Origin of the sequence: Rhizobium sp. CB3171, from assembly GCF_029714265.1 — a bacterium.
Taxonomy (GTDB): Bacteria; Pseudomonadota; Alphaproteobacteria; order Rhizobiales; family Rhizobiaceae; genus Rhizobium.
Genome location: NZ_CP121652.1, coordinates 3,501,700 through 3,558,789, shown reverse-complemented (window position 1 = coordinate 3,558,789; position 57,090 = coordinate 3,501,700). Strand labels below are relative to the sequence as shown.

The window sequence follows — 57,090 nt, the reverse complement described above, 5'->3', positions numbered from 1 at the left end:
CTGGTGCGAACCTGGCCGACGACAGCACCGATCGCGTTGGCCACATCCGAATCAGCGGGAATGGCGCTGTCACTTGCCAGCATCTCGGCGATGGCAGGGTAATAGACGGGGGCGGAAGCGCCGAGGCCAACCAGAGGGCGATCGAGCGAAACGGCAAAACGGGCGATGCCCCGTGCGCGACGAAGCGCGCGGTCGATCGAGATCGATTTGGCCGGATCGAGATGGGTAACGCCGTCCTCCGCCAGGCAGGCGGCCAGGATCACGTCGGCGGACTGCCGGGTCAGGCGATCGACGATCTTTTGCGCCAGCTCCTCTATCGAGTCGGCAATCGGGCGGCCGGAGCCGTCCTTCAACCGCATTGCCAGCGCGAGACCCAACCGGGCGGCTTCCGCACTCCACTGGCTTTGCCGCCCAAGCACATGCATTGCGTCTGACGGCGTCAGGCCGCAGAGATGCACCAGGCCACGGGCAACCAGGCGGTCCAGGGTCGCTTTCTGCGACGTCGAGGTCAGAAGCTGGTCGAGCGGCAGGGGTACCCTGCCGATCTTGTCGAACAACGCCTGTTCCGACGGCTGCAAGCCGCTCGCAAGATGATCCGGTACGCCGGTGCGCACGGCAAAGCGGCCGGCGTGGCGGCCGAGATGCGGCGCACGAAGCTGCTGCTCCAGCACACCGATGACGGCCTGGCTGTGCACATGGGCTGCGAGGCTGAGTGGCAGCAGGCGGCGCGGCCCGAGTTCGAAGGCGGCGACAAGACCGCGATCGTTGATCTTTATCTCGGAATCGCCACCGAGACCATAGGTGCGCATGGCGACCGCTTCGACCATGGTGCGATAGCCGCCGACCACCGCACCGTCGGCATCGAGCCGCGGCCGGCCGGCCTCCATCACAGCGACATCCGTGGTGGTGCCGCCGATATCGGACACCACGGCATCGTCGAGGCCGGTCAGATAGCGTGCGCCGACAAGGCTCGCCGCAGGTCCAGAAAGGATGGTCTCGATTGGACGGAGCTTAGCTTCTGCGGCCGAGATCAGCGCGCCATCACCGCGCACGACCATCATCGGCGCCGCGATGCCGCGCGTGGCCAGAAACCCTTCGCAGGCGCCGACCAGCCGGTCGATCATCGACACCAACCGCGCGTTCAAAAGCGTCGTCAGCGCCCGGCGCGGGCCGCCAAGCTTGGAGGAGAGTTCATGGCTGCAGGTGACCGGCAGATGGGAAATCTCGCGGATGCAGTCACGCACACGGATTTCATGAGCCGGATTCCGCACAGCGAAATAGCCAGCGATCGCGAAGGACGAAACGCTCTTCGAAAGCTCCGGCAGCATCGCTTCGAGCGCCGCCAGATCAAGCGGGTTCTCGTTGCCATGGACGCTGTGTCCGCCGGGTACAAACACCACTGGATCGGTCCCCAGCGCCTCGGCCAGGCCGTCACGCTTCAGATCATCGGGGCCGAAGCCGATCATTACCAGTCCGGCGCGGCCGCCCTGCCCTTCGACCAGCGCGTTGGTGGCAAGCGTCGTCGACAGCGATACGAGACCGATAGCGGAAACGGGGATGGCCGCCTTGGCGATGACCGCATCGACAGCGCCGGCAATGCCGACGGCCAAATCATGCCGCGTGGTCAGCGATTTCGCCTTGGCAACAACGCCGTCGGTTTCATGGAAGAGAACGGCATCGGTATAGGTTCCACCGGTGTCGATGCCGAGCAGGAAATGAGATGTCACGGGGATATCTAACCTTTTGAACGGAAGGTAACTTGTTATTGCACCCTTCCCGCCTGGTCCGCTAGTTGCGAAACGGCAAAAACAATCCTACCGCCTCGTCACCCGCATTGGCAGCCCGCCTTGCGGCTGGGTCGTCAGCTTCTGCACCGGCCAGGGATTCGTCTGATCGGTCACATCGAAACGGAAGCGGTGCATCATGACAGCAAGGGCGATGACGGCTTCCTGAAGGGCGAAGGTGGCGCCGATGCAGACGCGCGGGCCGGCGCCGAAGGGCAGGTACTGGAAGCGATTGATCTTGCCGCGATTTTCCGGAAGGAAGCGTTCGGGCATGAAGGCTCGCGGCTTGTCCCAGTAAAGCGCGTGGCGATGCAGCGTCCAAGGCATGATCAGTACGGTGATCCCGGCCGGGATCTCCACGCGCTCCCCGCTTGGGCTTATCCATTCATCGTCAGCAATCGAGGCGCGGTTGATGGAAGGCGCTGGCGGATAAAGGCGCATCGCCTCCTCGAAGGCGGCACGGACATTCGGCATCAGGTCGAGCCAGGCGACGGGCTCGGCGCCGGTGGCGAGCACCTGATCAATTTCCGCTTCCATGACCTCGCGGATATGCGGGGTATTGGCGACGCAGTAGATCGTCCAGGCCAGCGCCCTCGCCGTGGTTTCATGACCGGCACCGATGAAGGTGAGGATGTTGTCCTCGATCTCCTCCATGGTCAGGCCGTCGGGGCCGGCCTTTTCCAACAGCAGCGTCAGGAAATCGTCGGGAGCGCTGGCGCGATCCCTGCGCATCTTGTCGAGCCGAAGATCCATCGTCTTGCGGACGATGCCGCGAAACTTGTCGAGCACCTTCTGGCCGCCGATGCGGGTAACGCGCGGCACCCAAGATGGCGCACGGAGAAGATCCATCGGATCGACGCGGCCCATGCGATGCAGAAGCTGGTTGACGTCATCGGCGAAATGGCCGCTTTCGGTGACGATCTCACCGGAGAACAGCGTTTCGGCGAGGATGGCGAAGGTAAGCTCGGTCATATCGATGGCGATGTCGAAAACCTTGCCGTCGCTGCCGGCCTCCTCGTATTTGCGAACATAGGCTTCGCTCTGGCTCAGCATCTGGCCGGCAAAGCCCTGGGCATGGCGCGGCGTGAAAACCGGCGCGACGGCCTTGCGCGAGCGCTTCCAGACCTGGCCTTCCGCCGTCAGCAGGCCGTCCCGCAGGATTGGCCGGAGCACGAGCTGGCGGATATCCGACATGCGGTAATTGGAGGCATTGTCGACCAGCACATGCTTGATCAGGCCGGGATCATTGACGATCAGCGTGTGCTCGCGAAAGAAGCGCGTCATGATCCATGGCAGCGTATAGGAAGGCTCACCCCATAATTCCAGCGGATTGCGCAGGATGGTGCGGATGATCGTCAGACGCGATGGCGGGACGGTACGCGGGGTCGGGGCTGGTGGGGAAAAGGCTTCCGGGATCATGTCCATGAGATCCAATCTCCTCGAAAACCTTATTTTCGCGACGGCTCCCGAAGTTTAAAGCAGCGACTTCAGATCGTCCAGCTTATCATTGATAAGCCAGCCATAGTAATTTTCCTCCGGCCAGACCGGTTGTCCGGCCCCACGGTTCTTGGCGGCGAGCGCTGCGGCCCGCTGGCGGGAATTGCCGACATTGTAGAGCGTCGCCGTGATGCCCGGATTGCCCGAAATGTCCATGCCGGCGATCGAACGGTAGTCATCGATCGACTTGCGGATCGAGGCCGCAACGAAGGCGAGCGACAGATCCGGATCCATGATGGCCTTGTAGACGCTGCCGGCGTCCTTTTCATCCAGCTTCGGAATGCCCGACGTGCTGCTGACGAGATCGGAGAGCTCCAGCGCCGTCAGCGGATTGACCTGGCCGAGGCCGAAGGTCTGGCCGGCATAGAAGGGCTGGAAGAACACGGCGCTGAAACGGTTGTCGGGGAAGGATTTGCCGCCGACCTTCTTGCCGCGGAAATCGCTTTCCCAGACATCTTCGCGGCAGGTCCAGAGGCTGTAGGAATCCCTCTTGCCCTTGCAGGCATCGAATTGCGGCCGGGCGACAAAATCATCGACGTCTTCGCCGTCATAGGCGAAGCGGAAGCTCTGGCCGGCATAGGAGGCGGCTTTGACGTAGTAGGACTGCAGGCCGTCATAGGCGTCGACATTATAGGTATGTTCGCCGACCAGCGCGCCGATGATGTGGATGGGATCGATGCCGTAGGCGCGCGCCGTCGACTTGATCTTCGACATGAGCTTGGTATCGGTCGCCAGCAGTTCGTGAACCTTCTGGTATTTGCGCTCGAAGGTCGAATTCGTGCCCTTGGTACGGCGCACGGAGGCACCAGGGATTGCCGGCTGCTCGGCGTTGCGGTTGCCCGGCGGCACCATGGCCGCTGCATCCGCATAGGCCGGAGTCCAGGAGAGGCTGACAACCGCCAGAAGAAGGGTGATCAGAATGCGTCGCACGATGGCTGCCCTGTCGAAGTTTCATCCGATGTTTCAATGCGGCTGCCTGACGGACAATCTTGGCCGAATAAAGCCATTCCCACGCAAAGAAGCGGGCCTTAACTAAGAAGTTAACGGCCCGCTGTCGAGTGCTTAATATGTCAAGATGCCGTCACCGGCTTAATTCCATTAGAGAATGAAGCGCGACAGGTCGGTATTGGTGGCGAGATCGCCAACATGTTCGCGCACATAGTCGGCGTCGATGGTCACCGACACGCCGGCACGATCCGAAGCGTTGTAGGAAATATCGTCCAGTACACGCTCCATCACTGTCTGCAGGCGGCGGGCGCCGATGTTCTCGACAGTGGAGTTGAGGTGCACAGCGACATCGGCCAAAGCGTCGATCGCGTTATCCGTGAAATCGAGCTTCAAGTTTTCCGTCTCCATCAGCGCCTTGTATTGGCGGATGAGGCTGGCTTCCGGCTCCGTCAGGATACGGCGGAAATCCTCTTTGCTCAAAGGCTTCAGTTCGACGCGGATCGGCAGACGGCCCTGCAATTCCGGCAGGAGATCCGAAGGCTTCGACACATGGAACGCACCCGAGGCGATGAAGAGGATGTGATCGGTCTTCACCGGGCCATATTTGGTCGCAACCGTGGTGCCTTCGACCAGCGGCAGCAGGTCGCGCTGCACGCCTTCGCGGGAAACGCCGGCGCCCATGCCGCCATCGCGGGCGGCGATCTTGTCGATCTCGTCCAGGAAGACGATGCCGTCATTCTCTGCGGATTGCACCGCTTCGCGCTGGATCGCCTCGTTGTCGATCAGCTTGTCGGATTCGTCGCGGATCAGTTCCTTGTAGGAATCCTTCACCGTGGTGCGCACCTTCTTGGTGCGGCCGCCCATGGCCTTTCCGAACATTTCGGACAGGTTGAGGACGCCGATATTGGCGCCGGGCATGCCGGGAATTTCGAAGCCGGGCATGCCGGAGCCCGTGTCGGCGACTTCGATATCGATTTCCTTGTCGTCCAGTTGGCCTTCGCGCAGCTTCTTGCGGAAGCTGTCGCGCGTTGCCGGCGAGGCCGTAGAGCCGACGAGGGCATCGAGCACCCGCTCTTCCGCGCTCATATGCGCCTTCGCCTGCACTTCGGCGCGCTTCTTTTCACGCACTAGGCCGATGCCGACCTCAACGAGATCGCGGACGATCTGTTCGACATCGCGGCCGACATAGCCGACTTCGGTAAATTTCGTCGCTTCCACCTTGATGAAGGGCGCGCCGGCAAGCTTGGCGAGGCGACGGGAGATTTCCGTCTTGCCGACGCCGGTCGGGCCGATCATCAGAATGTTCTTCGGCATGACTTCGTCGCGCAGATCGGGCTCGAGCTGCTGGCGGCGCCAGCGGTTGCGCAGCGCAATCGCCACGGCGCGTTTGGCCTCATGCTGGCCGACAATATAGCGGTCGAGTTCTGAAACGATCTCGCGGGGGGAAAAAGTGGTCATTTCGTGTGCTTCCCGTCAGGGCTAGAAACAATCAAGAGAGGAATTAGGCTTCGGAGTCGAGCGTTTCGACCACGACATTGTGATTGGTGTAGACACAGATGTCGGCGGCGATATCGAGCGCGCGGCGGGCAACGTCCTCGGCCGATTTGTCGGTATCCATCAGCGCGCGCGCCGCGGCGAGCGCAAAATTGCCGCCGGAGCCGATCGCCATGGCGCCGTGTTCCGGCTCAAGCACATCGCCGTTGCCGGTGACGGCGAGCGTCACTTGTTTGTCGGCGACGAGCATCATGGCTTCGAGGTTGCGCAGATATTTGTCCGTACGCCAATCCTTGGCAAGCTCGACGGCGGCGCGCATCAACTGACCGGGATATTGTTCGAGCTTCTTTTCCAGCCGCTCTAGCAGCGTAAAGGCATCGGCGGTCGCACCGGCGAAACCGGCAATCACGTCACCCTTGCCAATGCGGCGAACCTTGCGGGCATTGCCCTTCATTACGGTCTGGCCGAGGCTCACCTGGCCATCGCCAGCCATCACCACCTTGCCGCCCTTACGAATAGTTACAATTGTCGTCATATAAACACCTGTTTGCCCCCATTTTGGCGGGCTTTCTGCCGGGCCGCGTTTCGGCCCCGTCAAGCCCTATGTAAGAGGGCTTTTTACGATTGCAAATGCCCGTTATTTCGGAATGATGCATGTAAGCCGGCTAGATAAGTCTATACTGACTTAACTTCTGGATATTTGCCGATGTGCCTGATAAGGAACGGCCGTCAATCCCGATGGAGCAACCATGGCAGAGACCGCAGCGAGCCGCACGGCAAGCGTTTCCCGCAAGACCAATGAGACTTCGGTCTCCGTGTCCGTCAACATCGACGGCAGTGGCAAGTCGACGATTTCGACGGGCGTCGGCTTCTTCGACCATATGCTGGAGCAGCTTTCGCGACATTCGCTGATCGATATGGAGATCGACACCAAGGGTGATCTGCATGTCGACGATCACCACGCGGTCGAAGATACCGGCATCGCCATCGGCCAGGCCATTGCCAAGGCGCTGGGCGACCGGCGCGGCATTACCCGCTACGCCTCGATCGATCTCGCCATGGACGAAACGATGACGAAGGCGGCCGTCGATCTGTCCGGCCGGCCCTTCCTCGTCTGGAATGTTGCCTTCAGCGCCCCGAAGATCGGCACTTTCGATACCGAGCTGGTGCGCGAATTCTTCCAGGCCTTGGCGCAGAATGCCGGCATCACGCTGCATATCCTCAACCACTATGGCGCCAACAATCACCATATTGCCGAGACATGCTTCAAGGCCGTTGCCCGCGCACTGCGCACGGCAACCGAGATTGATCCGCGGCAGGCAGGCCGTGTGCCCTCGACAAAGGGCACCCTCGCCTGAGCCCCCGTCATGGGGAAAGTGAAGAGATGGCAAGCTATTTGATTTTGACGCCACCCGGAGGACCGGACAAAAACCAGGTGAGCACGCGCTTCATCCGCGACGGTTTTTCCTGGACCGCATTTTTGTTTCCGACACTATGGATGCTTTTTCACCGGCTGTGGCTGCAGGCCATCGCCGCCTTTCTGCTACAGGGCATCGCCCTGGAATTGATCCGCCGGCCGGAGTTTTTTGCCGCCGGCATCGCGATCCTGCTCGGCGTGCATGTCCTGGCTGCGCTTGAAGGCAACCACGCCGCGTATCGGAGCCTCGTTGCAGGCGGCTGGAAGACGGAAGACTTGGTTTCGGCGCCCAATCTGGCGACGGCCGAAGAGATCCATTTCACTACGACTGAGCCGAAGGCCGAGGAGAATATCCGTTCAAACGATTGGGATATCCCCACCTCTCCAAACAATAGCCCAAGCCGGGGCGGACCGTCTTTCGGTCTTCCCGGCTATGACGGAGGACGCTGATCATGCGCGTCGCGATTATCGATTACGGCTCAGGCAATCTGCGCTCGGCCACCAAGGCCTTTGAACGCGCCGCCCGCGAAGCCGGTATCGACGCTGAAATCGATCTGACTGACGATGCCGAGCGTGTCGCCACCGCCGATCGCATCGTGCTTCCGGGCGTCGGCGCCTATGCCGATTGCCGCCGTGGGCTCGACGCCGTTTCCGGCATGGCGGATGCGGTGATTGATGTCGTGGAACACAAGGGCCGCCCTTTCCTCGGCATCTGCGTTGGCATGCAGCTCATGTCGTCGCGCGGGCTGGAAAAGACGATCACGCAGGGGTTCGGCTGGATCAAGGGCGACGTCAAGGAGATGACGCCCGGCGATCCCACGCTGAAAATCCCGCAGATCGGCTGGAACACGCTGGATCTCAGACACCCGCACCCGCTCTTCCACGGCATTCCGACCGGATCGGAGGGGCTGCATGCCTATTTCGTGCATTCCTATCATCTGGCCGCCGACCATGCCGACGATGTCATCGCCACGACCAGTTATGGCGGAGCGATGACCGCCTTCGTTGGCCGTGACAACATGGCCGGCTCGCAGTTCCATCCGGAAAAGAGCCAGAAGCTCGGCCTCGCCCTGATTGCCAATTTTATGCGCTGGAAGCCGTGACGCTTCGCGCATTAAGGACAAAGACATGATTCTCTTTCCCGCCATCGACCTCAAGGACGGCCAGTGCGTGCGCCTGAAGCTCGGCGACATGGAGCAGGCGACCGTCTACAATCCCGATCCCGCCGCCCAGGCGAAAGCCTTTGAAGACCAGGGCTTCGAATGGCTGCATGTCGTCGATCTCAACGGCGCCTTCGCCGGCGAGACCGTCAATGGGGCGGCCGTTGACGCCATTCTCAAGGCGACGAAAAACCCTGTGCAGCTCGGCGGCGGCATCCGTACGCTCGACCATATCGAAAACTGGCTGACACGCGGGCTTGCCCGCGTCATTCTCGGCACTGTCGCCGTGCGCGATCCGGCGCTTGTCGTCGAAGCCTGTCGGAGATTTCCAGGCCATATCGCCGTCGGCATCGACGCCAAGGGCGGCAAGGTGGCGGTCGAAGGCTGGGCGGAAGCCTCCGAACTCGGCGTCATCGAACTGGCGAAAAAATTCGAAGGCGCAGGCGTGGCCGCGATCATTTATACCGATATCGACCGCGACGGCATTCTCACCGGCATCAACTGGGCTTCGACGCTGGAACTGGCCGATGCCGTTTCCATTCCCGTCATCGCGTCCGGCGGCCTTGCCTCGCTTGATGATATCCGCCGCATGATCCAGCCAGATGCCCGCAAACTGGAAGGTGCGATTTCCGGCCGCGCGCTTTATGATGGCCGGATCGATCCGACGGAGGCCTTGGCGCTGATCAAGGCGGCCAAGGCGAAGGAGATCGCGCAATGACCCTGAAAGCCCGCGTCATCCCCTGCCTCGACGTCAAGGACGGCCGTGTCGTCAAGGGCGTCAACTTTCTCAACCTCGTCGATGCCGGCGACCCCGTCGAAGCCGCCAAGGCCTACGACGCCGCCGGTGCGGACGAGCTGTGTTTCCTCGATATCACCGCCTCTTCCGACAACAGGGAGACGATCTTCGATGTCGTGGCCCGCACCGCCGAGCAATGCTTCATGCCGGTAACGGTCGGCGGCGGCGTGCGCACCATCGCGGATATCCGCAAGCTGCTGCTTTGCGGCGCCGATAAGGTCTCGATCAATTCGGCGGCGGTCAACAATCCTGATTTCGTCGCCGAAGCGGCCGACAAGTTCGGCAATCAGTGCATCGTCGTCTCGATCGACGCCAAGCGGCGGCGTACCGAGGCACTCGGCGGCGACAATATGAGCGCCTGGGAGATCTATACCCATGGCGGCCGCAACGCGACCGGCATCGATGCCGTCGATTTTGCCCGCAAGATGGTCGAGCGCGGCGCCGGCGAACTGCTCGTCACCTCCATGGATCGAGACGGCACCAAGGTCGGCTACGATCTGGAGCTGACGCGGGCAATTGCCGATGCGGTACGTGTGCCCGTGATCGCCTCCGGCGGCGTCGGCGATCTCGACGATCTCGTTGCCGGCATCAAGGAAGGCCATGCGACGGCCGTGCTGGCGGCTTCCATTTTCCACTTCGGCACCTATTCGGTCGGCGAAGCGAAGCACTATATGTCAGAGCATGGCATCGCCATGCGGCTCGATTAGGAAGGGATAGGACGGATGAGCGGATTTACCCTTTCCGACCTCGAAAGAATCGTCGACGAGCGCTCCAAGGCTTCGCCGGAGGAATCCTGGACGGCAAAGCTTTTCGCCGCCGGTCAGCCAAAGGCGGCAAAGAAGCTCGGCGAGGAAGCGATCGAAGCCGTCATGGCGGCGGTGACCGGCGATCGCGACAATCTCACCTACGAGGCAGCCGATTTGCTTTATCACCTTATGGTCGTATTGAAGATTGCAGGCATTCCGTTGCAGAATGTCATGGGTGAGCTCGAAAGGCGCACCGCTCAATCCGGCCTTCAGGAGAAGGCCAGCCGGTAGAATGCGATGACGATAGCGACCCAAACCCTGCCTGCGCACGAGACACTCGATATATTTGAGGCGAAAGCCTATTCGCCCTATTATTTCTTTTCTTCGGACGAGTGGTCGAAATTCAGAGCCGATACGCCGCTGACGCTGACCGCCGATGAAGTGACGCGGCTGCGCTCCATGGGCGACCCGATCGATCTCGATGAAGTCCGACGCATCTACCTTTCGCTATCGCGCCTTCTGTCCTCGCATGTGGAATCCTCGCAGATCCTGTTCGAGCAGCGCAATCGGTTCCTCAGTCTTTCCGACGTCGCCAAGACGCCTTTCGTCATCGGTATCGCCGGCTCCGTCGCCGTCGGCAAATCCACTACGGCCCGTATCCTGAAGGAATTGCTGCGCCGCTGGCCGTCGAGCCCGAAAGTGGACCTGATAACGACCGACGGCTTTCTATTTCCGAATGCCGAATTGCAGCGCCGCAACCTGATGCAGCGCAAGGGCTTTCCGGAAAGCTACGATACCGCAGCACTCCTGCGCTTCCTCTCGGCGATCAAGGCCGGGCAGCCGGACGTCAAAGCACCCTGCTATTCGCATCTCGTCTATGACGTGCTGCCGGACGAATACAAAACCGTCGACCGGCCGGATATCCTGATTTTCGAAGGCATCAACGTCCTGCAATCGCGGCATCTGCCGGCGGATGGCAAGATCGTGCCGATGGTGTCCGATTTTTTCGATTTCTCGATCTATATCGATGCCGACGAGCATCTGATCCACAACTGGTACGTCGCCCGCTTCATGAAGCTGCGCGAAACCGCCTTCCGCGACCCCAACTCCTTCTTCCACCGCTACGCCTCGATCACAGAACAAGAGGCAATCGCGACCGCCGAAGGACTGTGGAAGAACATCAACCTGAAGAACCTGCGCCAAAACATCCTGCCCACCCGCCCGCGCGCTGATCTCATCCTGCAGAAAGGCAGGAATCATCTGATCGAACAGGTGGCGTTGAGGAAGCTTTAGAAGTTACGGGTTCACCCGCCTTAAGGTTAGGTTTATCCGGCCGCCGTTTTTCAGCAGAGTCGAGGTCGCCGGATAGATGCGGTCGACGCCGTGGAAGCAAAGCCTGCCTTTTCCGCCGAGAAGGACAATATCGCCGCTGGAAAGCTTGAAAGATAGCGTACGATCATTGCGGTTAAGGCCGCCGACGCGGAAGAGGCAGGCGTTGCCGAGCGAGATCGACAGCACGGGCGCCGCCAAATCCTGTTCGTCGCGGTCTTGATGCAGGCCCATGCGGGCATCGTCATCGTAGAAATTAATCAGGCAGGCTTCCGGCGGCTTTTCATAGCCCGCTATATTGCTCCAGAGATCAAACAATTGTTGCGGAATCCCCGGCCAGGGCCTGCCAGTCACCGGATGGTTCTGCTGGTAACGATAGCCGCGCTGCTTGTCCGTCACCCAACCCAGCGGGCCGCAATTGGTCATGCGCACGGACATTTCCTTGCCGGTGCCGGGCATGACCGGGGTGTAAAGCGGCGCCTCGGCGACAACGGCGCGGATGGTCTCGACCAGCGCTTCCTGAGTGGAGCGGTCGAGATAACCGGGAAGATGGCGAATTCCGTTGGGTAGGAGCATCGATATTTTCCAAGATTGGTGATCGTTAGGGGAGTGCGCCATCGCCGCGTCTTTGTGCATGGCCCCTCACCCCCGCCCTCTCCCCGCAAGCGGGGCGAGGGAGCTTACCGTGCCCAATCCCAGTCTGTCACGAGTGGAGAGCTTCGTTGTCTCACTCTGTCGTCCCTTTTCCCTGCAGTGCGGCGAGAAGGTTGGGATGACGGGCCAGGCACAGAGCTACGGGCAACAACAGACTCGCCTGACAAGCCCCATTTTACCCAATCAAACCAAAACCGCAGCCAGAAACCTATTCGCCCCCGGGCTTGCCTCGCATCTTCTTGACCTCAGAGCGGCCCGATTTTTCCTTCAGGCGCCGTTCGATCGAGCCTTTGGTCGGCTTGGTCTTCTTGCGTGGCGGCGGCGGCGGTGCGGCGGCTTCGAGGATCAGTTCCTTCAGCCGCTCGCGTGCATCCTCGCGATTGCGATCCTGGCTGCGGAAGCGGCTGGCCTCGATCATCAACACGCCGTCTTTGGAAACGCGCCGGCCGGCGAGCCTCGCGGCGTTGGCCTTCACGCGGTCATTCAACGACGGCGAATTTGGAATATTGAAGAATAGCTGGACAGCTGTCGCGACCTTGTTGACGTTCTGACCGCCGGGACCGCCCGCCAGAACGAATTGTTCCGTCAGTTCCCATCCGGCAATGGTGATCCGGTCGTTGATGTAAAGCGCGTCGCTGGCCATGGTTCTCTCCGCGCCCGTCTATCCCATATTGACGCACGGTTGAAAACAGGCCGAGGGCAAAATGAAAAACCCGGCGGACCGGCCGCCGGGTTTCACGTGAGTCATTCCTCTGTGCGGCGGATCACTCCGCCGCGACACGCAAACCCGGCGCCGCGTCACGGACGTTGCCGTCGACGTGGTCCTCGAACTTGGCGAAGTTGGAGACGAACATCTGCACCAGCTTTGCCGCCTGCGCGTCATAAGCCTCGCCATCGGCCCAGGTGGAACGCGGATCGAGGATGGCGCTGTCGACCCCTTCGACCGCAACCGGCACGGCGAAGCCGAAATTCGGGTCGATGCGGAATTCGGCATTGTCGAGATCACCCTTCAAAGCGGCGGCCAACAGGGCGCGCGTCGCCTTGATCGGCATGCGCCGGCCCGTGCCGTAGGCACCGCCGGTCCAGCCGGTGTTAACGAGCCAGCAGCCGGCGCCGTGGCGGGCGATCAGGTCCTTCAGCAGGTTGCCGTATTCGGCCGGATGACGCGGCATGAAGGGCGCGCCGAAGCAGGTCGAGAAGGTGGCTTCCGGCTCGACGACGCCCTTTTCCGTGCCGGCGACCTTGGCGGTGTAGCCGGAGAGGAAGTGGTACATCGCCTGTTCCGGCGTCAGCTTGGCAATCGGCGGCATGACGCCGAAGGCATCGGCCGTCAGCATGATGATCGTCTCGGGATGGCCGGTCATGCCGGATTCCGAAGCATTCGGGATGAAATGCAGAGGATAGGCGCTGCGGGTGTTCTCCGTCAGCGAACCATCGTCGAGATTCGGCACGCCATGTTCATCAAGCACAACATTTTCGAGCACGGTACCGAAACGGCGGGTCGTGGCGTAGATTTCCGGCTCGGCCTCGGCCGACAGGCGAATGGTCTTGGCGTAGCAGCCACCTTCGAAATTGAAGATGCCGTTTTCACCCCAGCCATGCTCGTCGTCGCCGATCAATGTGCGGGTCGGATCGGCTGATAGCGTCGTCTTGCCGGTGCCCGACAGGCCGAAGAAGATCGCGGCGTCCCCATCAGGTCCGACGTTGGCCGAGCAGTGCATCGGCATGACGCCGCGTTCCGGCAGCAGGTAATTCAGGACGGTGAAGACCGATTTCTTCATTTCGCCAGCATAGGAGGTGCCGCCGATCAGGACGATGCCGTTGACGAGATCGCAAGCGATCACCGTTTCCGTGCGGCAGCCATGGCGCTCCGGATCGGCGCGGAAGCTTGGCAGATCGATGATCGTCAGCTTCGGCACGAAGCTTTCCAGCGCCGACCGCTCGGGACGAATGAGCAGGTTGCGGATGAACAGCGAGTGCCAGGCGAATTCGGTGACGACGCGCGTCGGCAGGGCGTAATCCTGGTCGGCGCCGCCGATCAGGTCCTGAACGAACAGGTCCTTGCCGTGTACATGCGCCAGCATGTCCTTGTGCAGCAGCGCGAAATGTTCTGGCGACATCGGCTTGTTGTTATCCCACCAGATTTGGTCTTCGGTGGTCGCGTTGCGGACAACGAACTTGTCCTTCGGCGAGCGGCCGGTGTGCTGCCCAGTCAATGCTCTCAGCACACCATGAGCGGTCAGATCGGCTTCGCGCCGACGAATCGCTTCCTCATAGAGATGAGCTTCCAAGAGATTATAACGAACACTGGCGGCGGCTCCCAGGCCGATCGATTCGAGTTCGGTTGCGGGATTACGGACGCCGAATTGCTCCATCGCTCTATTCCTCTACGTGGCCTCAGCCGTTAAAACTAAATAAAGCGTAGAGGCGTCTTTTTAAAAGCACAAGAGAGTAGAGCGAAAAATCTTTAATGATATCATGTATTTAATCGATTTAAATAAATTTTCATAATTTTAAATCGGTTGAATAGATACCAGCGAGACGTTTCGCCGCACAACCCGTGGTTAACTGTTTGTGTGTTCGGCAATCCGCCTCTTTATCTTTGCCACAATTTGTTCCACCTTTATCCCCATAAGCGCGCCAGGTTACCGCCAACCGAGCTGGCAAGCCACCTGGGAGCCACCTGGGGCTGGATTCCAAATCCGGGAGAGACGCGCACTGATGATGGAGACGAACACCATGTTGACAATCGCGCTCGTTGACGACGACCGCAATATCCTGACTTCCGTGTCGATTGCTTTGGAAGCCGAGGGATATAAGGTGGAGACTTATACCGACGGCGCTTCGGCGCTCGACGGATTGCTTGCCCGGCCGCCGCAATTGGCGATCTTCGATATCAAGATGCCGCGCATGGACGGCATGGAGCTTTTGCGCCGCCTGCGGCAGAAGTCCGACCTGCCGGTGATCTTCCTCACCTCCAAGGATGAAGAGATCGACGAGCTCTTCGGCCTGAAGATGGGCGCCGACGACTTCATCACCAAGCCTTTCTCGCAGCGTCTGCTGGTCGAGCGCGTCAAGGCCGTGCTTCGCCGCGCCTCCGCCCGTGAAGCCGCGAACGCGGCCAGCAGCGGCACAGCCGCGAAGCCCGGCGCCGCGCAACAGGCCCGCTCGCTGGAGCGCGGCCAGCTTGTCATGGACCAGGAACGCCATACCTGCACCTGGAAAGGTGAACCGGTGACGCTGACCGTCACGGAGTTCCTGATCCTGCATTCGCTGGCGCAGCGCCCTGGCGTGGTCAAAAGCCGCGATGCCTTGATGGATGCTGCCTATGACGAGCAAGTCTATGTCGACGACCGCACCATCGACAGCCACATCAAGCGGCTGCGCAAGAAATTCAAGATGGTCGATCTCGATTTTGATATGATCGAAACGCTGTATGGAGTCGGCTACCGCTTCCGCGAAGCGGCCTAGAGCCGGATGATTTTAGGTCGAATCGACCTAAAATCTGAATCCGCTCTGGAATCAAAGAACAGAGCATGATGTTGTCCGAAAACCGCTTACACTTTTCGGCATCATACTTGGATAGTTTACTGGACCGTGCGACGGGCAATGAAATAAGAGCATGCGGACAGGGTCGCCGATCCTGTCTTCGAAAGGGCCGCTGGCTTGGCACAACTGGTGCAAGATAGAGATATCGACGAGACGGAAAGCCCGAGCGACGTCAGAATCGCCCGCCGTCGGTGGACTCACCCTTTCACGCTGATCCGCCGCATCTTCGGCAATGCAGTCTTTTCGAGCCTGACGCGGCGTATCCTGTTCTTCAACCTCGCCGCCCTCGTCGTTCTCGTCGGCGGCATCCTCTATCTCAATCAATTCCGCGAGGGCCTGATTGATGCGCGCGTCGAGAGCCTGTTGACGCAAGGCGAAATCATCGCCGGCGCCGTCTCAGCATCCGCTTCGGTCGATACCAACTCCATCACCATCGACCCGCAGAAGCTGCTGGAACTGCAAGCCGGGCAGAGCATCACGCCCGTCCCGAACGACGAGGACCTGGAGTTCCCGATCGATCCGGAGAAGGTGGCGCCGGTGCTGACGCGGCTGATCTCGCCGACGCGCACCCGTGCCCGCATCTTCGATGCCGACGCCAATCTGCTGCTCGACAGCCGCCATCTCTATTCGCGCGGTCAGGTGCTGCGCTACGATCTGCCACCGGTGGAAGACGCGGCTCAGAACTGGTCGGACTGGTTCAGCGGCCTGCTCAACAAGATGCTGCAGCCGGGCAACCTGCCGGTCTATAAGGAAGCGCCCGGCGGTGACGGTTCGATCTATCCGGAAGTGATGAACGCGCTGACCGGCGTGCGCGGCGCCGTGGTGCGTACCACGGAAAAGGGCGAGCTGATCGTCTCGGTCGCCGTGCCCATCCAGCGTTTCCGCGCCGTGCTCGGCGTCTTGCTGTTATCGACGCAGGCCGGCGATATCGACAAGATTGTGCATGCCGAGCGCCTGGCGATCATGCGCGTCTTCGGCGTCGCGACACTGGTCAACGTCGTTCTGTCGCTGCTTCTGTCCTCCACCATCGCCAATCCGCTGCGCCGGCTTTCGGCAGCGGCGATCCGCGTGCGCCGCGGCGGTGCGAAGGAGCGCGAGGAAATTCCCGATTTCTCCGCGCGCCAGGACGAAATCGGCAACCTGTCGATCGCCCTGCGCGAAATGACGACGGCGCTCTACGACCGGATCGATGCGATCGAAAGTTTTGCCGCCGACGTCAGCCACGAGCTGAAGAACCCGCTGACATCGCTGCGGAGCGCCGTCGAGACGTTGCCGCTCGCCAAGAGTGACGATTCCAAGAAGCGGCTGATGGATGTCATCCAGCATGACGTGCGCCGCCTCGACCGGCTGATAAGCGATATTTCCGACGCCTCCCGCCTCGATGCCGAGCTTGCCCGCTCCGATGCGAGATCGCTCGATCTCGAAGTGCTCTTGCGCGACATGATCGATATTTCCCGTCAGGTCGGGCACAGCAAGAAGGCGGTCGAGATAGACTATATCGTCGACCGCAAGCCCGGCACGAAGACCAAGTTCACCATCGATGGCCACGACCTGCGGATCGGCCAGATCGTCACCAACCTCATTGAAAACGCCCGCTCCTTCGTTGCGAAGGACACCGGAAAGATCACGGTCAGGCTGACGCGAACGCGAACGCGTTGCGTCATCTATGTCGAGGACAACGGGCCAGGCATCCAGGCGGAAAATATCGACCGCATTTTCGAGCGCTTCTATACCGACCGGCCGGAAGCGGAAGGTTTCGGGCAGAATTCCGGTTTGGGCCTGTCGATCAGCCGGCAGATCGCCGAGGCGCATGGCGGGTCGCTACGTGCTGAGAATATCGTCGACGGCGAGGGCCCGGCGCTGCTCGGCGCCCGCTTCATCCTCTCATTGCCGGCCGAAACACCGGCATGAGCAGCAAAGCGACCAATGTCCACGGGACGGCGATCGTGATCGGCAAGACCGGCCTGCTGTTTCTGGGACCATCGGGCAGCGGCAAGTCCACGCTTGCCTTCGCATGCCTTGCCGCTGCCAAGCCGCTTGGCCTTTCCGCCACATTGGTCGCAGACGACCAGGTTTTCATCACGCAGCGTGAGGGCGCCATCATCGCCGAATGCCCGCCTTCGATCGCCGGACTAATGGAGATCCGCTACACTGGCATCGTCCGCCTTCCCCATGTTTCTGAGGCCGAAATGCATTTCGCCATACGCCCGGTCGATCCGGCAACGGCCGAGCGACTCCCTCCGGAAGACGAACAGATCGATGTGACTGAATCCATTCGCTTACCGCTGATCCGGCTGTCCGCGGCATTGGCCAATCCGCTTGCAGTAATTATGGCGAAAATCATCATCAGTTTGGATTAATCGGCCATTTAGGTCCTTGCAGGCGCCTAAATATCATATTTTAAGCTTGCACTTCGGCTTTTCATCGCCAAGATGTCCCCCCACCGGTGGACGACATTGCTGCATTGCGATATGGGCCACCTGTTTGCGTGTGCGATGGGAGCAGTAATATCATGATCGGACTTGTGCTTGTCACTCATGGCAAGCTGGCTGAAGAGTTTCGGCATGCCGTCGAGCATGTCGTTGGTCCGCAGAAGTTCATAGAGACGGTATGCATTGGTCCCGAAGACGACATGGACAAGCGCCGGCAGGACATCCTGCAGGCTGTTTCCGGCGCTGACGATGGGCACGGGGTCATCATCCTTACCGATATGTTCGGCGGCACTCCCTCGAATCTCGCGATCTCCGTCATGAATAGCGGTCATACCGAGGTTATTGCCGGCGTCAATCTGCCGATGCTAATAAAGCTTGCGGGCGTACGGGGCGACAACAACATGGAGAAGGCTCTGGTTGAAGCCTCCGAGGCCGGGCGCAAGTATATAAATGTGGCCAGCCGTGTACTCAGCGGCAAATGACGAGACAAACATCCCGCCCATGACGGAACTTTCCCGGGAACTTCTGATCATCAACAAACGCGGCCTGCATGCCCGCGCTTCCGCCAAATTCGTACAGACCGTCGAAGCCTATGACGCCACCATCACCGTCTCGAGGGACGGAACCACGGTGGGCGGCAATTCGATCATGGGCCTGATGATGCTTGCGGCAAGCCCCGGCTGCAGCGTGCTCGTCACCGCCAGCGGCACCCAGGCCGCCGAGGCACTGGATGCACTGGATCGTCTGGTCGCCGACAAGTTCGGCGAAGAGATGTGATCTCCGTCTCCGCGCTATGCATGCTTCAAGCGCCGGAATGCGGATCGATGCTGTAGGGATGCACGGGATAACCCGGACCAATGGCATCTTTGACACGGGCAGACCAGGCGGAGACCGCCGGGTAGTCGGTCAGCGGAAAGCCGCAATCCGCGGCACGGTGGCTGTAGGCGTAGACCGCAATATCGGCGATCGAAAGATCGTTCCCGACAAGAAACGGAAGACCGGCGAGGCTGCGTTCCAAGGCCGAAAGAGCGCGGACCGCGGCTTCGCGCTTGCCCGAAACCAAGGCCTGATTGCGTTCCAACCGCCCAGTCAGCGTCCAGAAGCGCAGCGAGCCGATGACTGGCTCGATGTGGTATTGCTCGAAGAACAGCCATTGCATGACCTTGGCGCGCTGGTAGCGGTCCGTTGGCAGAAAGGGCGTGCCTTCGGCGAGATAGGTGAGGATCGCGTTCGATTCCGCGATCGCGTTTCCGTCCCCCAGTTCGAGAACGGGGATAGCGCCCACCGGATTGAGCTTCAGGAAGGCGTCGGTGCGGCTCTCGCCCTCGAAAATCGACACAAGATGGCTGGTATATGGGATTTCGAGGAGCCCGAGCAAAACCCTGGCTTTCCAGCCGTTCTGCGACGGCAAATAGTCACGAAGCGTGAGCATGGCGGTTCCTTCGCTGTGAAAAGGCCGAGTTTGCTCGCTACAGTCGTCTGTGCAATCCGATTCTTGCAAGCCGGACGCAGCCAATGATCGCCTAGTTTCTGTAGAGCGGCGATTTCGGCTGGAAAGCGGACTTTGCTGCCGTTGCATCCATTCTGCTTACCGCTTCGCCAGCATTGGCAAGATCAAGCCCCATCCAGTCTCTTGAGGTGGTCCAGACGGTTCGAACCCCAACTTCTTGTAGACGGCTATCGCCCGTCCATTGTCTGGATGCGGATCGGTCGCAATCACAGGTGCGCCCTCATCGAAAAGAGCCTGCATCCTCATTCCGATAAACGCTGAACCATGTCCAACGCCGACCATTTCGGGGTCTCCGATATATTGATCAATTCCCCGCGACCCTTTGGGAAGACCGGCAAAATGGTGATCTTCCCATCCGTGCACCGTGTAGTCCTGCAAGAACGCAAAGGGCCGTTCGTTAATTGAAATGATCCAGCGAGCCACCCGAGGATCAACCAGTTCTGCTTCACCATACGGCTCACCAGAACCCCACCATTCCAGGACATGCGGGCTCGACCGCCACGCCTTCAGTAAAGCGAGATCATCCAGGGTCGCTCTGCGAAACTCGTAAGGGTTGGTCGCGAACATTAGATCACTCTAGCAGATTGTGCGACGGTGAGTATGGGCCGAATCCAGACGTCCTCGCCTCAGCTATGAAAAATCGCTTGCTGCCGACACGCCGACTAGAGAAGCCCCGATAGTCTCATGACAGAGAAGCACCCTAAAAATCGACGGATATAAAGATATAAAGACTTCTTTATATCAACATTGATTTCCGGCCTGAAGCCTGCTACAGGGCATCATCCCACACGCTGTCAGCGTGCAATTCTTGTTGCATTCGGCCGAGGCGTTCGCCTGTGGTCCGTTCGCATCGTTCAGGCTGGAGACCTTCATGAGCACTGAAAAGGACTACATCGTCGCCGATATCGGCCTTGCCGACTTTGGCCGCAAGGAAATCTCGATCGCCGAAACCGAAATGCCGGGCCTTATGGCTTGCCGCGCCGAATTCGGCGAAGCGCAGCCGCTGAAGGGCGCGCGCATCACGGGTTCGCTGCACATGACGATCCAGACCGCAGTGCTGATCGAGACGCTTGTCGCTCTCGGCGCTGAAGTGCGCTGGGCATCCTGCAACATCTTTTCGACCCAGGACCATGCCGCTGCCGCGATCGCCGCTTCCGGCGTTCCGGTCTATGCCGTCAAGGGCGAAAGCCTTGAAGACTACTGGATCTACACCGACAAGATCTTCCAGTGGGCCGATGGCGGCTTCTCCAACATGATCCTCGACGATGGCGGCGACGCCACCATGTACATCCTGCTTGGCGCTCGCGCCGAAGCTGGCGAGGACGTCCTCTCCAATCCGCATTCCGAAGAAGAAGAAATCCTCTTCGCGCAGATCAAAAAGCGCCTCCAGGCATCGCCGGGTTGGTTCACCAAGCAGCGCGAAGCCATTAAGGGCGTCACCGAAGAAACCACCACGGGCGTCAACCGCCTGTATCAGCTCAGCCAGAAGGGCCTGCTGCCCTTCCCGGCGATCAACGTCAACGACAGCGTCACCAAGTCGAAGTTCGACAACAAGTACGGCTGCAAGGAATCGCTGGTTGACGGCATCCGCCGCGCCACCGACGTGATGATGGCCGGCAAGGTCGCCGTCGTCTGCGGCTATGGCGATGTCGGCAAGGGTTCTGCTGCTTCGCTTTCCGGCGCCGGCGCGCGCGTCAAGGTCACGGAAGTCGATCCGATCTGCGCCCTGCAGGCTGCCATGGACGGCTATGAAGTGGTTCAGCTCGAAGACGTCGTCTCGACCGCCGACATCTTCATCACCACCACCGGCAACAAGGACGTTATCCGCATCGACCATATGCGTGCGATGAAGGACATGGCGATCGTCGGCAACATCGGCCACTTCGACAACGAAATCCAGGTTGCCGCCCTGCGTAACCTGAAGTGGACGAACATCAAGCCGCAGGTCGACATGATCGAGTTCGCCAAGGGCAACCGCATCATCCTGCTGTCGGAAGGCCGCCTGCTGAACCTCGGCAACGCCACAGGCCATCCGTCCTTCGTCATGTCGGCTTCCTTCACCAACCAGACGCTGGCGCAGATCGAGCTCTTCACCAAGCCCGGCCAGTACAAGAACGAAGTCTACGTGCTGCCGAAGCACCTCGACGAAAAGGTTGCTCGCCTGCATCTCAGCAAGCTTGGCGTGAAATTGACGGAGCTTTCTGAAGAGCAGGCTTCGTATATCGGCGTCACTCCGAAGGGTCCGTTCAAGTCCGACCACTACAGATACTGATCTTACGATCGATATCCACAATATCTTGTGGCCCCGGCATTGACAAATGCCGGGGCTTATTTTTTGGCCCGCTCCCTTCCCGGCGATTCCCTTAGGCAGTATTGTTTTTAAACTTGATTCGTGACGAACCGGGCATGCCCGGAGCCATGAAAATGGGATGTCTTGTCGAGATGCGGCACAGTAGAGTCGGATGATTTTAGGTCGACACGACCTAAAATCTGAATCCGCTCTACAATCAAATAAGTAGAGCATGATGTCGTCCGAAAACCGCTTACACTTTTCGGCATCATGCTCTGAAGGACGGAGACAGACCGCTTATGTCTGAAGGGAAAGACAACCTGCCTGAGCCAGCGATACCCCCAGCGGCGATCGCGCGGCGGCGGCAGGGCGGCGCATATATGCTTTTACCGCGAGCAAAGCGGCGGACGAATGCAGGCCTTTTGGCCTCATTGGGTCGCTTGCTGCGTTTCAGCGTTTTCGGCGGCATCGTCAGCGGCCTGGCGGGTCCCGTTCTGGCGCAGACGAGCGCCGGCACGCCGGCGGTAGCCCGTCTCTTTACCTCCTCCGAAATGGCCGTCTTTTCCGTCATCATCGGCGTAATTTCCGCGGCACTTCTGTCGACGGTCTGGGTGGTCCGCCAGCGCGGCAATATGGAAAGCGAAAGCCGCGAGATCCGTACGGCGCTATCGGACGCGAACCAGCGCATTTCGCAGTATCAGGCGCTGATCGCCGACAAGAATCGCCGGATCGTCATCTGGGACGGGCAGAACGCACGGCCGGAGCTGCTTGGCCAGCTCCCCGTCGAGACCGGCGCGCCGCAGGACAACGAATTCCTCGCTTTCGGCCGCTGGCTGAAATCCTGGTCGGCCGGCGAGCTGGAAAAGGCGATCGACAAGCTGCGCAGCAGCGGCCAAAGCTTCGATATGGTGGTCGAGACGAACCGCGACGAGATATTGGAGGCGCAGGGCCGCATCTCCGGCGGCCGCGCCTTCGTCCGCTTCATCGCGCTCAACAATCTGCGCGCCGAACTGGCCGAGCTCAAGATCGAGCGCGACCGGCTCATGACTTCGATCTCCGCTTTCCAGAACCTGCTCGATGCCATCGACCTGCCGGTCTGGCGGCGCGATACCGAGGGCAAGCTGACCTGGGTCAACCAGGCCTATGGCGAAGCAGTCGAGGCGGTGTCGCCGGATGAAGCCATCCGCGAAGGCCGCGAATTCCTGACGACCGTCGCGCGCGAGCGCATCCGTGCATCCACCACGCCGGAATCGCCTTCCCACGACAAGATTTCCACCGTCGTACACGGCAATCGCACCTTCTTCGATGTCATCGACGTCAAATCATCTGATGGTTCGGCCGGCATCGCTATCGACGTTTCGGAAGCGGAAGCAGTCCGTGCCGAGCTGGCGCGCACCTTGAAGAGCCATGCCGAGACGCTCGATCATCTGGCGACACCGGTCGCGATTTTCGACGGCGACCGGCGGCTGCAATTCTACAATCAGGCCTTCGTCCAGCTCTGGGAGCTCGACATCGCCTTCCTCGAGAAGAAACCTGACAATAGCGAGCTGCTGGATCGGCTGCGCGGCGCCAAGAAGCTGCCGGAGCAACTGAACTGGAAGACCTGGAAAGACGGCGTCTTGTCCGTCTATCGCGCGCTCGACACGCAATCCGACCTCTGGCATCTGCCGAACGGTCAGACCCTGCGGGTTTTCGCCACCGCCCATCCGCAGGGCGGCGCCACATGGGTGTTCGAGAACCTGACCGAGCAGGTCGATCTCGAAACGCGCTACAATACGCTGGTCAAGGTGCAGGGCGAGACGATCGACCATCTCTCCGAAGGCGTTGCCGTCTTTGGCCCCGATGGCCGCATCCGCCTCTCCAACCCGGCATTCCGCATCCTGTGGAACATCACCGAGGCACAGGCGAAGCCCGGCACGCATATCCAGGCTCTGGCCGAGGCCTGCGCGCCCTCCTACGACCGGCCGGACGGCTGGAAGCGGTTTGCCGAGCAGATCACCAGCTTCGACGACGAGCGCCCGTCGTCGCAGGGCACGCTGGAGCTCTATTCCAATCTCGTGCTCGACTATGCCGTCATTCCGCTGCCGAACGCGCAGACCATGCTGACCTTCGTCAACAAGACCGACAGCGTGCGCGCCGAACGGGCTCTCACCGAGAAGAACGAGGCGCTGCTGAAGGCCGACGAGCTGAAGAACGATTTCGTCCAGCATGTTTCCTACGAGCTGCGCTCGCCTCTGACCAATATCATCGGCTTTACCGATCTTTTGAAGACGCCGGGCATCGGGTCGCTGAACGACCGGCAGGCGGAGTATATCGATCACATCTCCACCTCTTCCTCAGTGCTTTTGACGCTGGTCAACGACATTCTCGATCTTGCAACGGTCGATGCCGGCATCATGCGGCTGAACTATTCCGAGATCGGGCTCGACGACCTGCTGGACGAAGTGTCGATGCAGATCGCCGATCGGCTGCAGGAAAGCGGCGTCACGCTGGAAATCACCGTGCCAGCCCATCTCGGTTCCGTGGTTGCGGATCAACAACGGCTGAAGCAAATCCTGCTCAAGCTTCTGACCAATGCCGCCAATTTCGCGCCGGAAGGCTCGACGATCGAATTGAGATGCGCACGCGAAGGCACCGATTTCGTCTTCTCGGTCGCCGACAAAGGTCCGGGCATCCCTGAAGAGATCATGCGCACCGTGTTCAACCGCTTTGCTTCCAGCGGCAAGGGCGGCAAGCGCAGCGGCGCCGGTCTCGGTCTCTCCATCGTCGAAAGCTTCGTCAGCCTGCATGACGGCCAGGTCTCGATCGAAAGCCAGCCGGGCAAGGGAACCACAGTCATCTGCCGGATTCCCTCCGCCGAATTGCCGCACTCCGTCGCAGCAGAATGACAGCAGCGAACACAAGCATCTCCCTTTTCCTGGCAGACGACGCGGCAACCACTCGCCTGGGCGAAGATCTGGCGCTGGCGCTCAAGGCCGGCGACTGCCTGGCGCTGTCGGGCGATCTCGGCGCCGGCAAATCCTCGCTCGCCCGCGCCCTGCTGCGCGCCATGGCCGACGATGCCGAACTGGACGTGCCGAGCCCCACCTTCACGCTCGTGCAATCCTACGAGCTGCGCATCCCGGTCTCGCATTTCGATCTCTACCGTCTGGGCGACCCCAGTGAGCTCGACGAGCTCGGCTTCGACGAGGCGCTGCAGACCGGCATCTGCCTGGTGGAATGGCCGGAGATGGCCGAAGGCGAACTGCCGAAAGAGCGCATCGATCTCAAGCTCGAGCACGAAGGCGAAGGCCGCCGCGCGACCATTGTGGCACCGGCAAAGCAATTCGCCCGCATCCAGCGCGTTCTAGCGATCCGCGCTTTCCTCGACACCAATGGTTATGCCGGCGCCCGGCGGCGTTTCCTGACGGGCGATGCTTCGCTGCGCGCCTACGAATCCATCCATCCGCATGGCGGCGGCAAGCGTGTGATCCTGATGGACTGGCCGCGGCTGCCCGAAGGGCCGCCGGTGCTCGACGGCAAGCCCTACCCCAAAGTCGCGCATCTCGCCTGGGATGCCTATCCCTTCGTGGCGATCGCCAATGTCCTGCGCGAAAACGGCTTTGCAGCGCCGGAAATTTTCGCGGCCGACTACGATCAGGGCATTCTTTTGATCGAGGATCTCGGCACCGATGGCGTGCTCGATAAGGAAGGCAAGCCGATCGCCGACCGCTACCGGGCAAGCGTCGCCTGCCTGGCGCATCTGCACAGCTTCCATATTCCGCAGGATATCCCGGTTATGCCGGATCACGTCCATCATATTCCGGATTTCGACCGGACGGCCATGACGATGGAAGCGCGGTTGCTCATCGACTGGCATCTGCCCTGGAAACGCGGTGCGCCGGCGAGCGACGAGGAAAGGGCCGACTATCTGGCGATCTGGAATGGCCTGATCGATAAGCTGGACGATGCGGAAAAGAACCTGCTGCTGCGCGATTTCCACTCGCCGAACATCATCTGGCGGGCCAAGGAAAAGAGCATCCAGCGAATCGGCCTCATCGATTTCCAGGATGCGATGATCGGCCCGACGGCCTATGACCTTGCCTCCATCGTCCAAGACGCGCGCGTCACCATTGAGCGCGATCTGCATGATGAATTGATAGCGGATTATCTGACTCTACGGCATGCCCAAGGCGGTTTCGACGAAGCGAAGTTCCTTAAGAGCTGGGCGATCATGTCGGCGCAGCGCAATTGCAAGCTCGCCGGTCTCTGGGTGCGGCTGCTGCAGCGCGACGGCAAGCCCGGCTATATGAAGCATATGCCACGCACGCTCGCCTATCTCGCCATCGCTTTCGAACACGAAACGCTCGCTCCGTTGCGCGAATGGTGTGCACGAGCTGGAATAGGCGACGTCTAGCTGACCGAGACCGGGCGACGGTTTTCCTGCAATATGCTAAAGGAAGACAGCCGAGCGAATCACAAATTCGAGACGAGATGACCATCAAGCAAGCCATGGTATTGGCCGCGGGCCTCGGGACCCGCATGCGGCCAATTACCGATACCATCCCAAAACCGCTGGTAAAGATCGCCGGCAAGCCGATGATCGATTATACGCTGGATGCCCTGGCCGAAGCCGGTGTCGAGCGGGCCGTCGTGAACGTCCATCATCATGCCGATCAGATGGAGGCGCATCTTCGGAACTATCGCGGATTAGACATCCTGATCTCAGATGAACGCGATGCGCTGATGAACAATGGCGGCGGCATCGTCAAAGGCCTGACGCTGCTGAGCCGCGATTCTGTTTTCGTCATGAATGCCGACTTGTTCTGGATCGGCGAGAAACCCGGCCAACCAACAAACCTCGAGCGATTAGCCGGATTCTTCGACGAGCAGCGCATGGACATGGCCATGCTGTGCGTCGAGCTGGAAAGAACCACGGGTCACAACGGCAAGAACGATTTCAGCATGGCTGGGGACGGCCGGCTTACACGCTATCGCGACGCGCAATATAATGGCGTCGTCTATGCCGGCGCCTTCGTCATGAACCCCTCCCTTCTTGACGATGCGCCAAATGATGCCTTCAACATCAACATCTATTTCGACAAGGGAATCGCCAAGGGCCGGCTCTACGGCACGATGATGGACGGCCATTGGCTGACCGTCGGCACGCCGGAGGCGATCGGCGAGGCGGAGGAAACGATCCGGACTTTCCGGGCGTTTGCGTGACGGATGACGGGCGGGCACCGGCAACGCATCCTGACGATCCCGGCGGGCCTGCCTTTTCTCAAGACCCTTGCCAGCGCTCTCTGTGATGGCCGACTGACCGAGCACTTTCGCCACGATCCCGGCGATCCGCTATCGCTTGCCAAGGTTACCATCTTCCTGCCGACAAGGCGCGCGGCGCGCGTGCTGCGTTCGGAATTCGTCGATCTGCTTGGCGGCCGCTCCGCGATCCTGCCGGTGATCCGCCCGCTCGGCGAGACGGACGACGATAGCGGCTATTTCGAAGAGGCTCTGCCCGCGACCGCGGATCTGGCGCAGCCGCTTGCCAATACCGCGCGGCTGTTGGAACTGGCACGGCTGATCCTTGCCTGGCGCAACAGGCTGCCGCAGATCGTCCGCGACATTCATTCGGATTCGCCGCTCGTCGCTCCGGCAAGCCCGGCAGACGCCATTTGGCTGGCGCGCAATCTCGCCGAACTCATCGATTCCATCGAGACCGAGGATCGCGACTGGGCCGAGCTTGCCAAGCTTAGCGCCGACGACCATGCGCTCTGGTGGCAATTAACGACCGAATTCCTGCAGATTGCCAGTGCTTTCTGGCCGGCGCGGCTGGAGGAACTCGGCAAATCCTCGCCCGCCAGACACCGCAACGCCATCCTGCGTGCCGAGGCGCAACGGCTTGCCACAATGCAGCATGCCGGGCCGATCATCATCGCCGGCTCCACCGGTTCGGTTCCGGCAACGGCGGAGCTGATTGCCGCCGTTGCCTCCCTGCCGCAGGGCGTCATTGTGCTTCCGGGGCTCGATCTTTCGATGCCGGAGGAGGACTGGCGGCTTGTGGCGCCGGAGACGGGCGCTGGCGCTAGGGTCGATCCGACGACACGCAGCCATTCACAATATGGCCTGTCGCTGCTGTTGAAGCGGCTGCGCGTGGAGCGAAGCGATGTGGAAACCGTCGCCGAGGCGCCGGAGAGCATGCAGATTCGCGCTGAGGTCCTGTCGCGCGCCCTGGCGCCGGCGAAAGCGACCAGTGGCTGGGGTGCATGGCAAAAGACGCTGGCGCCTGACGCGATTGCGCGAGCCTTCGCCGAGGTCGCCCTGATTGAGGCGACGAACGAACGCGAAGAGGCGACGGCAATCGCCATCGCCTTGCGGCTCGCGCTGGAGAAGCCGGGGCGCAACGGCGGCGAAAGCCAGGCGGCACTGATCACGCCGGATCGCAATCTGGCGCGGCGCGTGACGGCGGAGCTGGCCCGCTTCGGCATCACCGCCGACGATTCGGCCGGAACGCCGCTCGCCGCCACGCCGCAAGGGGCGCTGCTGCAATTGCTGCTCGAGGCGACGCTTCGCCCCGGCGACCCCGTTGCCATCGTCTCGCTCATCAAGCATCCCCTCGCCCGCTTCGGTTTTCGCACGGATGCCTTGCAGCTTGGCGTCGATGCGCTGGAAGCGCTCGCCTTGAGGGGCGGCATCGCCGATGTCGATATCGGCGCGCTGGAATCCCTGCTCGACCGGCAGCTCACCGAACAGGCAATGGACCGACATGCGCCGCACTGGCGCAAATCCCTGCCTCCGGAAGCCGTGGAACATGCGCGCGCGCTGGCCCGAAAGATCGCAGCGGCATGCGAGCCGCTGACCTCAGCGCTTACACCATCATCCGCCGGACTTCCCACCCTTTCCGAATGGGCCGATCGCACGGGCCGCGCCCTTGAAGCCGTTGCCGCCGATGAGCGCGGCAACTTGGCCGGACTCTGGTCCGGCGAGGCCGGCGATACGATGGCAAGCCTGCTGAAGGAGGTCATGGAAACCGAAGGCCAGCTCGAAGCGGATGGGCCGCAGTGGATCGATATCATGGCCGCGCTCTCCGCCGGGCAGGCAGTCAAGCCGCGGGCACTGAGCCATCCGCGGCTGTTCATCTTCGGTACGCTGGAAGCGCGCCTGCAGAGCGTCGATACGTTGATCCTCGGCGGGCTCAACGAAGGCTCCTGGCCGGGCCAGACCGCCAACAATCCCTTCATCTCCCGCACGATGAAGACCGAGATCGGCCTGGAACCGCCGGAGCGCCGCATCGGTCAGCTTGCCCACGATTTCGAAATGGCAAATGGGACGCGCGACCTGATCTATTCGCGCGCACTGCGACAGGGCTCGACCCCGACCGTGGCATCGCGCTGGCTGCAGCGGCTGATGGCGCTGGGCGGCAAGACGTTTGCCGGGGAATTGAAAGCGCGCGGCGATCAATATCGCCATTGGGCTGGGATGATCGACGAAGGCGAAAACCAGGCGCCGGCGCTGAGGCCATCCCCGAAACCGCCAGCCGGGCTACAGCCGAAAAGCTATTCCTTCAGCGAGGTCGGCCGCCTCCGCCGCGATCCCTATGCGATCTACGCCCGACGCGTCCTGCGGCTCGACCCGATCGCTCCCTTCAACCGCGAGCCCGGCCCGGCCGAGCGCGGCACGCTCTATCACAAGATCATCGATCGCTTTATCCGTGAGGGTCATATCGCCGGAACGCCGAATGCATCGCTGGCTATGGATCGTATCGTGGCCGAGCTTTTCGACGCGGAGCAACTGCCGGTTCATATCGATAGCGTCTGGCGGCCACGTTTCCGCGAAGTGGCGCGCGCTTTTCTCGTCTGGGAAGCGGAGCGGCGGCCTGAGATCCGCTCGACGGCAACGGAAGTGCCTGCGGGCGTCGAGATCGAGCCGATCGGCATCCGCTTGACCGGCGTTGCCGACCGCATCGATTTCAAAGGTAACAGGGCGGCAGACATCATCGACTACAAGACCGGTTACAATCCTTCGCCGGCGCAGGCCCGCGCGCTGCTCGATCCGCAATTGGCTCTGGAGGCTTACGCACTCAAGGCCGGCGCTTTCCGCGATGTCGGCGCACTTGCTCCGGAGAACCTGCTTTATGTGCGGCTGAGGCCCGGCGATCGCTTCAAGGTCGATCAGGTCAACAACGAACTTTCCGGCCGCAGCGGCAAGACGGAAACAAAGTCGGCTATGGATTTGGCGGAGGAGTCGATGGACCAACTCGTCAAATTCGTTGCCCTGCTGCAGTCCGGCGAAAAGGGCTTCTCGTCACGGCTGATCCCCGCCCAACAATTCGAATATGGCGGCGACTACGATCACCTGGCCCGCGTCTCCGAATGGTCGACAGCGGAGACCGAACAGGAGGGAGGTGGCGATGAGTGAGCTTTCCGACGGCGAACTCAGCGCCCTGCCCGATAGCGACGATCCTGGCGTCTGGATCGGCTGGACGACTGTGCAGCAATCGATCGCCTCCGATCCGGAACGGTCCGCCTGGGTCTCGGCCAATGCCGGTTCCGGCAAGACGCATGTGCTGACCCAGCGCGTCATCCGCCTGTTGCTCGCCGGCGCGCGGCCGTCAGCCATTCTCTGCCTCACTTATACCAAGGCCGCGGCGTCGGAGATGTCGAACCGCGTCTTCGATCGCCTAGCTGCCTGGGCAACATTACCGGACGAGGAGCTGAAGGCGCGGATCACCGAGATCGAAGGCGCGGAGCCGGGTCTCTTGAAGCTCGCCGAAGCTCGCCGCCTCTTCGCCAAGGCGCTGGAAACGCCGGGCGGGCTGAAGATCCAGACGATCCACGCCTTCTGCGAAGCGCTGCTGCATCAATTCCCGCTGGAAGCCAATGTCGCCGGCCATTTCTCGGTTCTCGACGATCGCGCCGCGGCGACCCTGCTGGATGATGCCCGTCGGTCCCTGTTGACGGCAACGCCGCATGATCCGAATGCCGAACTTGCCGAGGCCTTCGCCTATGTGCTCGATCTCGGCGACGAATCCGGCCTGGAGACATTGCTGGGCGAGATCGTCGCCAACCGCAACGCCATCAGGCGCTTCACGGCGGAAGCCGAACGGAACGGCGGCATCGAGGCTGCGCTGCTGACCCGGCTCGGTCTCTCTCCCGATGACACCGAAGCTGGGATAGCGGAGCAGTATTGGCCTCTGCCCGGCCTTTCAGGCTCGGCGCTGGAGCTCTATCTCACGCTTGCCGATCTCAAGGGTGGGGCAAAAGCGCAGGACATCGCCTATGGGCTGCGCCTTGCCAAACGCGAAGCGAACCCGATCGCCCGCGCGGAGATCCTCGAAAAGGTCATGCTGACCGCCAAGGGCGAGCCGAAGTCGGACAGCCAGTTTTTCGTTAAGGCGATGCTGGCCGATGCACCCGCGCTGGCCGACGCAGTCGCTGCCGCCCGCGCCCATGTCGTCGCTTGCCGCGACCGGCTGAAGCTGATGCGGATGTATCGCGCCACCCGGGCGGCGCTTACCCTCGCCGACCGGCTGAACCGCGACTATGAAGAACTGAAGAAGCGGCGCAGCCAGCTCGATTTCGAAGACCTGATCACCCGCACCGCCGATCTGCTGACCAAGAAGGACGTCGGCCCGTGGATCCACTACAAGCTCGACCAGGGCATAGACCATATCCTCGTCGACGAGGCGCAGGATACCAGCCCGATCCAATGGAGCGTCATCCAATCGCTAGCGGAGGATTTCTTCTCCGGCGAAAGCGCGCGCCCGACCCTCAGGACGATCTTCGCGGTCGGCGACGAAAAGCAGTCGATCTATTCCTTCCAGGGTGCGCGGCCCGAACGTTTCTCCGAGGAGAGCGACCGGACGCGGCGGCGCGTGGATAATAGCGGCCAGCAGTTTTCATCGATCCGCCTTCCGCTCTCCTTCCGTTCCACCGCCGACGTGCTGGCCGCCGTCGACCATGTCTTCACCGCGCCCGAGAATGCCCGTGGCCTCAGTGCCGCCGCCGAGCCCGTCGTGCACCGCTCCAGCCGCATCGGTCATCCCGGCGCCGTCGATCTCTGGGAGATGATTGCGCCCGAGCCGCTGGCGAAGGAGGAAGACTGGACGGCGCCCTTCGATTCGACGCCGGAAAGCGCGCCGGCGGCGATCCTGGCGCGGCGCATGGCGCAGACAATCGGCAACATCATTGGCCGCGAGACGATCATCGACAAGGGAAAGGCGCGCTTCATCGAGGCCGGCGATATATTGGTGCTGGTGCGCAAGCGCGACAGCTTCGTCAACGCGCTGACCCGGGCCTTGAAGCGGCGCAACAACATTCCCGTCGCCGGCGCCGACCGCCTGGTGCTGACTAGCCACATCGCCATTCAGGACCTTTTGGCGCTTGGCCGTTTCCTGTTGCTGCCGGAAGACGATCTTTCGTTGGCAGCGCTGTTGAAGAGCCCCCTGTTCGATCTCGGTGAAGACGATGTGTTCGCCGTCGCGGCCTATCGCGGCGATGATGAAAGCGTCTGGAGCCATCTCCAAAAATTCGCCGATGACGGCAATGAGCGCTTCCGGCATGTCCTCGACCGGCTGAAGACCTTCCTGGCACTCTCCAAGAGCCTATCCGTGCATGACTTCTACGCTCGCGTTCTCGGCAGCTTCGGCGGCCGGCGGCAGTTCCTGGCGCGGCTCGGCACCGAAGTCAGCGACATCTTAGACGAGTTCCTGACCTTTACATTGGACCACGAAACTTCCGGCCTGCCGGGTCTGCAATCCTTCATCTCGACGCTGGAGCTGGAGGCGCCGACCGTGAAGCGGGAGCAGGACAAGGGCCGCAACGAGGTGCGGATCATGACGGTGCATGCCTCCAAGGGCCTGGAAGCGCCGATCGTCTTCCTCGCCGATGGCGGCGGCAAGGCCTTTACCCATACGCATTTGCCGAAGCTGCGCCTGATCGAGACCGGCAAAGGCGAAATCCCGCTGCCCGTCTGGGTGCCGGTCAGCGCACTTGCCAATTCGCTGACACAGGCCGATGCGACGAGGCTGCAGTCGCTGGCGGAGGAGGAATATCGCCGCCTGCTCTATGTCGGCATGACACGCGCCGCCGACCGGCTGATTGTCTGCGGCTATCGCGGCATTCGCGAAAACGCCGATACATGGCATGCTATGATTTTCAGGACGCTGCGCCAGGATGGCGAGCGCTGCACGCCTGTCAGCTTTTCCGGACCGGATGGCGAGTGGCAGGGTTTGAGCTGGCGTGTCACCCAAGTCGAGCGCAGTTTCGAGCACATGGAACAGGCGGAAGCGACCGTGGACCGAGGAGCGCTGCCGGTGGGATTGAGCCGGCCGCTGCCGCCGCAGCGAAACCTACCCCGGCCGCTCAGCCCTTCCGGTGCCGGCACCATCATCGACGATGAAGCCGACAATCTGCTTGTCGCCTCGCCGCTGTTCACCGAGAAGCCCAAATCGGATCGCTCGCTGGAAAAGGGCCGCTTCATCCACCGCATGCTGCAGACATTGCCGGAGATCGCGCCGGCAGATCGCGCCGATGCAGCGCGGCGCTACGCCGAGCGAGCCGCACGCTTCTGGCCGCAGGCCGAACGCGAAGCGCTGATCAACGCGGTGATGGCGCTGCTGTCACACCCAGACCTGCAGGGCGTTTTCAGCGCGCATGCCCAGGCCGAAGTCTCGATCATGGGCACGCTGACGCTCGGCGATCAAAACTATGCCGTCTCCGGCCGCATCGACCGGCTGACCGTGCTCGACGATCGCGTGGTCATCCTCGACTACAAAACGAATCGCGTGCCGCCGCGTGGTGCCGAAGAGATTCCTTTCGCCCACCGGGCCCAGCTTGCCATCTATCGCGAGATCCTTTCGCCGCTTTATCCCGGCAAACGCATCGATTGCGTGCTCGTCTATACCGAGAACGCCTCGATCCACACGCTCTCCCAAGAAGCGCTCGCATTGGCGCTTGCGGAGCTCAAAACAAAGTGAAATACCAAATATTGAAATTTGGGCACCGCACCATCACATATCTAGCAACCCGCAAATCCTGGTAAGGAGCAGCCTATGGCTACCGTGAAAGTCGATACCTCCAACTTCGCTGCCGAAGTCCTGCAGTCCGCAGAGCCTGTCGTCGTTGATTTCTGGGCCGAATGGTGCGGTCCGTGCAAGATGATCGCGCCTGCTCTCGAAGAGCTCGCCGTACAGTTCGAAGGCAAGGTGAAGGTCGCCAAGCTCAACATCGATGAAAACCCGGAACTGGCTGCCCAGTTCGGCGTTCGCTCGATCCCGACGCTTGCCATGTTCAAGGCCGGCGAAGTTGCCGACATCAAGGTTGGCGCCGCTCCCAAGACCGCCCTGCAGAGCTGGATTTCCAGCGCTGCCTAATCGGTATCGACTGAGAGAATGAAAAAGCCCGCTTCGTGCGGGCTTTTTGTTGGTCGGAGAACACGGGCCATCCTCGCTCTTCGAGACTTCGTACCATCAGGGCGAGGATGGAGCAGGCTCGTCGCCACGGCAACGCAGAGATGAATGATGAGCCCGTGGCGCGGCTGGGCGAAAAGGGCAGCCCTCATGCTGAGGAGGCCCGCAGGGCCGTCTCGAAGCACGAGGACGGGTTGTTGATCACAGCACCGGAATCACTTCGGCGGCGTGCCGTTATCGGCAAGGACATCGCCGACGAGATATAGCGAGCCGCCGATCAGAATGCGCGGCGCCGGCAAATCGGGTACGGCCAGTTCCTTGATCGCATCCAGCGCTTGGCCGACGCTCGACATCGGTTCGGCCACCAGACCAGCATCGTAAGCCGCGCCGGCCAAAACCACGGGATCGATCATCGAATCGCTGCCGCGGATCGGCACGCAATAGACCTTTTCCGCCAGGCCGGTGAATGCCTTGAAATAGCCGACAGGATCCTTGGTATTGATCATGCCGGTAATCAGGAACAACGGTCGCGGCTGGCGCTCCTCGAAATTGGCCATGGCTTCGGCAATGACCTCGCCGGCGCCGGGATTGTGGCCGCCGTCGACCCAGATTTCCGCGCCTTCGGGTGCGTGCACCAACAAATCGCCTTCCGTCAGACGCTGCAGGCGGCCCGCCCATTCGACCGAGGCCATCGCCTTTTCCATCATCGCTTCGGTGACGACAAAGCCCGCGGCCTTGACGGCACGGATGGCAGCGGCGGCGTTGGCATATTGATGCCGGCCCGGCAGGCGGGGCAGCGGCAGGTCGGCGAGACCGAACTCGTCCTGATAGACCAGCCGGCCATATTCCTCGTGAGCGGAAAAATCCTGGCCGAAAACCGCCGTCGGGCAACGCAGCCGCTCGGCAGTCGAGATCAGCACGTCCAAGGCGGCATCATATTCCTGATGACCGATGACCACGGGACGGCCGGGTTTCATGATCCCCGCCTTTTCGGCCGCGATCAGCTCGACGCGGTCGCCGAGATAGGGCTGGTGGTCGAGCGAGATCGGCATGATCACGGAGGCGGCCGGATCGGAAATGACGTTGGTGGCGTCGAAACGGCCGCCGAGGCCGACTTCGATGATCGCGACATCGGCCGGCTGCTCGGAAAACAGCATGAAAGTCGCAGCAGTCAGGATTTCGAAGACCGTGATCTTCTCGCCGCCATTGGCGTCGGCAATCCGCCGGAGCACATCGGCGAAAACCGCATCGTCGACGAGCTTGCCGCGGCCGCCCTTGATGCCCAGGCGGTAGCGCTCGTGCCAATTGACGAGATGTGGCGAGGTATGGACATGCACGCTCAGGCCGCCGGCCTCGAGAAGCGCTCGGCAGAAGGCCGTCACCGAGCCCTTGCCGTTGGTGCCGGCGACATGGATCACCGGCGGCAACTTTTTATGCGGATTGCCGAGGATGTCGAGCAGCCGAGTGATTCTATCCAGCGAGAGATCGAAGCCTTTGGGGTGCAGCCCCATCAGCTTGTCGATCTCCCGTGCCGCCTCGCTCATTGCGGATTGATCCATAGCCGTCATCCCGCACCTCCGCCTTTGGCCATCCGTTTTAGATCAGGCGCGCGCCACCATCGGCAACGCCGCGCCATTCAGGTCCTTCGCAGACACATCATTCGCCGGCTTCTTGGTCAGTATCTTCAGAAGCGTTGCCAGCGTGTCGGGGATGTCGTGACGCTTGACAACCATGTCGACCATGCCGTGCTCGAGCAGATATTCCGAGGTCTGGAAGCCTTCCGGCAGCTTTTCGCGGATCGTCTGTTCGATGACGCGCTTGCCGGCAAAGCAGATTTCCGCACCCGGCTCCGCAAGATGGACATCGCCGAGCATGGCGTAGGAGGCGGTGACGCCGCCGGTCGTCGGATTGGTCAACACGACGATATAGGGCTGGCCGGCTTCCTTCAGCATGTCGACGGCAACCGTCGTGCGCGGCAACTGCATGAGGGACAGAATACCCTCCTGCATGCGCGCACCACCCGAAGCGGGGAACATCACCAGCGGGCACTTTTCGGCGATGGCGCGTTCGAACGCCTTGACGATCGCTTCGCCGGCGGCGATGCCGAGCGAACCGCCCATGAAATTGAATTCATGCACGACGGCAACGAGCTTCAGGCCACGAACCTTGCCGACGCCGACGAGAATCGTGTCTTCCTGCTCGGTCTTGACGCGGCTGTCCTTCAGGCGGTCGGTATATTTCTTCGAATCGCGGAACTTCAGCGGGTCCTGCGCGACCTTCGGCTGCGGCAGAGCTTCGTACTCACCATTGTCGAAGAGATCGGCAAGGCGGGCCTTGGCCGGCATCTTCATATGGAAACCGGAAGCGGGAATGACCCACTTGTTGTCTTCCAGATCCTTGTGGAAGACCATTTCGCCGGTCTCCGGGCACTTGATCCAGAGATTTTCCGGCACTTCGCGGCGGCCCAGCATGGAATTGATCCGCGGGCGGACGTAATTCGTGATCCAGTTCAATTCGAAAACTCCTGATCGACTGAATTAACCGATATCGTAGTCGACACAGAGCGGTTCAGCGTCTCACGGAATCGCTTTCCCGCTCTATCCCTCTGTTTTTACGCAATTCCGGACGGAAAACCGCTTCGCACTTTTCCTGGAATTGCTCTAACGCGCACAGGCCGTTTCTTCAACCGAATCCGATTGAAGCTTTCCGCCTATGTGGGAAAACTATTCGGCAGCAACAAGGCGCGCCGAACGCGTCCCCGTCGACAGACCGCGCACCAGCGTGGCAACGGCCTGGATGGTGTCTGATGTCGCCTTACCGTCCTTGGTGAGGCTGGTGGCGATCTGGTTGACGATGGCGGTACCGACGACGACGCCATCGGCGGAAGCGCCGATCAGCTTGGCATGCTCGGCCGTCTTGACACCGAAGCCGACGCAAACCGGCAGGTCCGTATGCTGCTTGATGCGCTTGACGGCGCCGGAGACCAGCGACGGGTCCGGCAAAGCAGAGCCGGTGATGCCGTTCATCGAAACGTAGTAGACGAAGCCGGACGTATTGTTCAGCACGGTCGGCAGGCGCTTGTCATCGGTGGTCGGCGTCGCGAGACGGATGAAATTGATGCCCTTGCGGATCGCCGGGATGCAGAGCTCGTCATCCATTTCCGGCGGCAGATCGACGACGATGAGGCCGTCGATCCCAGCGGCAATCGCGTCGTCGAGGAACTTCTCGACACCGTAGATATAGATCGGATTGTAGTAGCCCATCATCACGATCGGCGTATCGGCATCCGTCTTGCGGAAATCGGCAGCGAGCTGCAGCGTCTTCTTCAGCGTCTGGCCGGCCTTCAGGGCGCGCTGGCCGGCAAGCTGGATCGCCGGGCCATCGGCCATGGGATCGGAGAAGGGCATGCCGAGTTCGATGACGTCGGCGCCGGCTTCCGGCAGCGCCTTCATGATGCCGAGCGAGGTCTCGTAGTCGGGATCACCACCCATGAAATAGGTGACGAGTGCCGGGCGGCCTTCAGTCTTCAAAGCGGCGAAGCGTTTGTCCATACGTGCGGTCATGGCGTCTAACTCACATTCCCAGAATCTTGCCGACGGTGAAGATGTCCTTGTCGCCGCGGCCGGAGAGGTTCATCAGGATGATCTCGTCCTTGCCCATCTTCGGCGCGCGCTTGATGACTTCGGCAAGCGCATGGCTCGGCTCGAGTGCCGGAATGATGCCCTCGAGGCGCGTCAGCGTCTGGAAGGCTTCCAGCGCCTCATGGTCCATGATCGGCACGTATTCGACGCGGCCGATATCATTCAGCCAGGAATGTTCCGGGCCGATGCCGGGATAGTCGAGGCCGGCCGATATCGAATGTCCTTCCTTGATCTGGCCGTCGCCATCCTGCAGCAAGTAGGTGCGGTTGCCATGCAGCACGCCGGGCGAGCCAGCGGTGATCGAGGCGCAATGCTCGTCGCCCTGCAGACCCTTGCCGCCGGCTTCGACGCCGACGATCTTGACGTCCTCGTCATCGAGGAAGGGATGGAAGATGCCGATGGCGTTCGAACCGCCGCCGACGGCAGCGATGACGAGATCCGGCAAGCGACCCTCGGCCTCAAGCATCTGCTGCTTGGCTTCCGAACCAATGACCGACTGGAAGTCGCGGACCATTTCCGGATAGGGATGCGGGCCGGCGGCTGTGCCGATCAGGTAATAGGTATCGTCGACATTGGTGACCCAGTCGCGAAGGGCTTCGTTCATTGCGTCCTTCAGCGTGCCGCTGCCGGCGGTGACCGGAACCACCTCGGCGCCGAGCAGCTTCATGCGGAAAACGTTCGGCGCCTGGCGCTCGACGTCGGTTGCGCCCATGTAGACGACGCAGGGAAATCCGAAGCGGGCGGCCACCGTTGCCGAGGCGACGCCATGCTGGCCGGCGCCGGTTTCGGCGATGATGCGGGTCTTGCCCATGCGCTTGGCGAGCAGGATCTGGCCGATACAATTGTTGATCTTATGCGAGCCGGTGTGGTTCAGCTCTTCGCGCTTGAAATAGATCTTGGCGCCGCCAAGCTCGGCCGTCAGGCGCTCAGCGAAGTAGAGCGGGCTCGGGCGGCCGATATAATGGGCGCCGAGCGACTTCAGCTCTGCCTGGAAGGCCGGATCGTTCTTCGCCTTGTTCCATTCCTCCTGCAGATCCAGGATCAGTGGCATGAGCGTTTCGGCTACGAAACGGCCGCCATAAATGCCGAAACGGCCGTCCTCATCGGGGCCGGCACGGAAGGAATTGGGTTTGGGCGTCTGGTTCACTCTCTACTCCCTGCTGCCGGTTCCGGCAGACATGCTTCTGTAAAAGCGTCGAAAAACTGGTCGATCTTCCCGAGATCCTTCACGCCCGGCGCACTTTCGAGGGCGGAGGAAAGATCGATACCGGTGGCCTTGGTGGATGCCAGCGCCTCAGCGACATTGTCCTTGTTCACACCGCCAGACAGCATGTAATCCACCCGATCGTCGAGCCAGCTCATCAGGCTCCAATCGAAGGATACGCCGTTTCCGCCCGGCAGCTCCGAACCGGCCGGCGGCTTAGCATCGAACAGGAACCGGTCGGCAATGCCGATATAAGATTCCACCCGCTTCAGATCGCCGGCATCGCGCACCGCCATGGCCTTCATGACGGGGACATTATAGACCGCTTTGATCGTCAGCACACGCTCCGGGCTTTCACTGCCATGGAGCTGCAGCATATCCGGCTTCACCAGCGACATGATCTCGTCGAGATCGTCATTCGTGGGATTGACCGTGACGGCAACGATCTTCGCCTTGCCGCGCGCGCGTTCCGCCAGTTGTCCGGCCAGATCGGGCTCGATATAGCGCGGGCTCTTTTCGAAGAAAATAAAACCGATATGGGTAGCGCCCCGCTCCAGAGCGCGGTCCACCGCTTCCGGCGTCTTCAGGCCACAAATTTTGACATCGGGGTTCATGGCAGCGAAGTGACATGAAATTGCAAAAGAGTCGAGCCTAAAGGCGACGCGCGGGGAATTTTACGCTGTTCGGAAGCAATGGGCAGCATGGGCTCATCGGCGTAGGGCGCACCCAAGCAATGCTTTCATGAGAACTAGCTTTCGTTTCCAAATAATGACCGTCGGACCTTGAGTGCCGCCCGACGATCAAGTGATCAGGCGGGAAGTCTGCTAAACTTGCGAAGGTTCTTGTCGACGAAAGACTCCGGCAGGAAGCGGCGTATGAAACGGATCTGTCCCGCTGCCTTGCCTGCAGTGTAGCGTCTCTTCGGCGATGCGGCGCTCGCGGCTTTCAGCACCATGCCGGCGACAACCTCCGGCGCATCACCCGTCCCAATAATCTCGCGCATCAGTTTCTCTGCATTGGTGCGAGCCGTATCGTATAACGGAAGCGGATGATCCGGTCGCGTCAGGTTCTCCTCGAAGGACGTACGGGTGACACCGGGCTCCACGAGCACGACACGGATGCCTTGTGTTCGGACCTCGTGGTCAAGGGATTCGGAATAGCCCTCGATCGCGTGCTTGGTCGATGCGTAAAGCGCGTTATAGGGAGCGGGGATCAGCCCAAGGATGGAACTCATGTTGATGATCCTGCCTTTGCGCTGACGTCTCATCACTGGAAGTATTGCATTCGTCATCCGCAGGACGCCGAAAAAGTTCACCTCGAACAGAGCCTTCGCCTGCGCGGCAGAGGATTCCTCGGCTCCGCCAAGCAATCCGATCCCGGCATTGTTGACGAGAAGATCGATCGGTCCCGCGCGGGCCAGTATCTCATCAACCGCCCTTTGCACCGATTCCTCGTCGGTAACGTCGCATACCAGCATGGCAACTCCGTCCGGAGTATCCGGCATGGGCTTGCGGCTGGTTCCAAACACTCTGTATCCAGCGCGTCGCAACGCTTGCGCAGTCACCAACCCGATACCGGAGGAAGCGCCCGTAACCAGGGCGACGCCGCTTTCTATCTTGCTCATCTGTCTCTGCTTTCATTTTGGCATGGAACATCAACGAACAACCTGTTACTATCAATTCAGTAGTAAGTCACTATCAAAAAGATATCGACATGAAGAATCTTTCGAACCAGCCATGCCTCATCGCCCGCAGCCTTGCATTGGTAGGCGATGCGTGGAGCATGCTGATCATGCGGGACGCCCATACGGGGCTCACTCGCTTTGACGAATTTCGCAAGAGCCTTGGCATCGCGCCGACAATGCTGACTGCCCGACTGGCCGCGCTTACGGAAGATGGTCTGCTGGAAAAGCGACGCTACTCGGAGCGGCCTCCGCGCGATGAATACGTGCTGACAGAGGCGGGCCAGGACTTTCTTCCCGTGCTGTTTGCGATTGGAGCATGGGGACGGAAGCATCGCCCCTGCAATGATGTGACCCGGTTTTTCGACGCCGAGGCTGGTACCGAAATCGATCCCGTCACCATCGACCGCGCGACCGGCGCCCCGATCGGAACACGTCCCATCCGCATCGCAATGCCCGACAACGCCGTCGAATGAGGAAGTTCAGTCGCCTTCTGCGGCCTGCTCAATCAAAATCGATCGCGTGCAACTGGCTGCCATGACGCTTCAGCCAGGCCTTGGCTTCGTCCATGTCGGGGCAGAGCTTGCGGCAGAGGGCCCAGAAGCGCGGGCCGTGGTTCATTTCGCGTAGGTGCGCGACCTCGTGGGCGGCGAGATAGTCGATCACCAGCTGCGGCGCCATGACGATGCGCCAGGAGAAGCTCAGATTTCCGCCCGAGGAGCAGGAACCCCAGCGGCTGCGGGTATCCTTCATGCTGATGGAAGAGACCGTGGCGCGGATCGCTTTCGCGTGCAACGCCACCAGCTTTTCCAGATCGGCGCGGGCCTCCTTCTTAAGGAAGGTCGCGATGCGCCGGCCGGCATGTTCCGGCAGGCCGCTGACACGCAGCACTGGCAAACCATCGGCGATAACAGCCTCGGTCAGGCCGCGCAGGCTGCCGGTATGCTCGATGCGATGGCGGATACCGCGCAGAAGGATTTCGCTGCCGCTCTGAAGATTTGCCTGGGTGGAGAATTTCGCAAGCTTGGTCAGCAGCCAGCCCTGATGCCGGTCGAGGAAGGCATTGACCTCGCGGGCGGCGAGGCCAGGCGGAATGGTCATCTTCAGCGCCCGTCCGCCGGGCTCGATCCTGAGCGTGATCCGCGTTGCCCGCTCATGCTGACGGATCGTCAGGGGCATCAGCCGGCCGGCCACGTCCAAGGTGCGCGTTTCCGGCGCGGGCGGCTTGGGAGCAGGTCGGCGGGATCTGGACGAAAGCGGAAACATGAAAAGCAGTTTTATACGATTCGCTGGGGTTTCTGGCAAAGAAAAACCGGCATCGCCGGATGCCGGTTTTGACTGGAAAAGCTGTTGTAATTACGGCGTCTTAAACTCGGAAGCCGGGCCGTTGTCATCGTTGCGCTTGACGTTGTTACGGTCGCGCATGAAACGGTCGAACTCTTCCTGATCCTTGGCGCGGCGCAGTTCGCGGACGTAGGTGTCGAACTCGGCGCGCATTTCATCGAGTTTGCGGCGCTCCTCTTCGAGGCGCTCCAGCTCTGCCCGGCGCCAATCGTCGAAGGCGACATTGCCGGTGGAGAAATGCTGGCGATAACGGCCGCGGTGGCGGCCGCAGCCGGCAAACATGCCGTCGGCCTTCTGGTTCACATCCCGTTTGAAATCTCTCAGGCGTTCGCCGAAGAGAATATAGGCAAGCATGGCGAGACCCAGAGGCCAGAAGACCACGAAGCCAAGTATCATCAGGGCAATGGTAGCCGGAGTCCAATCCGGGCGAAGCAATGCTGACTGGTGGTTCATCGTGAGGTATCCTCGCAGTAAGGCGGCCCGGCCACATGCCGAACCGCTGGAATCGAGATGGTAACCTCTTCGTGAGCCTTCAATGGCTTTTGCCGGGAAAATCGGACAAGCCCTTGAATCCGGCCCAATAATTCAACAAAAGCTAATTATTTGCAATTTCAGGCCGATTTGCCGCCCTTGATCACACGCTTGACCACTGGCTTTCCGGTGCGGCTATGTTCGCGGGTGAAAGCGACGATGCGCGGCGCGATTTCACGACGGAAACGCGAACCGTTGAAGACGCCGTAATGGCCGACATCCGGCTGCAGGTAGTGCATCCGCATATCGTCGGGAATGTTGGTGCAGATGGTCTGCGCCGCCTTGGTTTGACCGACACCGGAAATGTCGTCGTTTTCGCCTTCGACTGTCAGCAGGGCGACATTACGGATCGCCGTCGGATCGACGCGCTGGCCGCGGTGCGTCAGCTCACCCTTCGGCAGCGCGTGCTTTATGAACACCTGATCGACGGTCTGCAGGTAGAATTCCGCCGTCAGATCCATGACCGCCAGATATTCGTCATAGAAATCGCGGTGCTTCTCCGGCTCGCCGTCGTTCTTGACGAGGTGCATGAAGAAGTCCTTATGCGCGATCATGTGCCGGTCGAGGTTCATCGACATGAAGCCGGAGAGCTGCAGGAAACCGGGATAGACCGAGCGCATGAAGCCCGGCTGCGGCCAGGGCACGTTCATGACGACATTGTCGGCGAACCATTCGAGCGGCCTGTCCTTGGCAAGCTGGTTTACTGCCGTCGGGTTGATGCGCGTGTCGATCGGACCACCCATCAGCGTCATCGACGAGGGCGACAGCGGATCGCTGGCCGCTTCCATCACCGCGGCTGCGGCCAGGACCGGCACGGAGGGCTGACAGACGGCAATGACATGGGTGTCCGGCCCGAGATGATGCAGCATCTCGATGACGTAATCGATGTAATCTTCCAGATCGAAGGTGCCTTCGGTCATCGGCACCATGCGGGCATCGATCCAATCGGTGATGTAGATATCGGCATTCGGCAGCAGCGCTTCTACCGTCCCGCGCAGCAGCGTCGCATAGTGACCCGACATCGGCGCGACAATCAGGATGCGCGGATCGCTGCCATGGCCGGCGGGCAGGCTGCGCTCGAAATGGATGAGATTGCAGAAGGGCTTGTTCCAGACGATCTTTTCGTAGACCGAGATCGGCTTTCCTTCGATCGAGGTTTCAGGCAGGCCGAATTCCGGCTTGCCGTAGCGGCGGGTGGTGCGCTCGAAGACTTCGAGACTTGCCGTCAACGTGCGGCCAAGCATCGTATGGGACAGAGGGTTTAGCGGATTGGCATAGGCCAGGCGCATCATGTCGGCAGCGGCGCGGAAAGGTGCGAGGGCGGCATGATTGAGTTCATAAAGCTGATAAAACATAAAATCATTACCTTTCGAGGTGATCAGACGAGAACGCTACCCCCAGCGCGCGCCTCGTCCATGAAGCTCTTTCTATCGAGACTATCAGTTTTTGTTGCAGGGCAACATAACCCTTTCGGAATCTTGCGCATGTAAAAATGCCGGAGAATCGTCTCTCCGGCATCAATAATGGTCTCAAAACGTTAAAGTTCCTGATCGTGCACGTTCATCAAGCGTCAGCCAGGAAGGTTTGGCGCTGCGTGCCGAGACCTTCCATGCCGAGCTCCACGACGTCGCCGGGCTTCAGATATTGCGGCGGCTTCATGCCCATGCCGACGCCCGGAGGCGTGCCCGTGGAGATGACATCGCCCGGATGCAGCGACATGAACTGGCTGAGATAGGAGACGAGGTAGGCGACGCCATAGACCATGGTCTTGGTCGAGCCGTTCTGCATCATCTGGCCGTTGACCTTCAGCCACATGCCAAGCTTCTGCGGATCGGCGACTTCGTCCTTGGTGACGAGCCAGGGGCCGATCGGGCCGAAGGTGTCGCAGGACTTGCCCTTGGTCCACTGTCCCGAACGCTCAGTCTGGAAGCCGCGTTCGGAGACGTCGTGGGAAACGCAGTAACCGGCGACATAATCCAATGCGTCGGCTTCGCTCACATATTTCGCCGTCTTGCCAATGACCACGCCGAGCTCGACTTCCCAATCGGTCTTTTCCGAGCCGCGCGGGATCAGCACGTTGTCGTTCGGGCCGACGATGGCAGAAGTTGCCTTCATGAAGATGATCGGCTCCGGCGGCACGGTGGCGCCGGTTTCGGCGGCATGGTCGGAGAAGTTCAGGCCGATGCAGATGAACTTGCCGGTGCCGGCGACGCAAGCGCCGATACGGCCTTCCGCCAATTCCGGCAGGCTCTTCGGATCGAGCGCGGCGATCTTCGCCAGGCCGGCAGGCGAAATCGCCTCGTCGCCGATATCGGCGACATGCGCGGAGAGATCGCGGATCTTGCCGTCGCTATCCAGAAGCGCCGGCTTTTCCTTGCCGGCATCGCCAACACGCAACAATTTCATAGGTCTTCCTTCCCTGCATTTTCAAAGATGAGATTGGCTTCACCATATATGAACGAATTATTCATCAGTGTCACCCATCGATTTCTGGCCTAACATGTCTCGCTCGCCTGCACCGGAACAACGGCGTTCCTATGACGATGGCAAGGAGCGCGCGATTTCGACAATGGTGGCAAAGGCGATATCGACATCTTCCGCCGTCGTCTCGAACTGTCCTGCCTGAAAGCCAATGACCAGCCTGCCATCGACCCGCGTCTGCGTCAGATAAATGCGGCCATCATTGTTGATGGCGGCAATCAGGCGCTGGGTATGGCTTTCCTGTTCTGTACCGGCGGGTGCTTTGTGATCGAAGGAGAAGAGCGACAGGAACGGCTGGGTGACGATCTCGAAATCCGGCTCGGCCGCCAGACGCCAGGGTCTCGGACCAGGCGACATGGCTGCGGATCATCGTGCGCAGGCCTTCGAGACCGTGATAGCGCAACAGGAACCAGAGTTTCAGCGCGCGGAAGCGGCGACCGAGCGGCACCGACCATTCGGAATAATTGATGATACCATCGTGACCATGGGTACGCAGAAATTCCGGATGGATTGCCAGCGTCCGCACCAGGGATTCCGGCTCGCGGATGAACTGGACGGAGCAATCAAACTGCGCACCAAGCCATTTATGCGGATTGAAGACGATGGAATCGGCCTGCTCGACGCCCTGCCACAATGCCCGGAATTCCGGGCAGATCATCGCTGAGCCGGCCCAGGCTGCGTCGACATGTACATAGAGCCCTTGGGCGTGCGCGACTTCGACGACCGCTGCAATATCATCGCAGCCGCCGATACTCGTGCCGCCAACACACGCGATGACGCCGGCCGGCAGCAGACCCGCCGCGCGATCCCGTTCGATCGCAGCAGCGAGCGCCTCGGTATCCATAGCGTGGTTCGGGCCGATGGAAGGGATACGGACCAGGTTCTCCGCGCCGATGCCGGATATCCAGATGGCGCGATCGATCGACGTATGGACCTGATCGGTGCAATAGATGCGGATGGTTTTGTTCGCCGCAAGCCCTTGGCTGTTGCCCTGCCAGCCGAGCGCTCGTTCGCGCATGACCAGAACCGCTGCCAGCGTCGCCGTCGAGGCGGAATCCTGGATGACGCCGGTGAAGCCCTCGGGCAATCCAAGCGCTTGGCGCAGCCAATCCACCACCTTGGTTTCCAGCTCTGTGGCGGAAGGCGAGGTCTGCCAGAGCATGCATTGGGCGGCGATCGCGCTGACGAGATATTCGGCGACGACCGAGACCGGGGCGGCATTGGCGGGGAAATAGGCGAAGAAGCGCGGGTGCTGCCAGTGCGTCATGCCGGGAACGAGGATATCCTCAAAATCCTTGAAGATATCCTCCATCGCTTCGCCGGATTCGGGCGGAGAATCCGCGATATGCGCTGCGATTTCGCCGGGCTTCGTCTGGGCCCGCACCGGCCGGTCGCGGAGCGATGCGCGATAGTCCGCCCCCCAATCCGCCGCCTTTTCCGACCAGCGCCGAAACTCCTCCCAATCCATGATCGCCTCCACGCTCCGTCAGATCGAGGCAGACCTTAGACCGGTTTTCTGAGGCGGTCGAGTATCAGAAAAGCTCGTCGAGCGCAGGGCCAGCCGGCACAATTCCAGTCGGATTGAGCGCCGCGATGGAGTAATAGCCGCGCTTGATATGGTCGAAGCTGACGGTCTCGGCGATGCCGGGCCAATCGAGCATGCGACGGCAGAAGGCCTGGAGGTTGGCATAGTCCGACAGGCGGCGGAGATTGCATTTGAACAGGCCGTGATAGGCAAGATCGAAGCGAACGAGGGTCACGAAAAGCCTGATGTCACTTTCGGTCGGGTGCTCAGCAAAGAGGAAGTCCTTGCCCTCCAGTTCGCCTTCAACCCAATCGAGGCAATCGAACACATCGCGGAAGGCTTCTTCATAGGCGATCTGCGTCGTTGCAAAACCGGTGCGGTAGACACCATTATTGAGGACCGGATAGATGCGGGCGCTGAAAGCATCGATATCTTCGCGCCGGCCGGCCGGATAAAGGTCGATCGCGTGGCTGGCGAGATCGCCGAAACCGTCGTTCAACATGCGCAGAATATCAGCGGATTCGTTGTTGACGATCGTGCCCTTCCGCTTGTCCCAAAGCACCGGCACGGTGGCGCGGCCGGAGAAGAGCGGATCGGCCTTCGTATAGATTTCGTGCACATAGCCGGCGCCGTTGACCGGATCGTTGGTCGCGCCGGGGTAATCGCCGAACCGCCAGCCTTGCTTGCTCAAGGCCGGCTCGACCACCGATACGGAAATGACCTCTTCCAAACCCTTCAGCTTGCGGCCGATGAGCGTGCGCGAGGCCCAGGGGCAGATCAGCGCGACATAGAGATGGTAACGGCCGGCTTCGGCTGCAAAACCACCCTCACCCGTCGGGCCTGGTCGCCCATCCGATGTCACCCAATTGCGGAAGCTCGATGTCTGGCGAACGAAGCCGCCCTTTTCATCCTTGGCCTGGACGGGTTGCCAGTCTTCCATCCACTTTCCGCTCACCAGCAAGGTTCTGTCTCCAATTTGCGCGCGTTCTGTTGGGCGCGATCATAGCGAAATCGGATTTCACCGAAATAACGTAATGTTGAAACAGACTGTCTACCGGGCAGCGCCGGATACGACTATAAACTTGCCTCCTATATTCCAGTTATCGGAGCCCCCTATGCCTACTTCCGTTTCTTCCGTGAAAACCGACCATGCCAGTCGCTATCTGCAGCAGCTTTGCAAGCACTGGAGTCACAAATTCACCGTCGAATTCAACGAAACCGCCGGCAAAGTGCCGTTCAGCCCCGAAACCTTCGTCGAGTTTTCGGCCGATGCTTCCGCTTTGCTGATGACCCTGCACGTCGAAAATCCGCAGGACCTCGAGCGCATGCAGAATGTGGTGGCCGATCACCTCAAGCGATTTGCCTTCCGCGAAGAGCTCGACGTGGTCTGGACTGCGGACGCAAGCGGGGTATAGGTTCACTTCGCATCCTCCAAAGCCAGTCGCTTCGTCCGCTCCCAACGGTCCGCGACCGGCTCCCTCAGATGGAAAGAATCCCATGACGTCCAGCAATACCCGCGAATCGCAATATCCGATCGACAAGCTCTTTCTCGACCGTTGGTCGCCGCGTGCCTTCTCCAGCGAAACCATGCCGGAGGCCGATCTCCTGACCATTCTGGAAGCCGCCCACTGGGCGCCGTCCGCCTCCAATCTGCAGCCTTGGCGCTTTGTCTACGCACTGCGTGGCTCGGAGAACTGGGAGAAATTCCTCGATCTCCTGATCGAGTTCAACCAGGGCTGGGCGAAATCCGCCGCGGCGCTGCTTTTCGTCGTTTCGCGCACTCATAACGGCGAACTCGGCTCCGCCGAGCAGAAGCCTAACTACAGCCACTCCTTCGACACTGGTACAGCCTGGGGCTTCCTGGCGCTGCAGGCGCACCTAGCCGGCTACGCAGCGCACGGCATGGGCGGTTTCCATGTCGAGAAATCCTATGAAGTTCTCGGCATTCCGGAAGGCTTCCGCGTCGAGGCGGCCGTTGCGATCGGCAAGGTTGGCGATAAGGATCAGCTTCCGGAGAAGCTAAGGGAACGCGAAGTGCCGAACCACCGCAAGCCGCTTTCCGAAGTCGCCTTTAACGGCAGCTTCATCGCCAAGTAATTAATCTTAAAACGGAAAGGCCCGCCGGAAGATCAGGCGGGCCTTTTTTGATTTCTGAAATTGGCGATCAAATATCGAGATTGGCGACGCTGAGGGCGTTGTCCTGAATGAATTCGCGCCGGGGTTCCACCTCGTCGCCCATGAGCCGGGCAAACAAACCGTCGGCATCGGTCGCATCGGTGACCTTGACCTGCAGCAGCGAACGGACATTCGGATCGAGTGTCGTTTCCCAGAGCTGCTCGGCATTCATTTCGCCAAGACCCTTGTAGCGCTGCATGGTGAGACCCTTGCGGCCACTGGCAAAGATGGTTTCCAGCAGCATGCGCGGACCGGAAATCTCGGTTTCGCCGTCGCGGCGAACGAGCTTCGGCGGCAGATTATAGATCTCCTTGAGGCGCGAGGCGAGCTGATCAATAAGGCGCGCGTCCTGCGAGCCGATCAGCGCCATATCGAGAACGACGACTTCCTTGACGCCCCGCACCATACGCTCGAAACGCAAGCCGCCTTCGCTGGTGAGCCCGCCGGTCCAGCCGCGTTCAGTTTCTTCGGCAATGATATCGAGCCGGTTGGCAACATCATTCACCAGGCTTTCGGCACGCGCCTGGTTGCTGACGAGTTCGGCATTCAGAGCGCCGGCAATCGCCGCTTGTTCGATGACGGAACGGTTATAACGCGAATGTAGATTGTCGAGCAGCGTGCGCAGACGCAGGGCGTCCGAAATGACCTCCCGCAGATCCTGGCCGGCGCGAACCTCACCGGTGCCGAGATGCAGGCTGGCATCATCGAGACCCTGGCCGATCAGATATTCCTCCAGCGCCTTCTCGTCCTTCACATATTGCACCGACTTGCCGCGCGTCACCTTATAGAGCGGCGGCTGAGCGATATAGAGATGGCCGCGCTCGATAAGATCAGGCATCTGCCGGAAGAAGAAGGTGAGCAGCAGCGTGCGAATATGGGCGCCGTCGACGTCGGCGTCCGTCATGATGATGATCTTGTGATAGCGCAGCTTGTCGGCGTTGAACTCGTCCTTGCCGATGCCGGTGCCGAGTGCGGTGATCAGCGTGCCGATTTCCTGGCTCGACAGCATCTTGTCGAAGCGGGCGCGCTCGACGTTGAGGATCTTACCGCGCAGCGGCAGGATCGCCTGGTTTTCGCGCGAGCGGCCCTGCTTGGCCGAACCGCCTGCCGAGTCACCCTCGACCAGGAAGACTTCGGACTTGGCCGGATCGCGTTCGGAGCAGTCGGCAAGCTTGCCGGGGAGAGAAGCGATATCCAGCGCGCCCTTGCGCCGGGTCAGTTCGCGCGCCTTGCGGGCAGCTTCGCGGGCGGCGGCGGCTTCGACGACCTTGCCGACCAGCACCTTCGCATCGGCGGGATGTTCTTCGAGCCAGATGCTCAGCGCTTCGTTGACGAGGCTTTCGACCACCGGCCGCACTTCCGACGACACCAGCTTGTCCTTGGTCTGCGAGGAGAATTTGGGGTCCGGAACCTTGACGGAAAGCACCGCCGTCAGGCCTTCGCGGCAATCATCGCCCGTCAGCGTCACCTTTTCCTTCTTGGTGATGCCGGAAGTATCGGCATAGGAGGTGATCTGACGTGTCAGCGCGCCACGGAAGCCCGCCATATGCGTGCCACCGTCGCGCTGCGGGATGTTGTTGGTGAAGCAGAGCACGTTTTCATGGTAGCTGTCGTTCCACCACATCGCCACTTCGACGGTGATGCCATCCTTTTCACCACGGATGGATACCGGCTTTTCGACCAGCGGCTTCTTGGCGCGATCGAGAAAGGCGACGAAAGCCTCCAGGCCTCCGTCATAGATCATCTCTTCCTGCTTGATGTCGGAATGACGCTTATCGGTCAGAAGAATGCGGACGCCGGAGTTCAGGAATGCAAGCTCGCGCAGGCGATGTTCCAACGTCGCATAGTCGAATTCCGTCATGGTAAAGGTCTGCGAGCTCGGCATGAAGCTGACTTCGGTGCCGGTCTCGGTGCCGGCATCGCCGGTCTCCTTGAGCGGCGCGTCGGCGACGCCGTGGGTGAAGCTCATTTCATGGATCTTGCCTTGACGGCGGATCTTCAGTTTCAGCCAGACGGACAAGGCATTGACGACGGAGACGCCGACGCCATGCAGGCCGCCGGAGACCTTGTAGGAGTTCTGGTCGAATTTACCGCCGGCGTGTAGTTGGGTCATGATGACCTCGGCTGCGGAAACACCTTCGCCAGTGTGAATATCCGTCGGGATGCCGCGGCCGTTGTCGGTGACGGTCACCGAACCATCGGGATTGAGCGTCACCGTAACGATGTCCGCATGGCCGGCCAGCGCCTCGTCGATGGCGTTGTCGACAACCTCATAGACCATGTGGTGCAGGCCCGAACCGTCATCCGTGTCGCCGATGTACATGCCGGGGCGCTTGCGCACGGCATCAAGGCCCTTCAGAACCTTGATGGAATCTGCGCCATACTCGGCATTGCCGCCGTTTTCGGTTACGGATGTATCGGTCATATATTGAAGTCTTTCCAGTGTTTTAGAGAACCCTGCCGATCTCTACCGAATCAGCGGTTTTTCTTTCCCTGAATATAGGATGTTTCGCCCCGAACTTCCAAATGGAAGGCCCCTCATATCAGGCATAAAGCAGGGGATTAAGGCGGTTTTCAGCCGCTTTTGCCGGCATTTTCGAGAAGCTCGGATAGCTCCCCAATCGTTGCCGCATCGAGGCTGCGAATCCGGCCCGCCAACCGATTGACAAAGGCCGTATATTCCGGCGCCAGGCCCGAGGTGTCGATGACGACGCGCGGGTCGGAAAAGCGTGCCACGAGGAACAATTCCTCCGCCTCGTCCCAGATGATGTTGAAGTATCCGGCAATGCGCTGCAGGAGATCGAAAGTCGGCGTGCCGCGCTTTCCATGTTCTAAGGCGGATAAATAAGCCGGAGTCACGTTCAGCGCCGCAGCCATTTCCTTCTGCGAGACACCCTTGCGCGCTCTCAGCTTTCTTACCGCTTCGCCAAAGGGGGTCACAGCTTCTCGCCTTTCAGTCGCGACAGGCGGATATAGAGGGCGCCGTCGCCGCCATGATGCTGCGCCGCCGTCTCATAGGACGAAATCAGGAAGCGGAATTCCGGCTTGGAAAACCACATCGGCACGGCACGCTTCAAGGCGCCCTCGCTACCCATGGAACTGCCCTTACCGGTGATGACTAGCACATGGCGAAGGCCGCGCTGATGCGCGCGGAGAAGGAAATCGAGGAGCATGGCGTGCGCCTCGCTCTGGATCAGCCCGTGAAGGTCGATCCGCGCTTCCAACGCCAGCCGGCCCTTGGCGATCTTACGCTTGACCGGCCGCTCCAGCGGATGGTGCGCGCCGGAAGGCGGTTTGGCCGGTGGCGGCGGAATTTGCGGATCTCGGGACGCTGCCGAAGCTTTCTCCTTCTCGGCACGTGCGGTCTCCTCCGCCCGTGCCTCTGCCGCCAGAACCTCGTCGAAAGCTTCGATATCGGCGAGCCGTTCCGGCATTGGCCGGGTGCTTTTCGCCACCTTGCCCCAGAGGATGCGCTCGTCGGTGCTGAGCTTTCGTTCCTTGGTTTGCCGTTCTGAAGCCATCAGCCGAACCTCTGAGCTGCCGCCTTCGGAACCAATATATAAAAATCCGCATCGTTGCGCACGGTACCGGCAAGCTCTCCCGCATCGTAGCCGGAACCGGTAAAAATATCCCCACGCGCCGGGCCGACGATCGCCGAACCGGTATCGAGCGCCAGCATCAGCCGCCCGAAAGGTTTGCCGCCGTCGAGGTGCGTCAAGCTTTCCGACTGGATGAAGAAAGGAAAGCCGAAAGTGTGGATCTGCCGGTCGACCGCCAGCGAACGGCCCGCGACCAGCGGCACTTTCGCCGCTGCGATCGGGCCGAGCGTCGGATCGCTGACATCCGCCTCGCGGAAGAAAATGTAGGACCTGTTGTGCCACAGGACTTCATCGACTTCCTGCGGATGGGCATAGAGCCAATCGCGGATCGTCTGCATCGAAATCGTCGCGCGGTCGAGTACGCCGCGTTCGATCAGCAGGCGGCCGACGGCCGAGAAGGGATGGCCGGCCTTGGCGGCATAGGTGATGCGGCCCATGCGTCCATCGGAATAGAGCAATCTCGCCGCGCCCTGCACATGCACGAAGAAGACGTCGACTTTGGACTTCGCCCAGGCGATCTCCAGGCCCCTGCCCTCCAGGTAACCACGATCGATCTCGCCGCGGTCCGGATAGGCAGCGACGGCGCCGTTATCGAGACGACCGAACATATAGGATGGATCGAGATCCGCAGGCCGGTTGGTATCGTCGAGATCGATCAGATCGTCCGGCCGGCGATAGAACGGATAGCGATAGGTCTCGTCCGGTGTTGCGGAGACTGCAATCTCCGGCTCATAGAAGGCTGTTACGAAACCTCTGGCGCCGTCGCCGCGGCGAATAAAAAAGGGCTGGCAGCGTTCTTCGAAGAAGGCGCGGGCCTCGGCAGCGTCCTTGGGCGCGTAGCCTTCTGCATCGTCGAGCAGGGTCAGGAGCTCGTTTGCGGTCAGCCCGGCTGCACCGGTGCGGTAGGGCTTTACATCTCTGATATGGTCCCGACAGTCCTTCATGGCACGAAAAAGGCTGGAAGGATCGTCGTCCTTCCAGCCCTTCAGATCGGCGAAGGTTGCCGGCTCAAGCCTGAAATCCTGCGATGGGGTCGTCATTGTTCGGATTCGGTCGCCACGAGTTTCCAGTTCGGGTCGCGCGAACGGCTGTCGCGGGCAAAGGTCCAGAGATCGCTGATTTCGGCAACGGCCTCGGCGTCGCCGTCGATCAGCGTGCCGGCCTTATCGTAGGTCGCCGAAATCATCTGGCTGACGATGCGCATCGTCACGAAGGCTTCCGTCCCCTTCATCTCGGCGGTGACGATATCGGCCTTGTCGATGCCGACAAAGGTGGACTTTACCTTTTCGCCCCTGGTTTCGCGCTCTGTAATGGCGGCATCGAAGCCTTCATAGACCTCGCGCGATAACAGGCCCTTCAGCGCCTTGCGATCGCCATCGGCAAAGGCCATGACGATCATCTCATAGGCCATGCGGGCGCCATTGACGAATTCCTTCGGATTGAAGCTGGGATCGGCCTTGCTCAATTCGCGCAGCGAATCGTTGAGCGGCGTGCCGGCTGCCGCAAAGGCGTCGATGGCCGCAAAACGATCCTCATCCTCGGCTGCATCGCGGCGCGGCAGGGTCACTACCTTGCCGGCATCCGGTACAGTCGGACCCGTAGCCGAATCGGGAGAACCGTAGAGATCGCGCGGCGGCTTCTCGTTCCCCGTACGGCGGCCAAGAACGCTACGGAGCTGAAAGAAAATCAGCACCGCTGCCACCAGGAAAAAGATCGTCACAAAGTCGTTTGCACCCATCTCGTATCGGAACCGCCGTTAAAATTGAGAGTTTCAATCCCCATATAGTCCGCATCGATCTATCATTCAAATAGCGGACCGGTATCTTTATTATGCGCGATAGACTAACGCTAAGCGTATAAGCCCCCCGCTTCCAGGACACATTAACATGCGCCTATCCCTCGTACCTGTCTTCGTCTTTCTGATGCCGCTTGCCGAAATCGCCGGCTTCATCATCGTCGGCAAGATGGTCGGCGTCTGGGCGACATTGGGACTGGTAATCCTCAGCGCCCTCCTGGGTGCCGCTCTTCTCAGAATCCAGGGCATCGGTATCCTGCAGCGCATTTCCGCCGAGAGCCGCAATGGCGGCGATCCGGGACGCGAAATGGTGCATGGCGCCATGATCGTCGTTGCCGCATTCCTGCTGATGCTACCCGGCTTCATCTCTGATATTATCGGTTTGCTGCTCTTCATTCCGGCCGTGCGTGAGCTCGCCTGGACGGTCCTGCGCAAACGCATCGTCGTTCTGGGCAGTTCGCGTGCCTTCAGGCGCGGCGCCGGCCAAGGCCCGAGTTCGGCTTCCGGCCCGCAAACAGGGCCGCGCAGCCCCGGGCATGTCGTCGATCTGGACGAGACCAATTTCCATCGAGAGCCCAATCGCAACTCGCCTTGGTCTGACAAAAAACGCCTTGAAGAGTAGGCAACAGCGGCCAAAGATGGCCGAAGCCTCAAGGGTTGTAAGCCCTTATTCGAAATGCTAGATGGCGACACCCATTGACGTCAGAGGAAACCCCCATGGCCAACGAGAACAGCGGCAACGGCGCAGCCAGCCCGAGCCTTTCCATCCTTGCTCAATACACCAAGGATCTTTCCTTCGAAAATCCTGGTGCTCCGCGCTCGCTGCAGGCCCGGGAAAACGCCCCCGATATCAACATCAATGTCAACGTCAACGCCAATCCGCTGTCGGAATCGGATTTCGACGTCGTGCTGACGCTGAATGCCGAAGCCAAGGATGGCGAACGGGTTCTCTTCCACACCGAGCTGGTCTATGGCGGCGTCTTCCGCGTCACCGGTTTCCCGCAGGAACACATGCTGCCGCTGCTCTTCATCGAGTGCCCGCGCCTGCTCTTCCCCTTCGCCCGTCAGATCATCGCCGACGTCACCCGCAACGGCGGCTTCCCGCCGCTGATGATCGACCCGATCGATTTCGCGCAGATGTTCACCCAGCGCGTCGCCGAAGAACAGGCCCGCGCCCAGGTCGAAGCGGTTCCGAACTAAGCCTTCGGTCCATTCCATCGATAGAAACAAAGATGCCCGGATTTCGATCCGGGCATTTTCTTTTGGGCTTAGAGTATGTTTTCAATTCGCGGCGCGGTATTTTGACCAGATGCCTTTTTCGCCAAGCTTGGCGATCAGCGCTGCGTGATCTTCCAGCTCGGCCTCGCTCAATCTGCTCGCCAGCGGCGTCGGTCGCACCAGGATATCCGCAACGATCTCTTCGGCATCGTCGACCTGACGGGAGCGTGCGGAACCGTTGATGCTGCCGAGACCAAGGGCTGTCTGCCGGCCGCCGATCATCTCGATATAGACTTCAGCCAGCAATTCAGAGTCGAGAAGCGCGCCGTGTTTGGTGCGGTGGGAATTGTCGATGCCATAGCGCCGGCAGAGGGCATCCAGTGAGTTCGGCCCCATCGGATGTTTGCGCCGGGCCATGGCCAGCGTGTCGATCACCGTATCGGGTAGGATCGGCGGCCGACCAAGCCGCGCGAATTCGGCATTGACGAAACCCATATCGAAAGTCGCATTGTGGGCGATCCACTTGGCTTCGCCGAAAAAGGCAAGGATTTCATCGGCGACATCGGCAAAGGACGGCTTGTCCTTCAGGAATTCGTCGGTGATGCCGTGCACGGCAAGCGCGTCCGGATGGACTTTGCGGTCGCCGGGATTGATATAGAGATGGAGGGTCTTGCCGGTCGGAAAGTGATTGAAGAGCTCGATACCACCGATTTCGATGACCCGGTCGGCTCTGTTGTCGAGGCCGGTCGTTTCCGTATCGAAAATGATTTCGCGCATATTAGGGCTCTCCGCCTGCAGATCCGTTGTCTGCCGATCGCTGCCGCAGGTCGGCTATGATGTCTTTTATCTGCTCCCGCGCCGCATCGATGCTGCCGCCGGTGTCGATGACATAATCCGCCCGCGCCCGCTTCTCCGCATCCGGCGTCTGGCGGGAGAGAATCATGGCGAATTTTTCCTCAGTCATGCCCGGCCTGGCAAGCACTCTTTCCCGTTGAATCTGTGTATCACAACTGACAACGACGATCTTGTCCACCCGCTCATTGGCGCCGGTCTCGAACAGCAGGGGGATATCGAGCACGACGATATCGGCACCGGCGGCACGCTGACGTTTGAGAAACGTTCGTTCGCGCTGCCGCACCAGCGGATGAACAATGGCCTCAAGTCGCTTGAACCCGGAGGGATCGGAGGCGAGTTTGCGGCCAAGCTCCTGCCGGTCGACGGTGCCGTTCTTTGTTGCTCCTGGAAACGCAGCTTCGACCAAGGGCACGGCCTCGCCGCTATAAAGATCATGCACGACTGCGTCGGCATCATTCACGGGGATGCCCGCTTCGGCGAAGAGCTTGCCCGACGTCGATTTTCCCATGCCGATCGATCCGGTCAGTCCAATGCGGATCATCAATGTTTTTCCATATCGGCGATGATCAGCGCCCGGAGCGCTTCATCGACCACCGGACGCTTGCCGAACCATTTTTCGAAACCTGGCACAGCCTGATGCAGCAACATGCCAAGCCCGTCGACCGTGGCGAAGCCTTGTTCTTCCGCCTGGGCAAGCAACGGCGTTTTCAGCGGCACATAAACAATATCGGTGACAACGGCATTTTCGGCCAGCGGCGAAAAATCAATCTGCGGCGCCGCCTCACCGTCCATGCCAAGCGAAGTGGTATTGACGAGGAGACCGGCACCTCGCATCACCTCATCCAGCGCCGCCATCGGATGGGCATGGACACGCTCGCCGAAGCGATCGGCCAGTTCCCGTGCACGCTCGACAGTGCGATTAACGACGTGAATTTCCGGAATGCCGCGGTTGCGCACCGCCTGGATGACGGCGCGGCTGGCGCCGCCCGCACCCAGGATCACCACTCGTCCGGTACGATCCCAATCGGGATGGCGCTCATCCAGATT

Annotated in this window: 53 protein-coding genes and 1 pseudogene (2 of these 54 cut by a window edge); 24 read left to right on the top strand and 30 right to left on the bottom strand. The window is 60.7% G+C overall.

Annotation, left to right across the window (positions count from 1 at the left end):
- The 5 genes from QA648_RS17245 to hslV all read right to left on the bottom strand — a co-directional run.
- Positions 1–1,727, bottom strand: partial view of a hydantoinase/oxoprolinase family protein gene (locus QA648_RS17245; protein ID WP_283048274.1) — the 5' portion only. Its footprint begins 277 nt before the window's first position; only the first 1,727 of its 2,004 coding nucleotides appear in the window; its start codon is at positions 1,725–1,727; the stop codon falls past the left edge of the window.
- A gap of 87 nt (positions 1,728–1,814) precedes the next feature.
- Positions 1,815–3,209 (bottom strand): cytochrome P450, encoded by a 1,395-nt coding sequence (locus QA648_RS17240; RefSeq protein ID WP_283048272.1) that lies wholly within the window; start codon positions 3,207–3,209, stop codon positions 1,815–1,817.
- A gap of 48 nt (positions 3,210–3,257) precedes the next feature.
- On the bottom strand, positions 3,258–4,211 hold the full coding sequence (locus QA648_RS17235) for a DUF1402 family protein (protein ID WP_104821481.1): 954 nt from the start codon (positions 4,209–4,211) through the stop codon (positions 3,258–3,260).
- Between the two features lie 168 nt (positions 4,212–4,379).
- Entirely contained in the window at positions 4,380–5,687 is a 1,308-nt protein-coding gene (gene hslU / locus QA648_RS17230; RefSeq protein WP_104821480.1) for an ATP-dependent protease ATPase subunit HslU, read from the bottom strand.
- Positions 5,688–5,730: 43 nt separating this feature from the next.
- A complete protein-coding gene (gene hslV / locus QA648_RS17225) occupies positions 5,731–6,258 on the bottom strand; it encodes an ATP-dependent protease subunit HslV (protein WP_104821479.1) in 528 nt (175 codons plus the stop codon).
- Positions 6,259–6,472: 214 nt separating this feature from the next.
- Between hslV and hisB the strand changes: the two genes are divergently transcribed.
- From hisB to coaA, 7 genes are read left to right on the top strand one after another with little or no spacing between them, the layout of a single operon-like run.
- Positions 6,473–7,081: an imidazoleglycerol-phosphate dehydratase HisB gene (gene hisB, locus QA648_RS17220; protein WP_104821478.1), complete on the top strand. Its 609-nt coding sequence runs from the start codon at positions 6,473–6,475 to the stop codon at positions 7,079–7,081.
- Between the two features lie 26 nt (positions 7,082–7,107).
- Positions 7,108–7,590 carry a DUF2628 domain-containing protein gene (locus QA648_RS17215; RefSeq protein ID WP_104821477.1) on the top strand — a complete coding sequence of 161 codons (483 nt, stop codon included), beginning with the start codon at positions 7,108–7,110 and terminating at the stop codon, positions 7,588–7,590.
- 2 nt (positions 7,591–7,592) lie between these two features.
- Positions 7,593–8,243: an imidazole glycerol phosphate synthase subunit HisH gene (gene hisH, locus QA648_RS17210; protein ID WP_104821476.1), complete on the top strand. Its 651-nt coding sequence runs from the start codon at positions 7,593–7,595 to the stop codon at positions 8,241–8,243.
- A gap of 25 nt (positions 8,244–8,268) precedes the next feature.
- Positions 8,269–9,018, top strand: a complete 750-nt coding sequence (gene hisA / locus QA648_RS17205; RefSeq protein WP_283048269.1) for a 1-(5-phosphoribosyl)-5-[(5-phosphoribosylamino)methylideneamino]imidazole-4-carboxamide isomerase — start codon at positions 8,269–8,271, stop codon at positions 9,016–9,018.
- On the top strand, positions 9,015–9,803 hold the full coding sequence (gene hisF / locus QA648_RS17200; RefSeq protein ID WP_104821474.1) for an imidazole glycerol phosphate synthase subunit HisF: 789 nt from the start codon (positions 9,015–9,017) through the stop codon (positions 9,801–9,803). Before hisA ends, hisF begins: the two co-directional genes overlap by 4 nt.
- Before the next feature lie 15 nt (positions 9,804–9,818).
- A complete protein-coding gene (locus tag QA648_RS17195; RefSeq protein ID WP_104821473.1) occupies positions 9,819–10,133 on the top strand; it encodes a phosphoribosyl-ATP diphosphatase in 315 nt (104 codons plus the stop codon).
- A gap of 6 nt (positions 10,134–10,139) precedes the next feature.
- Entirely contained in the window at positions 10,140–11,135 is a 996-nt protein-coding gene (gene coaA / locus QA648_RS17190; protein WP_104821472.1) for a type I pantothenate kinase, read from the top strand.
- 3 nt (positions 11,136–11,138) lie between these two features.
- Here coaA and QA648_RS17185 read toward each other — a convergent pair whose 3' ends face one another.
- The 3 genes from QA648_RS17185 to QA648_RS17175 form a co-directional block, all read right to left on the bottom strand.
- Positions 11,139–11,747, bottom strand: a complete 609-nt coding sequence (locus QA648_RS17185; protein WP_104821471.1) for an alpha-ketoglutarate-dependent dioxygenase AlkB — start codon at positions 11,745–11,747, stop codon at positions 11,139–11,141.
- 286 nt (positions 11,748–12,033) lie between these two features.
- Complete coding sequence (arfB, locus tag QA648_RS17180) at positions 12,034–12,468, bottom strand: alternative ribosome rescue aminoacyl-tRNA hydrolase ArfB (RefSeq protein ID WP_104821470.1); 435 nt, start codon at positions 12,466–12,468, stop codon at positions 12,034–12,036.
- A gap of 121 nt (positions 12,469–12,589) precedes the next feature.
- Complete coding sequence (locus QA648_RS17175; protein ID WP_104821469.1) at positions 12,590–14,200, bottom strand: phosphoenolpyruvate carboxykinase; 1,611 nt, start codon at positions 14,198–14,200, stop codon at positions 12,590–12,592.
- A gap of 364 nt (positions 14,201–14,564) precedes the next feature.
- Between QA648_RS17175 and QA648_RS17170 the strand changes: the two genes are divergently transcribed.
- From QA648_RS17170 to QA648_RS17150, 5 genes are all read left to right on the top strand, one after another.
- Complete coding sequence (locus QA648_RS17170) at positions 14,565–15,296, top strand: response regulator transcription factor (RefSeq protein WP_199773506.1); 732 nt, start codon at positions 14,565–14,567, stop codon at positions 15,294–15,296.
- Between the two features lie 195 nt (positions 15,297–15,491).
- Positions 15,492–17,285 carry a sensor histidine kinase gene (locus QA648_RS17165; RefSeq protein ID WP_104821467.1) on the top strand — a complete coding sequence of 598 codons (1,794 nt, stop codon included), beginning with the start codon at positions 15,492–15,494 and terminating at the stop codon, positions 17,283–17,285.
- Entirely contained in the window at positions 17,282–17,734 is a 453-nt protein-coding gene (locus tag QA648_RS17160; RefSeq protein WP_283048265.1) for an HPr kinase/phosphorylase, read from the top strand. The genes QA648_RS17165 and QA648_RS17160 overlap by 4 nt, the downstream gene beginning before the upstream one ends.
- A 152-nt stretch (positions 17,735–17,886) precedes the next feature.
- Positions 17,887–18,288, top strand: a complete 402-nt coding sequence (locus QA648_RS17155) for a PTS sugar transporter subunit IIA (protein WP_104821465.1) — start codon at positions 17,887–17,889, stop codon at positions 18,286–18,288.
- Positions 18,289–18,307: 19 nt separating this feature from the next.
- The gene (locus QA648_RS17150) at positions 18,308–18,583 is read left to right on the top strand and encodes an HPr family phosphocarrier protein (RefSeq protein ID WP_104821464.1); all 276 of its coding nucleotides are present in this window, start codon (positions 18,308–18,310) and stop codon (positions 18,581–18,583) included.
- A gap of 25 nt (positions 18,584–18,608) precedes the next feature.
- Here QA648_RS17150 and QA648_RS17145 read toward each other — a convergent pair whose 3' ends face one another.
- Both QA648_RS17145 and QA648_RS17140 read right to left on the bottom strand, forming a co-directional pair.
- Positions 18,609–19,238 (bottom strand): glutathione S-transferase family protein, encoded by a 630-nt coding sequence (locus QA648_RS17145; RefSeq protein WP_283048263.1) that lies wholly within the window; start codon positions 19,236–19,238, stop codon positions 18,609–18,611.
- 156 nt (positions 19,239–19,394) lie between these two features.
- Positions 19,395–19,883 carry a GNAT family N-acetyltransferase gene (locus tag QA648_RS17140; protein ID WP_283048262.1) on the bottom strand — a complete coding sequence of 163 codons (489 nt, stop codon included), beginning with the start codon at positions 19,881–19,883 and terminating at the stop codon, positions 19,395–19,397.
- Positions 19,884–20,187: 304 nt separating this feature from the next.
- Between QA648_RS17140 and ahcY the strand changes: the two genes are divergently transcribed.
- The 7 genes from ahcY to trxA all read left to right on the top strand — a co-directional run bounded on the left by ahcY (position 20,188) and on the right by trxA (position 33,958).
- The gene (ahcY, locus tag QA648_RS17135) at positions 20,188–21,588 is read left to right on the top strand and encodes an adenosylhomocysteinase (RefSeq protein WP_104821461.1); all 1,401 of its coding nucleotides are present in this window, start codon (positions 20,188–20,190) and stop codon (positions 21,586–21,588) included.
- A 317-nt stretch (positions 21,589–21,905) separates the two neighbouring features.
- Entirely contained in the window at positions 21,906–24,494 is a 2,589-nt protein-coding gene (locus tag QA648_RS17130; protein ID WP_283048259.1) for a PAS domain-containing sensor histidine kinase, read from the top strand.
- On the top strand, positions 24,491–26,002 hold the full coding sequence (tsaE, locus tag QA648_RS17125) for a tRNA (adenosine(37)-N6)-threonylcarbamoyltransferase complex ATPase subunit type 1 TsaE (protein ID WP_283048257.1): 1,512 nt from the start codon (positions 24,491–24,493) through the stop codon (positions 26,000–26,002). The genes QA648_RS17130 and tsaE overlap by 4 nt, the downstream gene beginning before the upstream one ends.
- A gap of 77 nt (positions 26,003–26,079) precedes the next feature.
- Positions 26,080–26,811 (top strand): nucleotidyltransferase family protein, encoded by a 732-nt coding sequence (locus tag QA648_RS17120; RefSeq protein WP_104821458.1) that lies wholly within the window; start codon positions 26,080–26,082, stop codon positions 26,809–26,811.
- A gap of 3 nt (positions 26,812–26,814) precedes the next feature.
- A complete protein-coding gene (addB, locus tag QA648_RS17115) occupies positions 26,815–30,003 on the top strand; it encodes a double-strand break repair protein AddB (protein ID WP_283048255.1) in 3,189 nt (1,062 codons plus the stop codon).
- Entirely contained in the window at positions 29,996–33,562 is a 3,567-nt protein-coding gene (addA, locus tag QA648_RS17110; RefSeq protein WP_283048253.1) for a double-strand break repair helicase AddA, read from the top strand. Before addB ends, addA begins: the two co-directional genes overlap by 8 nt.
- Before the next feature lie 75 nt (positions 33,563–33,637).
- On the top strand, positions 33,638–33,958 hold the full coding sequence (gene trxA, locus QA648_RS17105) for a thioredoxin (protein ID WP_028753820.1): 321 nt from the start codon (positions 33,638–33,640) through the stop codon (positions 33,956–33,958).
- A 251-nt stretch (positions 33,959–34,209) separates the two neighbouring features.
- On the opposite strand, the gene QA648_RS17100 is transcribed toward trxA, so the two are convergent.
- The 6 genes from QA648_RS17100 to QA648_RS17075 form a co-directional block, all read right to left on the bottom strand.
- Entirely contained in the window at positions 34,210–35,538 is a 1,329-nt protein-coding gene (locus QA648_RS17100) for a folylpolyglutamate synthase/dihydrofolate synthase family protein (RefSeq protein ID WP_199773553.1), read from the bottom strand.
- A 57-nt stretch (positions 35,539–35,595) separates the two neighbouring features.
- Positions 35,596–36,507 carry an acetyl-CoA carboxylase, carboxyltransferase subunit beta gene (gene accD / locus QA648_RS17095; RefSeq protein ID WP_104821455.1) on the bottom strand — a complete coding sequence of 304 codons (912 nt, stop codon included), beginning with the start codon at positions 36,505–36,507 and terminating at the stop codon, positions 35,596–35,598.
- A gap of 210 nt (positions 36,508–36,717) precedes the next feature.
- Positions 36,718–37,557, bottom strand: a complete 840-nt coding sequence (trpA, locus tag QA648_RS17090; RefSeq protein ID WP_283048249.1) for a tryptophan synthase subunit alpha — start codon at positions 37,555–37,557, stop codon at positions 36,718–36,720.
- Between the two features lie 10 nt (positions 37,558–37,567).
- A complete protein-coding gene (gene trpB, locus QA648_RS17085) occupies positions 37,568–38,782 on the bottom strand; it encodes a tryptophan synthase subunit beta (RefSeq protein WP_283048247.1) in 1,215 nt (404 codons plus the stop codon).
- Positions 38,779–39,453 carry a phosphoribosylanthranilate isomerase gene (locus tag QA648_RS17080; protein WP_104821452.1) on the bottom strand — a complete coding sequence of 225 codons (675 nt, stop codon included), beginning with the start codon at positions 39,451–39,453 and terminating at the stop codon, positions 38,779–38,781. Before QA648_RS17080 ends, trpB begins: the two co-directional genes overlap by 4 nt.
- A 194-nt stretch (positions 39,454–39,647) precedes the next feature.
- Complete coding sequence (locus QA648_RS17075; protein WP_283048246.1) at positions 39,648–40,463, bottom strand: oxidoreductase; 816 nt, start codon at positions 40,461–40,463, stop codon at positions 39,648–39,650.
- 89 nt (positions 40,464–40,552) lie between these two features.
- Between QA648_RS17075 and QA648_RS17070 the strand changes: the two genes are divergently transcribed.
- Positions 40,553–40,996, top strand: coding sequence for a helix-turn-helix domain-containing protein (locus QA648_RS17070; RefSeq protein ID WP_283048245.1), 444 nt, complete (start codon positions 40,553–40,555; stop codon positions 40,994–40,996).
- Between the two features lie 28 nt (positions 40,997–41,024).
- On the opposite strand, the gene QA648_RS17065 is transcribed toward QA648_RS17070, so the two are convergent.
- The 6 genes and pseudogenes from QA648_RS17065 to QA648_RS17040 all read right to left on the bottom strand — a co-directional run bounded on the left by QA648_RS17065 (position 41,025) and on the right by QA648_RS17040 (position 47,362).
- Positions 41,025–41,786: a SprT family zinc-dependent metalloprotease gene (locus tag QA648_RS17065; protein WP_283048244.1), complete on the bottom strand. Its 762-nt coding sequence runs from the start codon at positions 41,784–41,786 to the stop codon at positions 41,025–41,027.
- 90 nt (positions 41,787–41,876) lie between these two features.
- Positions 41,877–42,317: a DUF2852 domain-containing protein gene (locus QA648_RS17060; protein WP_104821448.1), complete on the bottom strand. Its 441-nt coding sequence runs from the start codon at positions 42,315–42,317 to the stop codon at positions 41,877–41,879.
- Between the two features lie 158 nt (positions 42,318–42,475).
- The gene (gene phaZ / locus QA648_RS17055) at positions 42,476–43,750 is read right to left on the bottom strand and encodes a polyhydroxyalkanoate depolymerase (RefSeq protein WP_283048242.1); all 1,275 of its coding nucleotides are present in this window, start codon (positions 43,748–43,750) and stop codon (positions 42,476–42,478) included.
- A gap of 208 nt (positions 43,751–43,958) precedes the next feature.
- On the bottom strand, positions 43,959–44,801 hold the full coding sequence (locus QA648_RS17050; RefSeq protein WP_283048241.1) for a fumarylacetoacetate hydrolase family protein: 843 nt from the start codon (positions 44,799–44,801) through the stop codon (positions 43,959–43,961).
- Between the two features lie 129 nt (positions 44,802–44,930).
- Positions 44,931–46,344: pseudogene (locus QA648_RS17045) on the bottom strand (pyridoxal-dependent decarboxylase).
- Positions 46,345–46,408: 64 nt separating this feature from the next.
- A complete protein-coding gene (locus tag QA648_RS17040; RefSeq protein WP_283048239.1) occupies positions 46,409–47,362 on the bottom strand; it encodes a glutathione S-transferase family protein in 954 nt (317 codons plus the stop codon).
- Positions 47,363–47,516: 154 nt separating this feature from the next.
- Between QA648_RS17040 and QA648_RS17035 the strand changes: the two genes are divergently transcribed.
- Positions 47,517–47,816, top strand: a complete 300-nt coding sequence (locus QA648_RS17035; RefSeq protein ID WP_283048238.1) for a DUF2218 domain-containing protein — start codon at positions 47,517–47,519, stop codon at positions 47,814–47,816.
- A gap of 82 nt (positions 47,817–47,898) precedes the next feature.
- Entirely contained in the window at positions 47,899–48,498 is a 600-nt protein-coding gene (locus tag QA648_RS17030; protein ID WP_283048236.1) for a nitroreductase family protein, read from the top strand.
- Positions 48,499–48,565: 67 nt separating this feature from the next.
- Here QA648_RS17030 and gyrB read toward each other — a convergent pair whose 3' ends face one another.
- The 5 genes from gyrB to QA648_RS17005 form a co-directional block, all read right to left on the bottom strand.
- Entirely contained in the window at positions 48,566–51,001 is a 2,436-nt protein-coding gene (gyrB, locus tag QA648_RS17025) for a DNA topoisomerase (ATP-hydrolyzing) subunit B (RefSeq protein ID WP_283048235.1), read from the bottom strand.
- Between the two features lie 149 nt (positions 51,002–51,150).
- Positions 51,151–51,516 (bottom strand): helix-turn-helix transcriptional regulator, encoded by a 366-nt coding sequence (locus QA648_RS17020; RefSeq protein WP_104821440.1) that lies wholly within the window; start codon positions 51,514–51,516, stop codon positions 51,151–51,153.
- On the bottom strand, positions 51,513–52,097 hold the full coding sequence (locus tag QA648_RS17015; protein ID WP_283048233.1) for a Smr/MutS family protein: 585 nt from the start codon (positions 52,095–52,097) through the stop codon (positions 51,513–51,515). Before QA648_RS17015 ends, QA648_RS17020 begins: the two co-directional genes overlap by 4 nt.
- Positions 52,097–53,215, bottom strand: coding sequence for a murein transglycosylase A (locus QA648_RS17010; protein WP_283048232.1), 1,119 nt, complete (start codon positions 53,213–53,215; stop codon positions 52,097–52,099). The genes QA648_RS17015 and QA648_RS17010 overlap by 1 nt, the downstream gene beginning before the upstream one ends.
- The gene (locus tag QA648_RS17005) at positions 53,212–53,913 is read right to left on the bottom strand and encodes a Tim44/TimA family putative adaptor protein (RefSeq protein WP_104821437.1); all 702 of its coding nucleotides are present in this window, start codon (positions 53,911–53,913) and stop codon (positions 53,212–53,214) included. The genes QA648_RS17010 and QA648_RS17005 overlap by 4 nt, the downstream gene beginning before the upstream one ends.
- Positions 53,914–54,061: 148 nt before the next feature.
- On the opposite strand from QA648_RS17005, the gene QA648_RS17000 reads away from it, so the two are divergent.
- Together QA648_RS17000 and secB are read left to right on the top strand one after the other, a co-directional pair.
- Positions 54,062–54,592 carry an FxsA family protein gene (locus tag QA648_RS17000; protein ID WP_283048230.1) on the top strand — a complete coding sequence of 177 codons (531 nt, stop codon included), beginning with the start codon at positions 54,062–54,064 and terminating at the stop codon, positions 54,590–54,592.
- 95 nt (positions 54,593–54,687) lie between these two features.
- Positions 54,688–55,170 (top strand): protein-export chaperone SecB, encoded by a 483-nt coding sequence (gene secB / locus QA648_RS16995; protein ID WP_104821435.1) that lies wholly within the window; start codon positions 54,688–54,690, stop codon positions 55,168–55,170.
- A gap of 81 nt (positions 55,171–55,251) precedes the next feature.
- On the opposite strand, the gene dnaQ is transcribed toward secB, so the two are convergent.
- The 3 genes in view from dnaQ to QA648_RS16980 are tightly spaced (at most 1 nt apart) and all read right to left on the bottom strand, a layout consistent with a single transcriptional unit that may run on beyond the window.
- Entirely contained in the window at positions 55,252–55,965 is a 714-nt protein-coding gene (gene dnaQ, locus QA648_RS16990) for a DNA polymerase III subunit epsilon (RefSeq protein WP_283048228.1), read from the bottom strand.
- Position 55,966: 1 nt separating this feature from the next.
- Positions 55,967–56,584 (bottom strand): dephospho-CoA kinase, encoded by a 618-nt coding sequence (coaE, locus tag QA648_RS16985; protein WP_283048226.1) that lies wholly within the window; start codon positions 56,582–56,584, stop codon positions 55,967–55,969.
- Positions 56,584–57,090, bottom strand: partial view of a shikimate dehydrogenase gene (locus QA648_RS16980; RefSeq protein WP_283048225.1) — the 3' portion only. Its footprint extends 351 nt past the window's final position; only the last 507 of its 858 coding nucleotides appear in the window; its start codon lies off the right edge, out of view — the gene reads right to left on this strand; the stop codon is at positions 56,584–56,586. Before QA648_RS16980 ends, coaE begins: the two co-directional genes overlap by 1 nt.

Coding starts and splice junctions, on each gene's coding strand:
- QA648_RS17240 (WP_283048272.1), bottom strand. CDS start 3,209: ATGGACATGATCCCGGAAGCCTTTTCCCCACCAGCCCCGACCCCGCGT.
- hslU (WP_104821480.1), bottom strand. CDS start 5,687: ATGACCACTTTTTCCCCCCGCGAGATCGTTTCAGAACTCGACCGCTAT.
- hslV (WP_104821479.1), bottom strand. CDS start 6,258: ATGACGACAATTGTAACTATTCGTAAGGGCGGCAAGGTGGTGATGGCT.
- hisB (WP_104821478.1), top strand. CDS start 6,473: ATGGCAGAGACCGCAGCGAGCCGCACGGCAAGCGTTTCCCGCAAGACC.
- QA648_RS17215 (WP_104821477.1), top strand. CDS start 7,108: ATGGCAAGCTATTTGATTTTGACGCCACCCGGAGGACCGGACAAAAAC.
- hisH (WP_104821476.1), top strand. CDS start 7,593: ATGCGCGTCGCGATTATCGATTACGGCTCAGGCAATCTGCGCTCGGCC.
- hisA (WP_283048269.1), top strand. CDS start 8,269: ATGATTCTCTTTCCCGCCATCGACCTCAAGGACGGCCAGTGCGTGCGC.
- hisF (WP_104821474.1), top strand. CDS start 9,015: ATGACCCTGAAAGCCCGCGTCATCCCCTGCCTCGACGTCAAGGACGGC.
- QA648_RS17195 (WP_104821473.1), top strand. CDS start 9,819: ATGAGCGGATTTACCCTTTCCGACCTCGAAAGAATCGTCGACGAGCGC.
- coaA (WP_104821472.1), top strand. CDS start 10,140: ATGACGATAGCGACCCAAACCCTGCCTGCGCACGAGACACTCGATATA.
- QA648_RS17185 (WP_104821471.1), bottom strand. CDS start 11,747: ATGCTCCTACCCAACGGAATTCGCCATCTTCCCGGTTATCTCGACCGC.
- arfB (WP_104821470.1), bottom strand. CDS start 12,468: ATGGCCAGCGACGCGCTTTACATCAACGACCGGATCACCATTGCCGGA.
- QA648_RS17175 (WP_104821469.1), bottom strand. CDS start 14,200: ATGGAGCAATTCGGCGTCCGTAATCCCGCAACCGAACTCGAATCGATC.
- QA648_RS17170 (WP_199773506.1), top strand. CDS start 14,565: ATGTTGACAATCGCGCTCGTTGACGACGACCGCAATATCCTGACTTCC.
- QA648_RS17160 (WP_283048265.1), top strand. CDS start 17,282: ATGAGCAGCAAAGCGACCAATGTCCACGGGACGGCGATCGTGATCGGC.
- QA648_RS17155 (WP_104821465.1), top strand. CDS start 17,887: ATGATCGGACTTGTGCTTGTCACTCATGGCAAGCTGGCTGAAGAGTTT.
- QA648_RS17150 (WP_104821464.1), top strand. CDS start 18,308: ATGACGGAACTTTCCCGGGAACTTCTGATCATCAACAAACGCGGCCTG.
- QA648_RS17145 (WP_283048263.1), bottom strand. CDS start 19,238: ATGCTCACGCTTCGTGACTATTTGCCGTCGCAGAACGGCTGGAAAGCC.
- QA648_RS17140 (WP_283048262.1), bottom strand. CDS start 19,883: ATGTTCGCGACCAACCCTTACGAGTTTCGCAGAGCGACCCTGGATGAT.
- ahcY (WP_104821461.1), top strand. CDS start 20,188: ATGAGCACTGAAAAGGACTACATCGTCGCCGATATCGGCCTTGCCGAC.
- QA648_RS17130 (WP_283048259.1), top strand. CDS start 21,906: ATGTCTGAAGGGAAAGACAACCTGCCTGAGCCAGCGATACCCCCAGCG.
- tsaE (WP_283048257.1), top strand. CDS start 24,491: ATGACAGCAGCGAACACAAGCATCTCCCTTTTCCTGGCAGACGACGCG.
- QA648_RS17120 (WP_104821458.1), top strand. CDS start 26,080: ATGACCATCAAGCAAGCCATGGTATTGGCCGCGGGCCTCGGGACCCGC.
- addB (WP_283048255.1), top strand. CDS start 26,815: ATGACGGGCGGGCACCGGCAACGCATCCTGACGATCCCGGCGGGCCTG.
- addA (WP_283048253.1), top strand. CDS start 29,996: ATGAGTGAGCTTTCCGACGGCGAACTCAGCGCCCTGCCCGATAGCGAC.
- trxA (WP_028753820.1), top strand. CDS start 33,638: ATGGCTACCGTGAAAGTCGATACCTCCAACTTCGCTGCCGAAGTCCTG.
- QA648_RS17100 (WP_199773553.1), bottom strand. CDS start 35,538: ATGAGCGAGGCGGCACGGGAGATCGACAAGCTGATGGGGCTGCACCCC.
- trpA (WP_283048249.1), bottom strand. CDS start 37,557: ATGACCGCACGTATGGACAAACGCTTCGCCGCTTTGAAGACTGAAGGC.
- QA648_RS17080 (WP_104821452.1), bottom strand. CDS start 39,453: ATGAACCCCGATGTCAAAATTTGTGGCCTGAAGACGCCGGAAGCGGTG.
- QA648_RS17075 (WP_283048246.1), bottom strand. CDS start 40,463: ATGAGCAAGATAGAAAGCGGCGTCGCCCTGGTTACGGGCGCTTCCTCC.
- QA648_RS17070 (WP_283048245.1), top strand. CDS start 40,553: ATGAAGAATCTTTCGAACCAGCCATGCCTCATCGCCCGCAGCCTTGCA.
- QA648_RS17065 (WP_283048244.1), bottom strand. CDS start 41,786: ATGTTTCCGCTTTCGTCCAGATCCCGCCGACCTGCTCCCAAGCCGCCC.
- QA648_RS17060 (WP_104821448.1), bottom strand. CDS start 42,317: ATGAACCACCAGTCAGCATTGCTTCGCCCGGATTGGACTCCGGCTACC.
- phaZ (WP_283048242.1), bottom strand. CDS start 43,750: ATGTTTTATCAGCTTTATGAACTCAATCATGCCGCCCTCGCACCTTTC.
- QA648_RS17050 (WP_283048241.1), bottom strand. CDS start 44,801: ATGAAATTGTTGCGTGTTGGCGATGCCGGCAAGGAAAAGCCGGCGCTT.
- QA648_RS17035 (WP_283048238.1), top strand. CDS start 47,517: ATGCCTACTTCCGTTTCTTCCGTGAAAACCGACCATGCCAGTCGCTAT.
- QA648_RS17030 (WP_283048236.1), top strand. CDS start 47,899: ATGACGTCCAGCAATACCCGCGAATCGCAATATCCGATCGACAAGCTC.
- gyrB (WP_283048235.1), bottom strand. CDS start 51,001: ATGACCGATACATCCGTAACCGAAAACGGCGGCAATGCCGAGTATGGC.
- QA648_RS17015 (WP_283048233.1), bottom strand. CDS start 52,097: ATGGCTTCAGAACGGCAAACCAAGGAACGAAAGCTCAGCACCGACGAG.
- QA648_RS17010 (WP_283048232.1), bottom strand. CDS start 53,215: ATGACGACCCCATCGCAGGATTTCAGGCTTGAGCCGGCAACCTTCGCC.
- QA648_RS17005 (WP_104821437.1), bottom strand. CDS start 53,913: ATGGGTGCAAACGACTTTGTGACGATCTTTTTCCTGGTGGCAGCGGTG.
- QA648_RS17000 (WP_283048230.1), top strand. CDS start 54,062: ATGCGCCTATCCCTCGTACCTGTCTTCGTCTTTCTGATGCCGCTTGCC.
- secB (WP_104821435.1), top strand. CDS start 54,688: ATGGCCAACGAGAACAGCGGCAACGGCGCAGCCAGCCCGAGCCTTTCC.
- dnaQ (WP_283048228.1), bottom strand. CDS start 55,965: ATGCGCGAAATCATTTTCGATACGGAAACGACCGGCCTCGACAACAGA.
- coaE (WP_283048226.1), bottom strand. CDS start 56,584: ATGATCCGCATTGGACTGACCGGATCGATCGGCATGGGAAAATCGACG.